This is a genomic window from Streptomyces sp. NPDC030840, assembly GCF_055572015.1.
On sequence record NZ_JBVIEE010000003.1, the window covers coordinates 486,629 to 542,154 of the forward strand.

General features: G+C 73.0%; 50 protein-coding genes and 4 pseudogenes. 30 read left to right on the forward strand and 24 right to left on the reverse strand.

The window, feature by feature from the left end; all coding sequences use genetic code 11:
* Positions 1–500 precede the first annotated feature (500 nt).
* Entirely contained in the window at positions 501–1,766 is a 1,266-nt protein-coding gene (locus ACZ49J_RS09510) for a DUF2079 domain-containing protein (RefSeq protein WP_467447211.1), read from the forward strand.
* Between the two features lie 326 nt (positions 1,767–2,092).
* Here the strand turns inward: ACZ49J_RS09510 and ACZ49J_RS09515 are convergent, their stop codons facing one another.
* The 4 genes from ACZ49J_RS09515 to ACZ49J_RS09530 all read right to left on the reverse strand — a co-directional run bounded on the left by ACZ49J_RS09515 (position 2,093) and on the right by ACZ49J_RS09530 (position 5,019).
* Positions 2,093–2,293 carry a ferredoxin gene (locus ACZ49J_RS09515; RefSeq protein WP_467447212.1) on the reverse strand — a complete coding sequence of 67 codons (201 nt, stop codon included), beginning with the start codon at positions 2,291–2,293 and terminating at the stop codon, positions 2,093–2,095.
* A 243-nt stretch (positions 2,294–2,536) separates the two neighbouring features.
* The gene (locus ACZ49J_RS09520; protein WP_467446986.1) at positions 2,537–3,001 is read right to left on the reverse strand and encodes a DUF7144 family membrane protein; all 465 of its coding nucleotides are present in this window, start codon (positions 2,999–3,001) and stop codon (positions 2,537–2,539) included.
* A 32-nt stretch (positions 3,002–3,033) separates the two neighbouring features.
* The gene (locus tag ACZ49J_RS09525) at positions 3,034–3,516 is read right to left on the reverse strand and encodes an SHOCT domain-containing protein (RefSeq protein ID WP_467446987.1); all 483 of its coding nucleotides are present in this window, start codon (positions 3,514–3,516) and stop codon (positions 3,034–3,036) included.
* A 138-nt stretch (positions 3,517–3,654) separates the two neighbouring features.
* On the reverse strand, positions 3,655–5,019 hold the full coding sequence (locus ACZ49J_RS09530) for a hypothetical protein (RefSeq protein WP_467446989.1): 1,365 nt from the start codon (positions 5,017–5,019) through the stop codon (positions 3,655–3,657).
* Positions 5,020–5,256: 237 nt separating this feature from the next.
* Here ACZ49J_RS09530 and ACZ49J_RS09535 point away from each other — a divergent pair, with 237 nt between their 5' ends.
* Complete coding sequence (locus ACZ49J_RS09535) at positions 5,257–6,234, forward strand: potassium channel family protein (protein WP_467446990.1); 978 nt, start codon at positions 5,257–5,259, stop codon at positions 6,232–6,234.
* The gene (locus ACZ49J_RS09540) at positions 6,231–7,637 is read left to right on the forward strand and encodes a DUF2252 domain-containing protein (RefSeq protein WP_467446992.1); all 1,407 of its coding nucleotides are present in this window, start codon (positions 6,231–6,233) and stop codon (positions 7,635–7,637) included. The genes ACZ49J_RS09535 and ACZ49J_RS09540 overlap by 4 nt, the downstream gene beginning before the upstream one ends.
* A 77-nt stretch (positions 7,638–7,714) precedes the next feature.
* On the opposite strand, the gene ACZ49J_RS09545 is transcribed toward ACZ49J_RS09540, so the two are convergent.
* From ACZ49J_RS09545 to ACZ49J_RS09570, 6 genes are all read right to left on the reverse strand, one after another.
* Complete coding sequence (locus tag ACZ49J_RS09545) at positions 7,715–7,912, reverse strand: hypothetical protein (RefSeq protein WP_467446993.1); 198 nt, start codon at positions 7,910–7,912, stop codon at positions 7,715–7,717.
* Positions 7,913–8,079: 167 nt separating this feature from the next.
* Entirely contained in the window at positions 8,080–8,598 is a 519-nt protein-coding gene (locus ACZ49J_RS09550; RefSeq protein WP_467446994.1) for a hypothetical protein, read from the reverse strand.
* A gap of 111 nt (positions 8,599–8,709) precedes the next feature.
* Positions 8,710–10,323, reverse strand: coding sequence for an MFS transporter (locus ACZ49J_RS09555; protein ID WP_467446995.1), 1,614 nt, complete (start codon positions 10,321–10,323; stop codon positions 8,710–8,712).
* Between the two features lie 192 nt (positions 10,324–10,515).
* Positions 10,516–13,158, reverse strand: a complete 2,643-nt coding sequence (locus ACZ49J_RS09560; protein WP_467447213.1) for a winged helix-turn-helix domain-containing protein — start codon at positions 13,156–13,158, stop codon at positions 10,516–10,518.
* Positions 13,159–13,573: 415 nt separating this feature from the next.
* Positions 13,574–14,149, reverse strand: coding sequence for an AMIN-like domain-containing (lipo)protein (locus tag ACZ49J_RS09565; RefSeq protein ID WP_467446996.1), 576 nt, complete (start codon positions 14,147–14,149; stop codon positions 13,574–13,576).
* 209 nt (positions 14,150–14,358) lie between these two features.
* On the reverse strand, positions 14,359–15,237 hold the full coding sequence (locus ACZ49J_RS09570) for a DUF72 domain-containing protein (RefSeq protein WP_467446998.1): 879 nt from the start codon (positions 15,235–15,237) through the stop codon (positions 14,359–14,361).
* A 292-nt stretch (positions 15,238–15,529) separates the two neighbouring features.
* Between ACZ49J_RS09570 and ACZ49J_RS09575 the strand changes: the two genes are divergently transcribed.
* The 5 genes and pseudogenes from ACZ49J_RS09575 to ACZ49J_RS09595 all read left to right on the forward strand — a co-directional run.
* Positions 15,530–15,787, forward strand: a complete 258-nt coding sequence (locus ACZ49J_RS09575; RefSeq protein ID WP_467446999.1) for a TAXI family TRAP transporter solute-binding subunit — start codon at positions 15,530–15,532, stop codon at positions 15,785–15,787.
* 187 nt (positions 15,788–15,974) lie between these two features.
* Entirely contained in the window at positions 15,975–16,778 is an 804-nt protein-coding gene (locus tag ACZ49J_RS09580) for an SGNH/GDSL hydrolase family protein (RefSeq protein WP_467447001.1), read from the forward strand.
* Positions 16,779–16,873: 95 nt separating this feature from the next.
* The gene (locus tag ACZ49J_RS09585; RefSeq protein WP_467447003.1) at positions 16,874–17,425 is read left to right on the forward strand and encodes a DUF3455 domain-containing protein; all 552 of its coding nucleotides are present in this window, start codon (positions 16,874–16,876) and stop codon (positions 17,423–17,425) included.
* 221 nt (positions 17,426–17,646) lie between these two features.
* Positions 17,647–17,922 (forward strand): hypothetical protein, encoded by a 276-nt coding sequence (locus tag ACZ49J_RS09590; protein ID WP_467447004.1) that lies wholly within the window; start codon positions 17,647–17,649, stop codon positions 17,920–17,922.
* Between the two features lie 41 nt (positions 17,923–17,963).
* Positions 17,964–18,236: pseudogene (locus ACZ49J_RS09595) on the forward strand (CGNR zinc finger domain-containing protein); the annotation flags it as partial.
* Here ACZ49J_RS09595 and ACZ49J_RS09600 read toward each other — a convergent pair.
* A complete protein-coding gene (locus ACZ49J_RS09600; RefSeq protein WP_467447006.1) occupies positions 18,170–18,556 on the reverse strand; it encodes a hypothetical protein in 387 nt (128 codons plus the stop codon). The pseudogene ACZ49J_RS09595 and the gene ACZ49J_RS09600 sit on opposite strands and share 67 nt — an antisense overlap.
* 21 nt (positions 18,557–18,577) lie before the next feature.
* Here ACZ49J_RS09600 and ACZ49J_RS09605 point away from each other — a divergent pair, with 21 nt between their 5' ends.
* The 5 genes from ACZ49J_RS09605 (at position 18,578) to ACZ49J_RS09625 (ending at position 22,272) form a co-directional block, all read left to right on the forward strand.
* A complete protein-coding gene (locus ACZ49J_RS09605) occupies positions 18,578–18,718 on the forward strand; it encodes a hypothetical protein (RefSeq protein WP_467447007.1) in 141 nt (46 codons plus the stop codon).
* Between the two features lie 240 nt (positions 18,719–18,958).
* Entirely contained in the window at positions 18,959–19,477 is a 519-nt protein-coding gene (locus ACZ49J_RS09610) for a toxin-antitoxin system HicB family antitoxin (protein WP_467447008.1), read from the forward strand.
* An 81-nt stretch (positions 19,478–19,558) separates the two neighbouring features.
* Positions 19,559–20,407, forward strand: a complete 849-nt coding sequence (locus ACZ49J_RS09615) for a DUF4097 family beta strand repeat-containing protein (RefSeq protein WP_467447010.1) — start codon at positions 19,559–19,561, stop codon at positions 20,405–20,407.
* Between the two features lie 75 nt (positions 20,408–20,482).
* Positions 20,483–21,484, forward strand: coding sequence for an ATP-binding cassette domain-containing protein (locus ACZ49J_RS09620; protein ID WP_467447011.1), 1,002 nt, complete (start codon positions 20,483–20,485; stop codon positions 21,482–21,484).
* Complete coding sequence (locus ACZ49J_RS09625; protein WP_467447012.1) at positions 21,481–22,272, forward strand: ABC transporter permease; 792 nt, start codon at positions 21,481–21,483, stop codon at positions 22,270–22,272. The genes ACZ49J_RS09620 and ACZ49J_RS09625 overlap by 4 nt, the downstream gene beginning before the upstream one ends.
* Positions 22,273–22,318: 46 nt before the next feature.
* On the opposite strand, the gene ACZ49J_RS09630 is transcribed toward ACZ49J_RS09625, so the two are convergent.
* On the reverse strand, positions 22,319–23,743 hold the full coding sequence (locus ACZ49J_RS09630; RefSeq protein ID WP_467447014.1) for a helix-turn-helix domain-containing protein: 1,425 nt from the start codon (positions 23,741–23,743) through the stop codon (positions 22,319–22,321).
* A 186-nt stretch (positions 23,744–23,929) separates the two neighbouring features.
* Here ACZ49J_RS09630 and ACZ49J_RS09635 point away from each other — a divergent pair, with 186 nt between their 5' ends.
* Entirely contained in the window at positions 23,930–24,661 is a 732-nt protein-coding gene (locus ACZ49J_RS09635; protein WP_467447015.1) for a DUF4232 domain-containing protein, read from the forward strand.
* Between the two features lie 18 nt (positions 24,662–24,679).
* Here ACZ49J_RS09635 and ACZ49J_RS09640 read toward each other — a convergent pair whose 3' ends face one another.
* Positions 24,680–26,542, reverse strand: coding sequence for a transglycosylase domain-containing protein (locus tag ACZ49J_RS09640; RefSeq protein ID WP_467447017.1), 1,863 nt, complete (start codon positions 26,540–26,542; stop codon positions 24,680–24,682).
* Entirely contained in the window at positions 26,539–27,609 is a 1,071-nt protein-coding gene (locus ACZ49J_RS09645; RefSeq protein WP_467447018.1) for a sigma factor-like helix-turn-helix DNA-binding protein, read from the reverse strand. The genes ACZ49J_RS09640 and ACZ49J_RS09645 overlap by 4 nt, the downstream gene beginning before the upstream one ends.
* Positions 27,610–27,867: 258 nt before the next feature.
* Between ACZ49J_RS09645 and ACZ49J_RS09650 the strand changes: the two genes are divergently transcribed.
* Both ACZ49J_RS09650 and ACZ49J_RS09655 read left to right on the forward strand, forming a co-directional pair.
* A complete protein-coding gene (locus ACZ49J_RS09650; RefSeq protein WP_467447020.1) occupies positions 27,868–28,383 on the forward strand; it encodes a SigE family RNA polymerase sigma factor in 516 nt (171 codons plus the stop codon).
* Positions 28,373–29,146: a hypothetical protein gene (locus ACZ49J_RS09655; RefSeq protein WP_467447021.1), complete on the forward strand. Its 774-nt coding sequence runs from the start codon at positions 28,373–28,375 to the stop codon at positions 29,144–29,146. The genes ACZ49J_RS09650 and ACZ49J_RS09655 overlap by 11 nt, the downstream gene beginning before the upstream one ends.
* Before the next feature lie 27 nt (positions 29,147–29,173).
* Here ACZ49J_RS09655 and ACZ49J_RS09660 read toward each other — a convergent pair whose 3' ends face one another.
* The 3 genes from ACZ49J_RS09660 to ACZ49J_RS09670 are packed head-to-tail and all read right to left on the reverse strand — an operon-like array spanning position 29,174 to position 32,042.
* On the reverse strand, positions 29,174–30,625 hold the full coding sequence (locus ACZ49J_RS09660; RefSeq protein WP_467447023.1) for a tetratricopeptide repeat protein: 1,452 nt from the start codon (positions 30,623–30,625) through the stop codon (positions 29,174–29,176).
* Positions 30,622–31,131 carry a hypothetical protein gene (locus ACZ49J_RS09665; protein ID WP_467447024.1) on the reverse strand — a complete coding sequence of 170 codons (510 nt, stop codon included), beginning with the start codon at positions 31,129–31,131 and terminating at the stop codon, positions 30,622–30,624. Before ACZ49J_RS09665 ends, ACZ49J_RS09660 begins: the two co-directional genes overlap by 4 nt.
* 5 nt (positions 31,132–31,136) lie before the next feature.
* Positions 31,137–32,042: a glycoside hydrolase family 16 protein gene (locus tag ACZ49J_RS09670; RefSeq protein WP_467447025.1), complete on the reverse strand. Its 906-nt coding sequence runs from the start codon at positions 32,040–32,042 to the stop codon at positions 31,137–31,139.
* A gap of 355 nt (positions 32,043–32,397) precedes the next feature.
* Here ACZ49J_RS09670 and ACZ49J_RS09675 point away from each other — a divergent pair, with 355 nt between their 5' ends.
* The gene (locus ACZ49J_RS09675) at positions 32,398–36,234 is read left to right on the forward strand and encodes an nSTAND1 domain-containing NTPase (protein ID WP_467447026.1); all 3,837 of its coding nucleotides are present in this window, start codon (positions 32,398–32,400) and stop codon (positions 36,232–36,234) included.
* Between the two features lie 31 nt (positions 36,235–36,265).
* On the opposite strand, the gene ACZ49J_RS09680 is transcribed toward ACZ49J_RS09675, so the two are convergent.
* Positions 36,266–37,171, reverse strand: a complete 906-nt coding sequence (locus ACZ49J_RS09680) for a hypothetical protein (RefSeq protein WP_467447027.1) — start codon at positions 37,169–37,171, stop codon at positions 36,266–36,268.
* A 244-nt stretch (positions 37,172–37,415) separates the two neighbouring features.
* Here ACZ49J_RS09680 and ACZ49J_RS09685 point away from each other — a divergent pair, with 244 nt between their 5' ends.
* From ACZ49J_RS09685 to ACZ49J_RS09715, 7 genes and pseudogenes are all read left to right on the forward strand, one after another.
* Entirely contained in the window at positions 37,416–37,889 is a 474-nt protein-coding gene (locus tag ACZ49J_RS09685) for a carboxymuconolactone decarboxylase family protein (RefSeq protein ID WP_467447029.1), read from the forward strand.
* A gap of 293 nt (positions 37,890–38,182) precedes the next feature.
* Positions 38,183–38,800, forward strand: coding sequence for an Rv1733c family protein (locus ACZ49J_RS09690; RefSeq protein ID WP_467447030.1), 618 nt, complete (start codon positions 38,183–38,185; stop codon positions 38,798–38,800).
* Between the two features lie 41 nt (positions 38,801–38,841).
* Positions 38,842–39,410, forward strand: a pseudogene (locus ACZ49J_RS09695) (DUF1918 domain-containing protein); the annotation flags it as partial.
* Positions 39,411–39,512, forward strand: a pseudogene (locus ACZ49J_RS09700) (universal stress protein); the annotation flags it as partial.
* An 8-nt stretch (positions 39,513–39,520) separates the two neighbouring features.
* Positions 39,521–39,691, forward strand: a pseudogene (locus tag ACZ49J_RS09705) (glycosyl hydrolase family 65 domain-containing protein); the annotation flags it as partial.
* A 316-nt stretch (positions 39,692–40,007) separates the two neighbouring features.
* Entirely contained in the window at positions 40,008–41,660 is a 1,653-nt protein-coding gene (locus ACZ49J_RS09710; RefSeq protein ID WP_467447031.1) for a serine/threonine-protein kinase, read from the forward strand.
* The gene (locus tag ACZ49J_RS09715) at positions 41,657–42,451 is read left to right on the forward strand and encodes a hypothetical protein (RefSeq protein WP_467447033.1); all 795 of its coding nucleotides are present in this window, start codon (positions 41,657–41,659) and stop codon (positions 42,449–42,451) included. Before ACZ49J_RS09710 ends, ACZ49J_RS09715 begins: the two co-directional genes overlap by 4 nt.
* Positions 42,452–42,778: 327 nt before the next feature.
* On the opposite strand, the gene ACZ49J_RS09720 is transcribed toward ACZ49J_RS09715, so the two are convergent.
* Positions 42,779–43,495: a PaaI family thioesterase gene (locus ACZ49J_RS09720; protein ID WP_467447035.1), complete on the reverse strand. Its 717-nt coding sequence runs from the start codon at positions 43,493–43,495 to the stop codon at positions 42,779–42,781.
* A 161-nt stretch (positions 43,496–43,656) separates the two neighbouring features.
* Here ACZ49J_RS09720 and ACZ49J_RS09725 point away from each other — a divergent pair, with 161 nt between their 5' ends.
* Complete coding sequence (locus ACZ49J_RS09725; protein ID WP_467447036.1) at positions 43,657–45,819, forward strand: ATP-binding SpoIIE family protein phosphatase; 2,163 nt, start codon at positions 43,657–43,659, stop codon at positions 45,817–45,819.
* Between the two features lie 476 nt (positions 45,820–46,295).
* On the opposite strand, the gene ACZ49J_RS09730 is transcribed toward ACZ49J_RS09725, so the two are convergent.
* Positions 46,296–46,625 carry a hypothetical protein gene (locus tag ACZ49J_RS09730; RefSeq protein WP_467447037.1) on the reverse strand — a complete coding sequence of 110 codons (330 nt, stop codon included), beginning with the start codon at positions 46,623–46,625 and terminating at the stop codon, positions 46,296–46,298.
* 258 nt (positions 46,626–46,883) lie between these two features.
* Positions 46,884–48,068: a beta-ketoacyl-[acyl-carrier-protein] synthase family protein gene (locus ACZ49J_RS09735; RefSeq protein ID WP_467447038.1), complete on the reverse strand. Its 1,185-nt coding sequence runs from the start codon at positions 48,066–48,068 to the stop codon at positions 46,884–46,886.
* A 462-nt stretch (positions 48,069–48,530) separates the two neighbouring features.
* Between ACZ49J_RS09735 and ACZ49J_RS09740 the strand changes: the two genes are divergently transcribed.
* From ACZ49J_RS09740 to ACZ49J_RS09755, 4 genes are all read left to right on the forward strand, one after another.
* Entirely contained in the window at positions 48,531–48,872 is a 342-nt protein-coding gene (locus ACZ49J_RS09740) for an ArsR/SmtB family transcription factor (RefSeq protein WP_467447040.1), read from the forward strand.
* On the forward strand, positions 48,869–50,593 hold the full coding sequence (locus tag ACZ49J_RS09745) for a SulP family inorganic anion transporter (RefSeq protein WP_467447041.1): 1,725 nt from the start codon (positions 48,869–48,871) through the stop codon (positions 50,591–50,593). The genes ACZ49J_RS09740 and ACZ49J_RS09745 overlap by 4 nt, the downstream gene beginning before the upstream one ends.
* A 43-nt stretch (positions 50,594–50,636) precedes the next feature.
* Positions 50,637–51,032, forward strand: a complete 396-nt coding sequence (locus ACZ49J_RS09750; RefSeq protein ID WP_467447043.1) for an STAS domain-containing protein — start codon at positions 50,637–50,639, stop codon at positions 51,030–51,032.
* Positions 51,033–51,222: 190 nt separating this feature from the next.
* Positions 51,223–51,576 carry an ArsR/SmtB family transcription factor gene (locus ACZ49J_RS09755; RefSeq protein WP_467447044.1) on the forward strand — a complete coding sequence of 118 codons (354 nt, stop codon included), beginning with the start codon at positions 51,223–51,225 and terminating at the stop codon, positions 51,574–51,576.
* A 78-nt stretch (positions 51,577–51,654) separates the two neighbouring features.
* Here the strand turns inward: ACZ49J_RS09755 and ACZ49J_RS09760 are convergent, their stop codons facing one another.
* Positions 51,655–51,876 (reverse strand): hypothetical protein, encoded by a 222-nt coding sequence (locus ACZ49J_RS09760; RefSeq protein ID WP_467447045.1) that lies wholly within the window; start codon positions 51,874–51,876, stop codon positions 51,655–51,657.
* Positions 51,877–52,037: 161 nt separating this feature from the next.
* A complete protein-coding gene (locus ACZ49J_RS09765) occupies positions 52,038–52,382 on the reverse strand; it encodes a MerR family transcriptional regulator (protein ID WP_467447047.1) in 345 nt (114 codons plus the stop codon).
* 591 nt (positions 52,383–52,973) lie between these two features.
* On the opposite strand from ACZ49J_RS09765, the gene ACZ49J_RS09770 reads away from it, so the two are divergent.
* Positions 52,974–53,348: a hypothetical protein gene (locus ACZ49J_RS09770; protein WP_467447048.1), complete on the forward strand. Its 375-nt coding sequence runs from the start codon at positions 52,974–52,976 to the stop codon at positions 53,346–53,348.
* A gap of 752 nt (positions 53,349–54,100) precedes the next feature.
* Here the strand turns inward: ACZ49J_RS09770 and ACZ49J_RS09775 are convergent.
* Positions 54,101–54,745 (reverse strand): ScbR family autoregulator-binding transcription factor, encoded by a 645-nt coding sequence (locus tag ACZ49J_RS09775; RefSeq protein WP_467447050.1) that lies wholly within the window; start codon positions 54,743–54,745, stop codon positions 54,101–54,103.
* Between the last annotated feature and the right edge of the window lie 781 nt (positions 54,746–55,526).

Genomic DNA, 55,526 nt, shown 5'->3' on the forward strand with positions numbered 1-55,526 from the left:
GCATCCGGGTCCGCCGCATCCGGGTCCGCCGCATCCGGGTCCGCCGCATCCGGGTCCGCCGCATCCGGGTCCGCCGCATCCGGGTCCGCCGCATCCGGGTCCGCCGCATCCGGGTCCGCCGCATCCGGGTCCGCCCTGGATGCCCGGGGATGACCCCCTCTGTCTGACGCGCCTCACCTCTCGGCGATAATCCCGGCACCGTGTCAACCGTTCGTCGATGTGTTCGAGGAGTCGTACGTGCACTCCCGGCAGTTTCCGGACGTCCCGTGACCAGGGCCCTGCCCGGTGGCCCGGACTCCCCGGCGTCACCGGCCCCGGAGGGGACGGCGCCGGAGGGGACGGCGCCTGAGCGGAAGGCGCCCGCGCCTCTCATACCGGCGCCGGTCACGCTCCCCCCGCGTGACCGGCGCCCCCGCCCGGCCGGCCACCGTGATCCGTACCTCCTCGCGGCCGTCCTCTTCGCCGCGTACGCGACTCTCTCGGTGGCCCGCTACCGGTACATGGCGAGCCGTTCCTGGGACCTCGGGATCTTCGAGCAGGCCGTGCGGGCGTACGCCCACCTCCAGGCCCCGGTCGTCGACCTCAAGGGCCCCGGGACCAACGTCCTGGGCGACCACTTCAGCCCGGTCACCGCTCTCCTCGCCCCCGTCTACCGGCTCTTCCCCTCTCCGCTCACGCTGCTGCTGGCCCAGGCCGCGCTGTTCGCGCTGTCGGCCGTGCCGGTCACGCGGGCGGCCGCCGCGCTCCTGAGCCGGCGCCGCGGACTCGCCGTCGGTATCGCCTACGGGCTGTCCTGGGGCCTCCAGCGCGCCGTCGAGGTCGACTTCCACGAGATCTGCTTCGCCGTGGCGCTGATCGCCTTCGCGCTGGAGGCCCTCCTCGCCCGCCACTGGCGCCGGACCCTGCTGTGGGCGCTGCCGCTGGTCCTGGTCAAGGAGGACCTCGGGCTGACGCTGGCGGCCATCGCGGTCGTGGTCGCCGTCCGCGCCCGCCGGTCCTCCCCGCGCACGGTCCCGTACGCGCTCGCCGTGGCCGCCCTGGGCGCCGCCGCCACCCTCCTCACCCTCACCGTCGTCATCCCGGCCTTCAACACGGGCGGCGACTACGACTACTGGGCCAAGGTCGACGGCGGTTTCGCCCTCTTCGACGGCGCGGGGACCAAACTCTGGACCCTGACCTGGCTGCTGCTCCCCACCAGCGGACTCCTCGCCCTGCGCTCCCCGCTGTTCCTCGTCGCGCTGCCCACGCTCGGCTGGCGCTTCCTCTCCTCCGACGACCACTACTGGGGCACGGACTGGCACTACAGCGCGGTGCTGATGCCGGTCGTGTTCCTCGCCCTGGCCGACGCCCTCGCCACCGTCCGCCGCAGCCGGCGCCCCTGGCTGCGCTCGTACGCGCGGCAGCTGCCCGCCGCCGCGGCCGCGGCGGCCCTCGCGCTCACCACCGGCCTCCCCCTGCACGTGCTGACCGACCGGGCCGCCTACCGCACACCCGAGCGCGTCACCGCCGCCGAGAAGATGCTGGCCACCATCCCGGACGGCGCGACCGTGGAGGCCAACCTCGGACCCATCAGCCGTCTCACCTCCCGCTGCCGCGTCTTCTGGATCGGCAACACCCGCGGGATCACCCCCGACTACATCGCCCTGGACAACACCAGCGGCCGGTATCCCGACCCCCTGGGGTACGCCCGCCGCCTGCACCCCGGGACCCGGTACGTGATCACGGGCGCCCGCCTGGGCTACCTGGTGCTGGAGCGCCGGTCCTGAGGCCCGCGGCCCGGAACGCTCCCCGGCCGTGTCCACGCCACCGAGTCGGAGTCGACTCGTCCTGGAGGCGCGGGCCGAGGGCGTCCCCGTCGACGTGGTGTGGCCGGCCGGGGCAGCGCGCGAGAACTGAGGCCGTCCACCAGCTGGATTGTTCCGCAGCGGACGCCGGACGCGGTCTCCCGCACACGGCGGGCGGGAGACCGGGCCGCGGGTCGCGGCATCCGGACGGTGGGCTGGGCGTGGACGATCGGCCACCACGGTCGACCGCCCCAGGGCCCGGCGCGCCTGCTCCCCGGGGATTCCCCGGGAGATCCCCGAGGGGGCCGCTACGGGGTGTCGTCCAGCGTGATGGCGCCCGCCGGGCACATCGCGGCCGCCTCCCGGACGGTGGTGTGCCGGTCCGGGGCGGGCTCCGCGTCGAGGAGGAGGACGGTGCCGTCGTCCTCCCGCTGGTCGAACACCTCCGGTGCGAGCAGTACGCACTGCCCGGAGCCGCAGCACTTGTCCTCTTCCACGCCGACCTTCATGCCCGCCATCCCTTTCGCCCCTTTCGTCAGTTTTTCGCCACTGCACGGGCACCGTACGCAAGCCGCCGACGAGCAGGCCCCCGACACGCTGCGACCGCGGACAGGCGTGCGGTGGCGAGCACGGCGAGGGGCCCGGCCGGCACCGTCCTCGTGTGCCGTTCCGGGCCCCTCGTCCGCCCGCCCGCCCGCTCCGCTCCGTTCGCGTCGCCTCCGCGCGGTTCCGCCGGTTCCGCCCGGGCTGCCTCACACGTGGTGCGGGGTGCGCTCGTACCGCTCCGACTCGTACCGGGCGGAGGCACCGTCGCCGCGGCCCACGCACAGGGCCCAGATGACGAAGCCCGTGATCGCGATCATCACGACCGACCAGATCGGGTAGTACGGCAGGGAGAGGAAGTTCGAGATGAGGATGAACGCGGCGATGGCCACTCCGGCGATGCGCGCCGCCATGGAGTTCTGCAGAAGCCCGAAGCTGACGAGCACGGCGACTATGCCCAGGGAGAGGTGGAGCCAGCCCCAGCCGGTCAGGTCGAACTGGAAGACGTAGTTGGGCGTCGTGACGAAGACGTCGTCCTCGGCGATCCCCATGATGCCCCGGAAGATGGCGAGCACGCCGCCGATCATGAGCATCACGGCCGCGAAGACCGTCAGGCCGCTCGCCCATTCCTGCCTCGTCGTGTGCCGCGGTTGCCGGGTGTGTGTCGCTGCCATCGTTGTTCCTCGTTTCGTGTCGTCCGGCATGCTCAGCGACCGGAGGTGGGGGTGGAGCCGGTGGCACCGGGCGCACCGGGGTGCGCCGCCGGGCCGTGGCCGGTCAGGACCAGTTCCTTGGCCCTGCGGAACTCCTCGTCGGTGATGTCACCGCGAGCGCGGATCTCGGACAGCCTGGCGAGTTCGTCGACGCTGCTCGCCGTGGCCTTGGTGCCCGCGGCCTCCCTGATGTAGCTGTCGAAGGCCTCCTGCTGCGCACGTGCCTGCGCCTTCTCCCGGCGGCCCATGTCCTTGCCGCGGGCGATCACGTAGACGAAGACACCCAGGAAGGGCAGGACGATGGTGAACACCAGCCATCCCGTCTTCGCCCAGCCGCCCAGGTCGTCGTCGCGGAGGATGTCGACGACGACGCGGAAGAGCAGGATGATCCACAGGATCCACAGGAAGAACCAGAGCATCGTCCAGAAGGCGCTCAACAGCGGAAAGTCGTACGCCAGGTACGTCTGCGCGCTCATGTCCGTCCTCCGTCCCGGGGCGCCCGGGCGCTCGCCCGGCGGCCCTTCTGTGCCATCCTCAGCGTGCCCACGGCAAGACGCGGGCGGCCTCACCCGGCACGGGTGATCGTGCGGGGTTCAACGGGGAGTGGTGGCGCGTCACGGGGCCGCCCCTTCCTCGTGACCGGCGGGCGGGGTCGCCGGGGCCGGGCCCGTGGCCGCCGCGAGGATCGCCAGGACGACCAGTACGGCCAGGACGACGCCGAGGACGAGCGCCACCGCGCCGACCGTGGGCTCGTTCCAGAGAAGCAGCGCCAGGACTCCCGCCGCGATCACTCCGCCGGTGGTCCACCTCCGGTGGGCGGCCAGCCGGCGACCCGTCGCCCCGGTCCGCATCCCGGCGCGGCTCAGCGCACCTCCGGCGGCCGTCGTGCCCCTGTCCGCGGTCCCCCGGACGGCGACCGCGACCCGTCCGGGACCGAACAGGTACGCGGCCAGCGCCGTGATCACGGCGACGACCAGCAGGGTGCGGGTGCTGTCGCGCAGGAAGCGGACGAACGTGTCGTAGATCGCCGCCGCCGCGTCGGGAGGCAGCGTCGAGGACGGCACCGAGTCCAGGTAGACCCGTCTGGCGACGGCCAGCGCGACGAGCAGCACCACCATCATCACGCCGACACCCGTGGCCGTGACGATCAGCATCACCCGGTGTCCGGGAGCGGTCCACACGGCGAGGGCGGCGAGCGCGATGGTCACGACGGGCAGCCAGACGCCGACGATGTCCAGCAGCCGCAGCGTGTCCTGCGCCGTGCTCAGCTCCTCCGTGCGGAACAGGGTGACCTTCCGGTCGGGGGCCGGGATGTCGGCGGCCCGGTCGAAGCCCGCGTCGACGAGACGCTGCTTCACGAGGTCGACGGCCTGTCCCACGTCGAGCCGGATGGCGTCGCCCTCGGCCTGTACGACGCCCTCGTCGTCCCCGGTGAGCACGTTCATCACGGCGTCGTGGGCCTGCCGGTTGGCGTCCACCCACACCCGCTCGAAGGTGTCGCTGGTGACCACGCGGGCCACGACGCGGTTGACGACGCTCGTGACCGCGGCGCGCAGCGGACCGGTGAGCGCGTCGGCATCCTCCACGACGCCGGGCGGTGCCCCCGCGTCCCGCAGGGCCTTGGTGAGCGAGTCCGTCACCGCCTCGACGTCGACGTTCTCCACCACGCGGTTCGTGAGCCGGTCGATCAGGACGTCCTGCACGGCGGGCTCGGACGCCAGCGGCGCGACGGTCTCCACGTAGGTGTCGGTGTCGGAGACCGTCTCGTCGACCCAGGCCGCGACGACGGCCAGGGGGGCCAGCAGCAGGGCCAGGAGGAGCAGGAGCGAGGCGCCGACCTGGCGTAACCGCCGGTGGCGCACCTCGGCCGCCCGGCGCAGCCGCTCGTACTCCTCGTGCTCCGCGTCGGTCAGGACGCGGCTGGTGGGCGCGGTGTCGCCACCGGGGTCCGGAGAGGCCGGAGACGTGGCCGGGTCCATGCGGGCTCCCTCGTCTCGTCGTGTGAGGCGTCGGGCCGTGGGGCCGGGTCCCAGGTCCCGGGCCTGAGCCAGGCCCGGGGCGATGGCCCGCTTCCGGGGCCGGCGACGCGGGGCCGGCGACGCGGCGGTGGGCGGGGCTGGTCCAGCGTCGCGCTCGCCTCGGCCCGCCGGGTCACCCACGACGGGTGATCCGTCCGCACCGCGGTGGCGGTGAGGTGGGGACGGGAGGCACATGAGATGAGCGATCCCAGGACCGCCCGCCCGGACCCCACCGGGTCCGGGCCGGAGGACCCCACCGGGTCCGGGCCGGAGGACCCCACCGGGTCCGGGGCGGGGGAGCCCGCCCGGTCCGGGCCGGAGATTCCCTCTGGGTCCGGGCCGGAGAATCCCGCTGGGTCCGGGGCGGGGGAGCCCGCCCGGTCCGGGCCGGAGATTCCCTCTGGGGCCGGGGCGGGGGACCCCACCGGGTCCGGGGCGGGGGAGCCCGCCCGGTCCGGGCCGGAGAATCCCACCGGGTCCGGGGCGGGGGAGCCCACCGGGTCCGGGCCGGAGGGCCCCGCCCGGTCCGGGCCGGAGAATCCCACCGGGTCCGGGCCGAGGAAGCCCGCCCGGTCCGGGCCGGACACGCGCCGCCCGGACCCGCGGCTTCGCGCCCGCCGGCGGGCGGGGGTCGCGAGCATCGCCCGGGCACTGTTCATCGCCGTTGGTCTCGTCACCGCCTACTACCTGCTGCCCCTGGACGAGCAGGACACCGGCGGCGCGGCGACGCTGCTCGCCGTCGGTCTGCTGGCGGTCGTGCTGGTGTTCTGGTGGGAGGTACGGGTCATCGTCCGCTCGCCCTACCCGCGGCTGAAGGCGGTCGAGGCCCTGGCCGCCACGCTGGCGCTGTTCCTGGTCCTGTTCTCCGGCTCCTACTACCTGCTGGACAGGAACACCCCGGGCTCCTTCACCGAGTCGATGTCCAGGACGGACGCCCTGTACTTCGCGCTGACCGTCTTCAGCACCGTCGGCTTCGGCGACATCACCGCACGCTCCCAGACGGGGCGCGTGATGGTGATGCTGCAGATGGCCGGGGGGCTGCTGCTCGTGGGCGTCGCCGCGCGGGTGCTGGCGAACGCGGTCGAGGCGGGGATGCGCCGCCGGGGCGGTGAGCGGCCGGCGGAGCCGGGCGCCGGAACCGACACGACGAGACCGGACCAGGAGGGCGGGCCATGACCGTACCGAGCGTCTTCACCTCCTCCCTGCCACCGTCCGAGCGGGCGGCATACGGCAAACAGGCGCGCACCCGCGCTCCACGGTCGAGCCACGGCTGGTTCGAGGCGGACCAGCAGCGTCCCGATCCCCTCCAGGTGATCGAGCGCCAGTCCGCCACCCGCCTGCCGGATTTGGTGCCCGTCCGCTACGGCCGCATGGTCGAGTCGCCGTTCCGCTTCTACCGGGGAGCCGCCGCGATCATGGCGGCGGACCTGGCCCCCGTCCCCAGCACCGGCCTGCAGGTGCAGCTCTGCGGCGACGCCCATCCGCTGAACTTCCGGCTGCTCGCCTCACCGGAGCGCCATCTCGTCTTCGACATCAACGACTTCGACGAGACCCTGCCCGGGCCGTTCGAATGGGACGTCAAGCGGCTGGCGGCCGGCTTCGTGACGGCCGCCAGGGAGAACGGCTTCAGCGCCAAGGAACAGCACACCGTCGTACGGACGTGTGTGAGGGCCTACCGGACGCGCATGCGTGACTTCGCCGGCATGCGCACCCTGGACATCTGGTACGCCCAGGACGACCTGGACCGCATGCGCGAGCTGATGGCCTCGTCGATCAGCGCGGAGGCCAGGCGCCGCGCCGCCAGGGCCTCGGAGCGGGCCCGCACGCGCACCCACCTCCAGGCCTTCGAGAAGCTCACCCGCGTCACGGCCGAGGGCCGGCGCATCGCACCTGATCCGCCGCTGATCGTGCCGCTCGCGGACCTGTTGGACCCGGCCGGGGACTGGCAGGAGAAGCAGCTCAGGACGGTGCTGGAGGGATACGCGCGGACCCTGCCGTCCGAACGCCGTTACCTGCTCCGGCACTACCGTCTGGTGGACATGGCCCGGAAGGTGGTGGGCGTGGGCAGTGTCGGCACGCGCTGCTGGATCCTCCTCCTGCTCGGCAGGGACGACGACGATCCCCTGCTGCTGCAGGCCAAGGAGGCCCAGGAGTCGGTGCTGTCCGCCCACACGGGCGGCGACCGCTGGGACAACCAGGGCCGCCGGGTGGTGTCCGGGCAGCGCCTGATCCAGACGACCAGCGACATCTTCCTCGGCTGGACCCACACCGTGGGCCTCGACGGGCAGGACCGCGACTTCTACGTCCGCCAGCTGCGCGACTGGAAGGGCATCGCACGGCCCGACACCATGGACCCGGACCTGCTCTCCCTCTTCGGCCGGCTGTGCGGGGCGTCCCTCGCGCGGGCCCACGCCCGCTCCGGCGACCCCATCGCCATCGCCGCCTACCTGGGCGGCAGCGACCGCTTCGACCGCGCCCTCACCGAGTTCGCCCAGTGCTACGCCGACCAGAACGAACGGGACTTCGAGGCGCTGAGGGCGGCGGTCAGGTCGGGCAGGGTCGAGGCGGAGAGTCTCTGAGCCGGGGCGGAGGGGTTCTGAGGCGAGGCGGAGGGCTTACACACGAGAGTTCCTGAGAGCGGCAGTCACTGCCCCCGTCACTCCGGCAGCTGCCGCATCTCCACGATGCGCAGACCCAGCGACTGGCAGCGCGCCAGCAGCCCGTACAGCTGAGCGTCGTCGACGACCGGGCCGAACAGGACCGTCTGACCGGCCATCACCACGTGGCCCAGCTCCGGGAACGCCTCGGCCAGGGTTTCCGACAGGTGTCCGTCGACACGGATCTCGTAGCGCATGAGCTGCTCCCGCGGGCGGCTGGAGACAGGCGGTGGGCGGACGACGCCCCGGTGGCCGAGGGCGCCCTCTCCTGCGATCGTCCGCCCACCGCCCGCCTCCGGACCTCACCCGGGGGAGGTGACCCGCCCCGGTGACCCGGTATCGGTGCCGCGGACCAGCCCTCGGGTCAGCCCTTCAGGACGATCTTGAAGGAGATGATCAGCAGGCCCAGCAGCAGGTTCACCGAGGCGGTCGCGGCCAGGAGACGCCGGGAGGCACCGGAGCGGCGTGCCGCGGCCACGGACCACCCCACCTGCCCGGCCACGGCGACGCAGACGGCCAGCCAGAGGGCACCCCCCACGTCCAGGCCCAGCAGCGGACTGACGGCCACCGCGGCGGCCGGCGGAACGGCGGCCTCGACGATCGGCCACTCCTCACGGCACACGTGCAGCACGGCCCGGCGGTCCAGGGGCCGTTGCGCCAGACGCGCCCCGAACAACTGGGCGTGCACGTGCGCGATCCAGAACACCACGCCGGTGATCAGCAACAGCAGTACCAGCTCCACGCGCGGGAAGTCCCCCAGCGTGCCGGCGCCGACCACCACGGAGGCCGCGAGCAGGGACCCGTAGACGCCGCCGGAGTAGTCCGTGTGTGCCCGGCGTTCCGCCTGCCCGTCGGGGGCCGGGGTGGGGCGGGTCCTGGACACGGTGCCTCCCTGTGGCTGAGCGCGTCGCCGTACCGTTCCGGAGGCCGCCAGGGGGCTTCGCGGCAGGCAGCCGACCCGTCCGCACTGAATCGGATATTTAATCGCAAAATGTTACTCGGTGCCCGTTCCGGCCGGTGCGCCCGTGTCCGGCTGCCTCGGACGCCCGCTCGGCAGGTGCGGCGTGACCAGGAAACTGGCGAGGGCGATGCCGCCGGTGGCGAGGACGGCCGCCTTGAGGCCGTCGAGCTGCGCCGAGGCGTACGAGTCCGTGACTGCGCCGACCTCGGACGGCGGCAGCCCGGCCCGCTCGGCCGCCGAGCGCACCTGGTCGGTGGAGACGAACGAGATACCGGCCTCCAGAGCGACACCGACCTCGGCGCGCGCCTCCCCGGACAGCCGTGGATCGTCCGCCACCTGTGTGGTGAAGGTGTGGGCGAGCGCACCGACGAGGATCGACCCGATGAGCGCGGTGCCCAGCGCCGAGCCCAGGTTCTGTGCCGTGAACTGGAGCCCACCGACCTCACTGCGTTCCTCCTCGGCGGCGCTGGACTGGACGACGTTGCCGAGCTGCGAGGCGAGCAGGCCGACGCCCACACCCAGCACGGCCATGGCGCCGGCGAACTGCGCGTCGTCGATGACCGGGTCGATGGTGGCCAGCAGCCACACGGTGGCCGCCACCAGCGTCACCAGGGCCAGCCGCACCACCCCGCGCGGCCCCGCCACACGCCCCAGCGGGGACGCGCACATCGAGGTCACGAGCATGGTGACGGACACCGGGAGCAGGCGCAGCCCCGTCTCGAAGGCGTCGAAGCCCTGCACCACCTGCAGGTACAGCGGGATGGCGAAGAACAGCCCCAGCAGAATGACGTTCTGGCCCAGCAGCGTCATCAGCCCGGAGCGCAGCACGGGTCTGCCCAGCAGGGACAGCTCCACGAGGGGGTCGGCTCCCCGGTGGTCCCGCCGCCTCTCCCAGTACCGGAAGACAGTCAGGACGGCCACCCCCGCGCCGATGACGAACAGCGTCGGGGCGAAGCCGAGGACGGTGAAGGGAGGGTTGCGCGGCTGGACCCACCCCCAGGTGCCGCTCTGCAGGACGCCGAGCACGCCGAGCCCCAGTCCGGCCGCCGAGAGCGCGGCCCCGACCCCGTCCAGCCGGGGCCGGGGGCCGGCCTGCGGGGACTTCGGGATCACCCGGCGGCAGAGCAGGACGGCCGCGACGACCACGACCTCGCCGGCGAACACCAGCCGCCACGTGAGGTACGTCGTCACCCAGCCGCCCAGCAGCGGGCCCACCGCGATCCCCGCGCCGGCGAGCCCACCGATGACGCCGTAGGCGACGGCCCGGTCCCGTCCGCGGTACGACTGGGCCACCAGGGCGGCCATGGCGGGCAGCACCAGGGCGGCGCCCAGTCCCTCGACGACGGACCAGCCCAGCACGAGGACCCACAGCGTGGGAGCCACGGCGGTCAGGGCCGACCCGGTGCCGTAGACGACGAGGCCCAGGAGGAAGACGCGGCGGCGTCCCAGGATGTCCCCGAACCTGCCGCCGATCAGCATGAACGCGGCCATGACCAGCGCGTACAGCGTGATCACGGCCTGGATGGCGGTGACCTCCGTGTCGAAGTCCTCGACCAGCCGGCTGATGGAGACGTTCATGACGGAGGTGTCCAGGACCATCAGGAACTGCGCCGTGCCCAGGACGATCAGTGCCCGCCAGTGCTTCACGGTGTCCACCTCGCCCAGTCGGCCCGGGACGCCGGCGCGGCCGGCCGGGCAGCAGCCGGCGCGTATCCGGCCGCCAACCCCATCGCACCCGAGGCACCCGTCCCGTGCCTCACCCGTGGCGGGGGAGGAGTTCCGGGAGTTTCCACAGCTGTGGAAACCGGGACGGGTACCGCAGTCCGCTTCCCGCCGCGCTCACAGCAGCCCGAGGTCCCGCGCGCGGCGCACGGCGTCGTTGCGCCGGTTCACCGCCAGCTTGCGGTAGACGCTCTTGAGGTGGGTCTTCACCGTGTTCACCGACACGTAGAGGTCGGCGGCGACCTCCTCCGTCGACATCATCCGGGCCAGCCGCTCCAGAACGTCGCGCTCCCGCGCGCTCAGCTCCGCCGCGACCAGCGGCGAGGGCTGCGGCGCTCCGGCTCCGCGGGGCGGCCCGCCCCGCGGAACCGGAGCGGACGTGAGCCAGCCCGAGGCCAGTTCCTGGAGCGGCGCCGTGGACAACAGGGGCCTGATCCACGGCCGGGCGTCGAGGAACGGGCGCCGCAGCCGCTCGCGCCGGGCGTCGAGCAGCGCCTGCGCGAGCAGTTTTCGCGCGGTGGCGGTGTCTCCCGCTTCTTCTGCGGCGCGGGCCCGCACCAATGTCGCCCGGACGGTTACCGCGGGACCGGTCCCGCCCCCGGTGCGGATGCCGTCCAGCAGGTCGATCGCCGCCTGCGGACGACCTGCCGCCAGCTGTATCCGCGCGGCCTCCACGGCCCACGCGGGCTGGTCGCCGGACACTTTCTGGAGCACTTCGGCCGCCCTCTGGGGCCGGCCCTCGGCCAGCTGGGCGGCGGAGGCGACCAGCGCCTCGTGGCTCGCCGCCCAGGGTGAGGCCACGGCGGCGGAGACGGCCGGGTCCGCCGCCTCGACGGCGGCGCGTGCGTGGCCCCGGACGAGGAGGAGACGAGCCGTGGCGATGGCCCGTCCCGCCGCCGTCACCGGGTCCCGCGTCGTGCGGCCGAGCCGTTCCGTCTCGTCGAGGAGCTCCTGGGCCCGGCCCAGTTCGTCGCGGTCGACGGCCACGGCGGCCAGGACCAGCCGTCCGATGCCGCAGCCGCACGGCTGGGGCAGGCCCAGCCGTTCCTCCTCGGACACCGCCGCCAGCGCCTTGCGCTCCGCCCGGCCGAGCCAGCCGTTGAGGTAGTCGATCAGCGCCAGGTGCCCCATCGCCTCCTCCCGGGGCAGCACGGTGGAGGCGTCACCGGGAGCGCCCGTCACCATGGACAGGGCGGCACGCGCCTCCTCGAAGCTCCCGGCCCACAGGCGGGTGGAGCCGAGGTGCGTCAGCAGCAGCGCGGTGAGTTCGGGATGCCGTTCCAGCAGGTGCGCGGGGACGTGCGGCCGCAGTTCGTCGGCGGCCCTGGCGGCCTCCTCGGCGCGTACGGGGGATCCGGTCAGCCGCGCGGCCAGCGCCTGAAGCAGCGCACAGCTCAGCCGGGCGGCCGCCAGGCCGGAATCGTCGGGCAGGCCGGGCAGGCCGGGCAGGCCGGGCTGGTCGGCGTTCAGGCCCTCCTCGGCGTGGCGCAGGTGGGCGAGCCCGCGGTCGACGTCGTACCGGGACAGCTCGCGGGCCGCCCGGACGAGGTCCGCCAAGGGGCCCGTGGCCTCGGCACCCATCCGGGAGAACAACTGGTCCAGGTCGTCGGAGCGCAGGCCGGTGAACAGCTGCCCGATCGCCAGGTCGTCGACGAGGACGCCGGCCGTGAACCCCCAGTCACCCGCGGCGGCACCATGGGCGAGGGTCTCCGGCAGCGACCCGGTGGAGCGCAGCCACCGCGCGGCCCGCCGGTGCAGCTCCGGCTCCAGCCCGGGCAGACGTACCCGCAGATGGGCCCGGAGGATCTCCCCGAACAGCGGGTGGAGCCGGTACCAGGAGTGCCCGAGGTCCTCCACGAACGCGTTCGCCCGGTGCAGCCCGACGAGGAGGGACTCGGCGTCGGTCCGCCCGGTCAGCGCGTTCGCCAGCTCGGGGCAGAAGCGCTCCAGGACGCTGACGCGCAGCAGGAGGTCCTGTGTCTCGTCGGTCTGCCGCTTGAGGACCTCGGCCAGCAGGAAGTCCGCGACCGCGCTGCGGCCCGCCTCGAACTCCTTCAGATAGAGCTCCGGGTCGGCGCTCTCCCGCGCGGCCAGGGCGCACAGCCGCAGACCGGCGGCCCAGCCCCGGGTACGGTCCACCAGGGCGCGCGCGGCGGGCACCGGAAGGCTCAGACCGTGCCGGTCCAGCAGCGCGACGGTCTCCTGCGGGGTGAAGGCCAGATCGGCGGCGCGGATCTCGGTCAGCTCGCCCGCCGCACGGTAGCGGTGCAACGGCAGCGGGGGCTCACCGCGGGTGACGAGGACCAGGCGCATGCCCTGCCCGGCGTGGTGCAGCACGAACTCCAGCTGTTCCGCGATCTCCGGCGCGGGCACGCGGTCGTACTCGTCGAGCACCACGACCACGGGCTCGTCGCGACCGCTCAGCCCGTCCGCGAGGGCGGCCAGCAGTCCGCGGTCCACCCGGCTCGGTTCCGCCGGGAACCCCACGTCGCCGGACGGCGGCACACCGTGGGAGCGCAGGGCCCGCAGGAGATACGCCCAGAACACTCCGGGACGCCGGTCGCCCGCCTCGACGGTGAGCCAGGCGACCGGCTGCCTCAGGCCCGCGGCCCAGTCGGCGGCCAGCAGGGTCTTGCCCGCGCCGGCCGGCCCGTTGACCAGGGTCAGGGGCGTGTGCAGGGCCTGGTCGAGATGCAGGACGAGCCGCCGGCGCCGCAGAAACGTGGCGGGCCTGGTCGGCAGGGCGAACCGCGTACGCAGAAACGGGTCGCCGAGAGGGTCGGCGTACGGGGCGGGGGTGGCAGTCGGATCGGGGGCGGTAGTCGGATCGGGGGCGGCAGTCGGATCGGGGGCGGCAGCCGGATCAGAGGCGACAGCCCGATCGGGGGCGGCAGCCGGATCAGAGGTGGCAGTCGGATCGGGGGCGGTAGTCGGATCAGGGTCAGGGCCCGGAACAGCCGCACCAGCCGGAACGGTCGGTTCCGGACCCCTCTCGTCGGTCTCGGCCACGGCGCTCACCACCACCGTCCCTCACGGTCGGATCATGGGCGCGCTGTCTCCCTCAGCTCCTGCCTCAGCTTCTCCCTCAGCATCCCAGCCTTCCCGCACATCCGCGCGACACAGGCCTCCGCACCCCGCTCACCAGCCGATACGGTCCGGACCGTCACTCGCCGGGTCAGCGGCGGGCCGTCCAGCTGTGGGCCACGTCGACCACCAGGCGGCCGTCCAACTGGATCACCCGGAACGGCAGCCGGGCGCGGACACCGAGACCGATCTGCGTCTCGCCCTCGAAGCTGCCGGCGAACCGGGTGTCCCTGAAGGTGCTGTACCCGGCGATGTTCACGCCGGGCAGGGGGCGGCCCACCCTCCCCGGGTACGTGGGCGCGCCGGTCTCCGGGTCGTAGCTCGGCGCGGCGACACGGACCTCGAGCACCGCCCCGCCGCCGACCGGGATGTGGTCGCCGGAACCGTCCTGGTACAGCTTGCCGACGTAGTGGACGTAGTAGCCGACGTCGCCACCGCCGGGGACGTCGACGACCATGCGGTCGAAGCAGTCGTGGCGACCGGTCCTGATGTTCTTCAGCGGTACGGCACCGGCGGTGACATCGCCCTTGGCGCCGCTGCCCCAGCCCGTCGGGCAGGCCGCGGCCCGCGCCGCGTCGGCCGGCGCGGCGCTCGAGGTGCCGGCCGCGATCCCCAGCCCGGTGCCCGCGAGGACGAGCGCCGCCACTGCCGCTCCTATTCGTCGCATGGTTCCCCCCATGGTCGGATGAACACTGATGTGTAGTGAGACCTACGGATATACCGGAAGGTTGCACACCGGGCCCTCCGCGCTCGGAGAGGCGCACAAGGCCTCGCCGGTGGCGGTGGCGGTGGCGGTGGCGGTCGCGGTGCCGCTGCCCGTACCTGTACCCGTGCCCGTACCCGTGCCCGTACCCGTACCCGTTCCGGGGCCGGCTTCTAGGTCGGCGCAGGTAAGGGACGCCCGTCGGCGGGGTGTCCGAGCAGCCGCGTCATGGTCTCGGCGGCCCGTACGGCGGCGTCACCGCAGCAGTTGTTGAACAGCACGTGGAGCCGCTCGGCCCGCTCGGCGAGGGCGCGCAACCGCGGCAACCACTCGGCGAGTTCGTCGTCGCCGTACGCGTACCGGAAGCGCTCCTCCTTGCTCCCGGTCCCCCAGGCGGCGCTGCGCCCGTGGAACCGTACGACCGCCAGCCGGGCAGAGGTGACGGGAGTGACGGGCGGTACCGAGGACGGCAGCGCCTGGGACATGTCGACGGCGACCGCGGCCATGCCGTACCGCGCGAGCAGCGCGCACGTGGCCTCGGCCTGTCCCTCCCGCCACCACCCGGGGTGCCGGAACTCGACGGCGACCGGCCACCCCTCGGTCCGCCGGGCGCAGTCCGCCAGGAAGGCCTCGGCACGGGCCCCGGGCCGGAACCACGGCGGGAACTGGAACAGCACACTCCCCAGCCGCCCGGCCCGCCGCAACGGCGTGATCCCCGCGGCGAACCGCGCCCACACCTCGTCCAGCACCGCCGGATCGCGGGCATCGGCGGGCAGCCCGTCCGGCATCACCGCGCTCCGCGTGGGGTGCCCGGTGAGCAGCGAGAACGCCTTCACGTCGAACACGAACCCGTCCGGCGTCCGCTCCACCCACAGCCGGCTGTTCCGCTCGCCGGGCAGGGCGTAGTACGAGGCGTCCACCTCCACGACCGGGAACCGCCCGGCGTAGTGCCGTAACCGCCCCTCGGCGTCCCGCCGCCCCACCGGATACCAGCCGCTGCGCACCAGCATCGGGTCGGTCCACGAGCACGTGCCCACGAGGATGTCACCCATGGAGGGCGGTTACCCGCGCGGCCCGCGGGCAGGCCCGGCCCGAAGCAGGCCCGGCTTGAACCAGGCCCGGCCCGCGCACCGGCGGACCGTCGTGCCACCGCCTCGGCCCCGCCCGTGCCCCCCGCTGGCCGGCCTGCTGCCCCGGCTGCGCGGCGGCTCGCGAGGGACCGGCTCGCGAGGGACCGGGTCGGGAGGGACCGGGTCGGGACGGACCGGGTCGGGAGGGACCGGGTCGGGACGGACCGGGTCGGGACGGACCGGGTCGGGACGGACCGGGTCGGGTCTGGAGGCGGTGACGGTGCCGGCGGGGGCGTACCGGGGCACGCCCGAGGTGGCGACCATCGGCGTGGCCAACCTGCTCCTGTGCCGGCCCGATCTGCCCGCGCCCGTCGCCGCCGCCCTCACCCGGGTCCTGGTCCGCCGGGCGACGCGCCTCGTCCCCATGACGGCCCTCGGCACCCAGTTCCTCGACGTCCGCAGCCTGATCTCCACCGGAGTCGTCCCCCTGCACCCCGGGGCGGCCGCCGCCTACCGGGAACTGCACGGTTAGCGCGCCGCGCGGACGACCGTACGCCAGAACGCCGGTCCGCCGACCGGATCGACGGCCTCCGCGCGGAACCAGGACCGTCTTCGCGCCCTCTTGGTCAGTGCCTGACGGGCCGTCGGAACGGCTCGGCCGGCAGCCGCTGTGCGGTCCTCGTCCACCGAATCAAGGCTCCACGAGCCAGAGGGAAGTCATGCGCAGACTGACGTCGGCCATCGTCGCCGGCTTTTTGGCGTTCGCGGGAATGGGGGCCGCCGCCGGTGCCCCCGCCCATGCGGCCACACAAGTGGAGTACGTCGCGCTCGGCGACTCGTACGCGTCCGGGGTCGGCGCGGCCCCGTACGACGCCTCCAGCGGCGACTGCAAGCGCGGCCCGAACAGCTATCCGCGCCAGTACGCGGCCACTCATCCCCAGTACGCGCTGAAGGACGTCACGTGCAGCGGCGCGACCATCGCCGACGTGCGCGACAACCAGTTGTCCGCGCTGAGTGAGAAGACCTCCCTCGTCACCCTCACGGTGGGCGGCAACGACGCCCAGTTCGCCTCCGTGGTCCAGGCGTGCCTCACCCAGGACGACAGCTACTGCGCGACGGCCACGGACTGGATGTCGCACTACGCCAGGAACCAGCTGGTGACGGAACTCGCCGGCCTGTACAAGGACATCAAGACCCGCGCGCCCAGGGCCCTGGTCCTCGTCCTCGGCTATCCGCGGACGATCGCCTCGACCGGGTCGTGCGGTCAGATCGACCTCAGCGCCGCCAAGCGCACCTCCATGAACGGCATGGCCGACGCCCTGGCGGAGGGCGCTCAGGCCGCGGCGGAGTCCGCGGGCGTCCACTTCATCGACATGCGGAACCAGTTCAGCGGCCACGGTGCGTGCGGCACCGACCCCTGGATCAACGGAGTGGACCTGTCCCGGCCGGCCGAGATCTTCCACCCGAACGCGGCGGGCTACACCAAGGGTTACACGGCGAAGCTCAGCAGCGTCTGGGGCTGAGCCCCCTGGCTGCACCCGTCCCCTTGTCCCCCCGTCTTCTTGTCCCCCCCGTCCCCCCGTTCAGACGTTCAGAAACCACTCTGGAGACATACTCGATGAAGCTCGCCAAGCGTCTCGTCCTGACCGCGGCGGCTCTCGCCGCCGTGACCGCCGGGACGCTCTCGAGCGCGACGGCCGACCAGGCGGCGGCCGCGCAGCCCGCCCGCCCCGCCCTCGACGTTCCCGCCGCGCTGAAGGTCCCCGACGGCAACCGGCTCACCGGCGTCCTCTCGGCCGAGGGCGTGCAGACCTACACCTGCACCGACGGTGCCTGGAAGCTGCTGGAGCCCGCCGCCACCCTGTGGGCCAAGAACGACCGTTCCCGCCGCCCGGTCGCCCTGCACTCCCGCGGCCCGGTCTGGGTGTCCACGGTGGACGGCAGCGCCGTCAACGCCGCGGCCGTCGCCAGCTCCCCCAAGAACGGCACCATCCCCGAACTCCTCCTGCAGTCCACCGGCACGCGCGGCACCGGGATGTTCGCCGGCGTCTCCTACATCCAGCGCCTCGACACCCGCGGCGGTGTCGCCCCCGCCACCGCCTGCACCGGCACCGACCAGGTCAGCGTCCCCTACTCCGCCACCTACACCTTCTACAAGCCCGCCAAGTGACGGGAGGAGGAGCGAGGGCCCCGCCCCCGCTCCTCACCACCTCAGTCGGCCTCCAGCTGTCTCCTGAGCAGGGACACCGTGCTCTTGGGGTGGGGCAGGCCCTCGGCCTGGACCTCCATGACGCCCTGTGAGACCTGAGCGTCGTCCTGCTGGTCCGCCCCAGAGGCGCAGGCGGAGGCGCCGCGCTTGGAGCTCGCGAGGGCGTCCGCCAGAACTTCTGGATGCCGTCGCCCGGGATGGGCTCGTACTTCTCGGCCTCGGTGACGCGGGTCAGGAGCTTCCGGCAGGCGGGCGCCAGGACACTGCTCGGTGACATGCTCAACCGGTTGACGCTGGACGCGTCGTCGGTGAGGTTCCTGATCCGTGTCCCGCCTCCTGAGCTCCACCAGCCCTCGAGGTCTTCCTCCGGAGTCGAGCCGCAGCCGGTGAGCAGCACCGCGGCGGTGGCCAAGCCGGTGATCACGAGGACACGGGCGCCCACACCCCTACGCATGTAGCTCCCTGGTTCGGTCGATGCGCTGGCGGGTCGATACTGCTGGACGCGGGACTTCGGATGTCGGGAGACCTGCGCGCGGTCCTCACTCACCTGGCCTGAAGCGGTATCGCCGTGCTCGCCGATCCCCGCGCCTGTCTCAAGGAGTGCGGTCGCGCCGGCTGTACACGCATCTATCTCGACCGTTCGCGCGGAGCCCGGCGCACCTGGTGCGGGATGGACGAGTGCGGCAACCGCGTCAAGGCCGCGGCCTATCGGGCGCGCCGGCGGGCTCCGTCCGCGGCCGGCGGGCACGGGCCGCCCGGGAGGGCGACCTGACGCGCCCGCTCGGCCGGCACGGCATGATCAGGGGGTGGGCGCTGTGGACGACCGGAGTGGGGTGGGCGGCGTGGGTGCGCCGGAGGAGATCCGTACTGGCCGGCGTAGGCGCCGTTGGTCGCGAACCAGTTGAACGCGAACTGGACGGCGTGCAGTTCGACGTTCTCGAGGGTGTTGTCCTCGATCCGGACGTCCTTGAAGTAGTAGCCGCCGGTGCCGTAGTCCTTGTAGCTCTTGCTGCCGAAGACCTGGAGGTCGACGGCGCCGTCGTGGATCTTCTGCCACGACGTCGAGCTGTCCATCGACGACGACTTCGCCACCAACATCACCTCGGCCGCTACTTGGAGATCGGCCCGCAGGTCACGCTGTACTGCCCGGCACCGCTGCTGCGCACGGGCGAGAACACCGTGACGGTCCTGGAGCTGAACCGGGACCGGCCCGAGCTGGGGCCTCCGGAGGCGTATGTCGAGGAGTTCGGCTGACGGGATCGACTAGACGGGGTCCGCATCAGTGGGCACGGTTCCACGGCGTTGGGTGGCATCACTTGGCATCATCCGGCGCCATTCCGCGCCCCACCAAGCGCATGGGCGGGCGTGGTGCCACCGGGAGTCGTATTGCTCTCTTGGTATTTCCGCAGGTAGATAGCTCGAGTCCCGAAGGCGCGCCCTGAAGGGTGTCATCCCGGCTTGCGAATGGCGCCATCATGGTGCCATCATGGCGTCATGGACCTCACCCCGTATGTCGACACCCTCCGCCGAGAACTCGCGGTGGCCGCCGAGGCCGGCGGTGACGAAGCCCGTGAGCTGGCCGAGAGGCTCACCGCTCCGCTGGAGTCGGCGACCCGGCTGACCCTGCTCAACGTGCTCTCCGCCGCGATGGACGAGATCACCCGCGAACTCGCCCCCGGCTCGGTCGACGTACGGCTGCGCGGACTCGACCCCGACTTCGTGGTGACACTGCCGCCCACCGACGGTGGCGCCCCCGCGGAGCCGACCGCGCCCGCCGAACCGTCCATGGCCCCGACCCCGGTCGAGGGCGAGGAGGGCGGCACCGCTCGCGTCAACCTGCGCCTGCCGGCCCACCTCAAGGCCCGCGCAGAGGAGGCCGCGACGCGCGAGGGCCTGTCGGTCAACGCGTGGCTGGTGCGTGCCGTGTCGGACGCGGTCGGCGGCGGCACCCGGCCGCGTACGACGGAGAAGACCCGGACCGTCGGACAGAGCTTCACGGGCTGGGTGCGCTAGACCCGCCCCGCCCGTACCACTTCACCCACACCACGTCCCACCAGCGGGGACGCCCTGAAGACCCAAGAGGACGGGACAGCCATGCCTTCTTTCGACACTCCCGAAGCGATCTCGGTCACGGCACGCGTGGAGGCCGGTTTCCTCCAGTTCACCGCGGGCGACCGCCTCGACACCGTGGTGGAGGTGCGGCCCCGCGACCCGAAGAGGGACCCTGACGTGCGGACCGCCGACCAGACCGAGGTCACGTACGTGAGCGGCGTCCTGACCATCAGGACGCCCAAGGCCAATCTGTTCGGCCTCGGCCGCACCGGTGTCGTCGACGTGACCGTCGAACTCCCCGCGGGCTCGCACGTCGACATGGCCGGCGCCTGGGCGCAGGTGCTCGGCGAGGGCCGGCTCGGCGAGGTCCGTGTGAAGACCTCGGTCGGCGACGTCCGCCTCGACACGACCGGCCCGGTGAAGCTGACCGCGTCGCACGGCTCGATCGCCGTGGACCGGGTCGAGGGCCTGGCCGAGATCACCAGCAGCAGCGGCAATGTGCGCGTCGGCACCATCGATGGCCCCGCCGTCCTGAAGAACTCGAACGGCACCACGACCGTCGCCGCCGTGACCGGTGAACTCCGGCTGAGCGGCGCCAACGGCGACATCGACGTCGCGCGCGCCGAGGCGTCGGTCACCGGCACCACGACCAACGGCTCCCTGCGCGTCGGCGCAGTCGCCCGCGGCGAGGTCCAGTTGGAGACATCCAACGGCTCCATCGAGGTCGGCATCCGCGAGGGCACCGCCGCCTGGCTCGACGTCAGCTCCAACCGCGGACAGGTACGCAACGCGCTCGCCGCGTCCGAAGCCCCGGAGCACATCGAGGACACCGTCAAGGTCCGCGCACGGACCAACTGGGGCAACATCGACATCCGCCGCGCCAAGGTCTGAGCGCCACCTCCTCAAGCGGCCCCACCTCCTCAAGCAGCCCCACCCTTTCCCACCCACTCTCGAACGGAGTGCCCCATGCCTTCCTCTGTCATGGCCATGCCTAAACGGGGGGACGGTCACCCGTCGCCGGTCGCCGTCTCCACCGTCGGTCTGCGCAAGTCGTACGGCGACAAGACCGTCCTCGACGGGATCGATCTGCGTATCCCGGCCGGGTCCGTGTTCGCGTTACTCGGGCCCAACGGCGCCGGCAAGACCACCGCCGTCAAGATCCTGTCCACGCTCATCACCCCCGACGGCGGGCAGGCCCAGGTCGCGGGCCACGACCTGGCCGCCGACCCGCAGGCCGTGCGCGCCGCGATCGGTGTCACCGGGCAGTTCTCCGCCGTCGACGGGCTGATCACCGGCGAGGAGAACATGCTCCTCATGGCGGACCTGCACCACCTGTCCAAGCGGGAGGGGCGGCGGGTCACCGCCGAACTGCTGGAGCGGTTCGACCTCACCGAGGCCGCGAAGAAGCCCGCCTCCACGTACTCCGGCGGCATGAAGCGGCGCCTGGACATCGCCATGACCCTGGTCGGCGACCCGCGGATCATCTTCCTCGACGAGCCCACCACCGGCCTCGACCCCCGCTCCCGCCACACCATGTGGCAGATCATCCGCGAGCTCGTCACCGACGGTGTCACCGTCTTCCTCACCACCCAGTACCTGGAGGAGGCCGACGAACTCGCCGACCGTATCGCCGTGCTCAACGACGGAAGGATCGCCGCCGAGGGCACCGCGGACGAGCTCAAGCGGCTGATCCCCGGCGGGCACGTCCGGCTCCGCTTCACCGACCCGGCGGCGTACCGGTCGGCCGCCGCCGCCCTGCGCGAGGCCACCCCGGACGACGAGGCGATGGCGCTGCAGATCCCCAGTGACGGCAGTCAGCGCGAGCTGCGCTCCGTCCTCGACTGGCTGGACGCCACCGGCATCGAGGCCGACGAGCTGACCGTGCACACTCCCGACCTCGACGACGTCTTCTTCGCCCTCACCGGCCCGGCCACCGTCCCCGCCCAGCCCAAGGAGAACGTCCGATGAGCGCCCTCTCCCTCGCCGTACGCGACTCGTCCACGATGCTGCGCCGCAACCTGCTGCACGCGCGGCGTTACCCGGCCATGACCCTGAACCTGCTGCTGACCCCGGTCATGATGCTGCTGCTCTTCGTCTACATCTTCGGCGACACGATGAGCGCCGGCATCGGGGGCGGGGGTGCCGACCGGTCCGAGTACCTCGCGTACATCGTCCCGGGCATCCTGATGCTGACCATCGGGGGCACCACGATCGGCAGCGCGGTGTCCGTCACCATGGACATGACCGAGGGCATCATCGCCCGCTTCCGCACGATGGCGATCCACCGCGGGTCGGTGCTCATCGGGCACGTCGTCGGCAGCGTGCTGCAGTGCGTGATGAGCGTGGTGCTCGTCGGGGCCGTCGCGCTGGCCATCGGCTTCCGCTCCGCCGACGCCACCGTCCTGGAATGGATCGCGGCGGTAGGGCTGTTGACGCTCGTCTCCCTGGCGCTCACCTGGATCGCGGTCGGCATGGGCCTGTCCAGCCCGAACGCCGAGGCCGCCAGCAACAACGCCCTTCCGCTGATGATCCTGCCGCTCCTGTCGAGCGCCTTCGTCCCGGTCGACGCGATGCCCGGCTGGTTCCAGCCGATCGCCGAGTACCAGCCCTTCACTCCGGCCATCGAGACGCTGCGCGGCCTGCTGCTCGGCACCGGGATCGGCCACAACGGATGGCTCGCCGTCGCCTGGTGCCTGGGTCTTGCGGTGCTCGGCTGCTTCTGGTCCAGGTCGCTGTTCAACCGCGACCCCAAGTAGCGGCAGAAGGCCCGGTCAGCGGCCTGAGGGCCGCGGCCGGGCCGCTTCATCCGGGTTGCCGTTCGATCCACTCGCCGCCGCCCAGTGGGTAGTCGTAGCCCGGGCGGCCCGAGTTGCCGCTGGTGCGGAACGGGGTGCCGTTGTTGTCGATGTGGAGGGTGCCTCGGCGGTTGCCGCTGGACCAGTCCAGGGTGAGGTCCCAGCGGACGTCGTGTGCCTTGGTGTGGGCGGTGACGTAGAAGACCTCCGGGTCGGACTCGCTGACCGAGTACGGGAAGTCGCGCTGGCCGTTCTTGACGGTGACCGTGGGACTGCCTTTGTCGAGGTCGATGTCGAACGACCTGGTCTGGACGCCGCCGCCGCAGCCGACGCCCATCGCGTAGTCGTTCCAGGCGAGCGGCGCGCCCTTGGTGAGGACCCGTATGTGCAAGGCCTGGAGGACGACGGTGTCCTCGCCGGTGCCCTGCACGGTGAGGGCGATGCGCTGTTCGCCCGACGACACCGCCCCGTACGCGGCGGCCCAGCGTGGGGCGTCCTGCTCGGGCGCCGGCGGGCCGACCTGCTCGGGTTCGCTGTCGACGAGGAAGTGCTGACTGCACGGGTCGTCATAGACGTAGGGACGCGTGGCGACCGTGAGCGGGACGGCGCCGGTGGAGCTGCCGCCGGTGGACTGGTCACCGCCCTTTTCGGCGCCGCCCTTCGACGTGCCGGACCCGGCTCCCCGGGACTCGGTGGCGGAGGAGGAGGCCGAGGCGGACGGCTTGCGCCCCTTCGCGCCCGGCGACGGGGAGGCGGACGGCCTCCGGGCGTCTGCCGTGCCGGTGCTTGTGGCGGTGGCACCGGTCGCCTGCCGGCCCCCGTCGTCGTTCCCGCCGCCGAACGGCGGACGCACGGTGAGTACCACGGCCCCCAGCACAGCGGCCACCGCGACGGAGGCGATCAGTGCGGTGCGGCGACCACGGGGGAGTCGAGGACGCCGTGACGGTGCGAGCCCGCCCGGCACGTCGAGGACGACCGGCTCATCGGTGCCGCCCTGGCCGGCATCACCAGTATCAGCGGCATCCGGCGCGTCAGTTGCGTCAGCTGCAGCAGATGCGTCAGTTGCGTCAGTTGCGTCAGTTGCGTCAGTTGCGTCAGAAGCAGAATCGGCCGACCTGGCCGGCTCGGCTCCCTGTGCCGCCCCCGTCCCCGCAACCTGATCCGTCCTGCTCCCTCGTGCCGCGTCCGCGAGGATCCAGCGCCGGTGCAGCTCCACCAGCTCCTGCGGTGTCGCCCGGCAGACCCTCGCCAGACGCTCCACCGGTGCGTACTCGACCGGCACCGCGGTGCCGTTGCAGTAGCGGTGCAGCGTCGACGTGCTCATGTGCATCCGTTTGGCGAGCGCCCCGTAGCTCAGTCCCGAGCGGTCCTTGAGCTCCCGCAGTAGCTGAGCGAACGCCTCGGTTCCCCCGGCTCCCGTTGCCCCTGACACGCGTTCCCCTATCGCCCCGTGTTCCAGTCGCGCGTTCCAGCGCGACTTCTTTCCCCCTGGTCAGAGCCCGTTTCGGTGTTCCAGCGTCCCCAACTGCCCGCTGTGCGTGGCGGCTGGGACGGATCACCTCACAAGCTTCGGTCATCCAATCACCACCCCACCCGGACACCGAAGGGGCACAGCCACATGTTCAACCTCCGTACCTCCCGCACCCGTCTCGTCGGCGCCGCCGCGACCGCCGTTCTCGCCACGCTCTCCCTGACCGCGTGCAACGACGGAACAGGCGTCAACGACGAGGGCGCCTCCACGATCAACACCCCGACGGTGGACTCGTCCTCCGGTGCTTCCTCTTCCGGCTCGACCTCTTCTTCCGGCTCGAACTCGCCCTCCGCCCCCAACTCCAACTCCTCCTCGGGTGCCGAGTCCTCCACCGACACCTCGGGGTCCACCACCGGCGCCTCCGGGGCGAAGGCGTCCGGCTCCTCCGGCAAGCCGGTCACCTGCGAGGCGTCCAGCACCAAGACGGTCGCGGCCCCGCTCAACCGCCCCGTGAACCACATGCTGCTCACCGTCACCAACACCGGGAGCAAGACCTGCTTCCTCTACGGCTACCCGGCCGTCCGCTTCGGCGAGGCCCAAGCCGTGCCTCCGGTCATCGAGGACTCGAAGCCTCAGGCAGTCGTCACGCTGAAGCCGGGTGAGGCCGGCTACGCCGCCGTGAGCCTGTCGGCCACCGACGGCAGCGGCGCGAACGGCCACACCGTGAACTCCCTGGCCGTCTACTTCCGCGGCCCCTCCGGCAACGAGAGCGTCGGCACGGGCGCCCACCCGCCGCTGCCCGCGAAAGGCCTCTACGTCGACGACTCGCTCAAGGTCACGTACTGGCAGCAGTCGATGGACGACGCCATCAACTGGTGAGCGCGATGTGATCCGGTGTCACCTCGGCGCACCGGCCCGCCGCTCACCCGGACCGACGTACTCGCCCTTCGTGGCGGCGCCCCAGATCCCCGCCGCCACGTTCTGTGCGAACTCGGTCGGTGGCGGTTCGTTCGGCAGCTGCGCGGGAACCGCCGTGCCCTTCTTGCCGCCTGCCCGGTCGGCGAACAGCGCGACCGTCAGGGCGAGGCGGTCGTCGTACCCGGTGGTCCACACGGTCCGCCGGGTGGTCCCGCCCCCCGCCCCATGGGTGGCGAACGCCTTCATCGCCGCCTGCGCTTCCGAGGTCGCCGAGACGACGGTGTCGTCGGCGACGGGCACCGGCCCGGCCCCCGCTTCCACGCCCGCCACCACCGCCTCCTTCTCGCCCAGCACGCGCCGCACGTCGGGACGCGCCCGGTAGACGGTGCTGCCCTCGCGGGTGATGCGCGCGACGGTGTACGGGGTGGCGTACCTGCCGCCCGCCGCCACCGCGGCGTACGCGGACGCCAGGTTCAGCGGGGTCGGCGCCGCCGTCCGCAGCAGCCCGCTCAGCGGCTTGCCGACCTTCACCCTGCCGAACGGCTCCAGGGCCGTACCCGCCTCCACGGCCCCGCTCACCGCGTCGTTGAACGGCTGCCGCGCGTAGTCCGAGCCCCCGTACAGCACCCGCACCGCGCCGTCGCCGGGCACCATGCCCACGACGGCGGTGTGCACGCGGACGCCCTTGCTCCCGCCGGGGTGTTCCTGGATCCGCTGCGTGGCGCTGTCCTGGAGCGCCAGGTCGAAGGTGGTCGTCACGCTGTAGCCGCCGCTCGCGAGCTGGTCCTCGGTGATGCCGAGCCGGTCGGCGGCCTCCTTCGCGGCGATGTCGATCAGATACTGCCGTTGCCCCTCGGTCTCGCCCGGCGGATAGAACCGGAAGGCCGGGAAACGCGCCTCGGTCCGCTGCTTCGCCGTGATGCTCCCGCCCGCCGCCATGGCGTCGAGCACCCACTCCCAGCGGCGGAGAAGCTTCGCGGTCACCTTGGGGTCGGAGCCCGCCTTCTCGTAGTAGGAGGGGATGTTGACGATGGACGCCAGCGCGGCGCCCTGCGCGACCGTCAGGCTCCTGGCGTCCACGCCGAAGTAGTTGCGCGCGGCGGACTGGATCCCGGCGGAGCCCCGCCCGAAGTACACGGTGTTGAGATAGCCCTCGAGGATGTCGTCCTTGGTACGGGTACGGTCCAGTTTGATCGCGATGAGCGCCTCGCGCGCCTTGCGGGTGAGCGACCGCTCCGGGCTCAGCAGCGCGTTCTTCACGTACTGCTGGGTGATGGTGGAGCCGCCCTGCGGCTCGCCGCCCGTCAGCGTCGCCAGCATGGCCCGCGCGATGGCCCGCGGCGAGATCCCGCTGTCCGTACGGAAGGAGCGGTTCTCCGCGGCGATCACCGCGTCCTGCACATGCCGGGGGACCGCGGACAACGGGACGTCCTGCCGGTCGACCGGGCCGCGGCGGCCCAGGTAGGCGCCGCCCGAGTCGAGGAACACGGTGCTCTGGGTGACGGTTTCGGGGTGCGGCTTCGGAATGGCCGTCAGGTGGTACGCCACGATGGCCGCCGTACACAGGACCGCGATCAGCGTGAGGAAGGCGTAGAGCAGCCGGCGAAGCCGCCGGCCCCGGGTGCGCCGGAACCGGGTCCGCAGCGGCGGGCGCTCGCGGCGCCGGGCCACCGACAGCCTCCCCGGCCTCCCCGGCCTCCCCGGCCTCCCGGGCCTCCTCGTCCTCAGCCGCTGTGCCGTGCGCGCCCCTGCCGTCCCACTGCCATCCCCGTTCCCGTTCCCGCTATCGTTCCCGTTCCCGTTCCCGTTCCCGTTCCCGTTCCCGCTCCCGGTCTCGTTCATATCCGCCACCACTCGCGCTCCGAGCGTGCGGCGACCTTGCCCGAGGCGTCGTACACCGTGACGATCCGCTCGTCCCCGCCCGCGGAGAGGAGCATCTTCATGTCCTTGTCGGGCAGCGGCGCGCTCGCGTACCAGACGCCCCAGCCCGGACTGCCCGCGAGGACGAGGACCTTCGCGGTGACCTTGCCGGCGCCGGTGTTCACCTCGACGCGGCCCGGCTCGCCGCTCAGACCGCGGAAGAGGCCCGACAGGAAGAATCCGCCGTTCACGCTGTCCGCCCTCAAGGAGACGCCCGGTTCGTCGAGCGGGGGTTCGTCGTCGCCCCCGCGGTCCGGGAGGGCCGTGGGCACGGACCAGTGCCCGCCGTCGGCCGTCAGCCACACCCGTACGCCAGGCCCGGCGGTCACCCGCTCGCCGGGCGCCACGACCCGGACCGGGCTCGCCGCCGGACGGCCGCCGCCCCCGGCCCGCGCTCCGGACGTCCCGTCCGCGTCACCGCCGCCCCCGACTCGGTCGGCGCCGAGGAGCGCGACGGGTGTGAGCAGTGCCGCGCAGGCGGCCAGGGCCACGGCGAGGCGGCGCCGGCGCCGGACCCGGCCCTGAGCCTGGATGCCGGCCAGCGGCACCTCGGACGGGACGACGTCCCGGGCGGCGCGGGCGTACACCTCGCGCAGCCGTCCGGGGTCGGCGCCGGCCGCCTCCAGCCCGTGTCTGGCATGGGCCCGCACCGCGCCCGCCGAGCAGCCCAGCAACTGGGCGATCTCCGCGTCCGCCAGCCCCTCCCAGACCCGCAGCACCAGAACGGCCTGCCGTCGTGCGGCCCGCCGTCCCCGCAGCCTGCGCACATGGCATTGCACCAGGGCGCGCCGCACATGGAAATCCGCGTCGTCGCGCGGAACGCGCCGCCACCGCGCGCACATCCGCACCAGAGTTCTCCGTACCAGTTCCTCCGCCGCACCGGCGTCGTCGGTGAGCAGCCCCGCGGTCACCACCAGCCGGGACCAGTGCGTCCGGGCGTACGTGGCGAAGTCGTGGCCGGTGGGGAACAGGTCGTGGGTCGGTGGCACGTGGCGGTCCTTCGGCTCGGGAACTCGGTCGTGGCCGGACGCGTCGGCGTCCGGCCTGGTCGGGCAACTGCCGGATGATGCGGGCAGGTTGAGCAGCCGGCGAGCCGACACCGTTAAGGAAGAGGGAGCCTGGAACCCGTGTGTTCCGTCTTCCCGGTGGGGTCGCGCTCGCGACTGCGACCTACGGGACCTACGGGATCTGTACGCACGGCGGAGGTGGCCGGGTTGCAAGGAATGTGCACGGATTCCGGTGGAGGCATGACCGAGGACGAGTTCGACGCTTTCTACGCGACCGCGTTCCCCCGGCTGACCGGCCAGCTCTACGCCTTCACCGGGGACCACGGCGAGGCCCAGGACGTCGTCCAGGAGGCCTTCGTACGGGCCTGGGACCGAAGACAGCGGTTCCTGGCGGACAGCGCTCCCGAGGCGTGGATCCGCACGGTGGCCATGCGGCTGGCGGTGAGCCGCTGGCGGCGGGCGAGGCGCTGGCTGGAACTGGTGCGGCGCACCCCGCCGCCCGACTCCACCCCGGGGCCGAGCCCTGAGTACACCGCGCTCGTGGCCGCCCTGCGCGAACTGCCCGAGGCCCAGCGGATGGCGATCGTCCTGCACCATTTGTGCGACTTGAGTGTGGAGCAGGTAGCCTCCGAGACCGGTGCTCCCGTGGGCACGGTCAAGGCGAGGCTGTCCCGGGGGCGGGCGGAGCTGGCGAAGCGTCTCGCGGTGGACGAGGCCGACGCGCCGATCCGGAAGGAGAGCGGCCGTGTCCGATGAAGCCGTGTCCGATGAAATCGTCGTCGCGCTGCGTGAGTTGGTCACCACTCACGCGACGCAGCCGGTCGTCGGCGGCGCCGAGATACGTGAGCGGGCGATGCGCCGCAGGCGCCGCCGCCGTGCCGCCGTCACCCTCGGCGCGGGGACCACGGTCCTCGCCGTGCTGGGCTTCGCCCTGACCCTGCGGCTCGGCGCGGACCAGGACGACCCGGCCGGGCGCCACAACCCGGCCGCGACACCTTCCGCCTCCGCCGTGCCGTCCGCGGCCACTCCGGCGCCCGTCTCCGGCACACTCGACGCCTCCCACCAAACCCTCACCTTCGACGGCCGGGTGATGCCGATCCTCACGGACTTCGACGCCCTCGTCGCGTCCACGAGCCCCTTGACGGTTGCCGAGAAGCAGGACGCGCGAGAACTGGCCGTCGACGTGGTCCCCGAGGGCCGCACCGTGGTGAGCGTCCCGTACGCGGTGGAGCTGCGCGACGGGGAGGGCCAGCCGCTCCACGTCGGCACGTTCACCGCGAAGCTCAAGGCCCTGGGCGCCTACGACGTCAAAGGCCGCGTGATCGGCCTCGCCGCCGAGGACGCCAAGTGGTTCTACGCCCGGGTCCGCCTCGGCGACACCCTCTCGGTGAGGATCGAGACGCAACCGGCCACCGAGCCCTCGGACGCCGCCGCGACACCCACCTTTGTGGCACCCACCCCCACAGCGGAGGACCCTCAGGCGTCCCCGGCCGCCGGGACGGCCGAGGCCACCCGGTAGCCGCCGTGCGCTGTCCCGTACGCGCGGTCACCGTGTGAGGACCGGCCGGAAGGCGTCGCGTACGTCCGACTTGGCGGTGGAGACGAACTGGTCGCCCGGACCGTAGTCATACGTGCCGTAGTACGAGTAGCGCAGGACGCTCGGGCAGCTTCCGCCACTGATCTGCACCGCGCGCGGGTCGAGGCGCTTCCCGGTGCGCAGTTCGTAGACCTTCAGGGGGATCTTGACCTTGTAGAAGGTCACTTGGTGGGGGAAGGAGGCGGACTCGTCGTTCTCGTAGTAGCAGGTCTCCACGGAGGCCCCGTTCTCCGCGGTGTCCGCGCAGACCACGAGCGCGGCTTTGGCGGGGTCGTCGGTGCGCCAGGAGCCGGGGAGCTTGCCGGTGTACTCGGTGTCGCCGAGGAACAGGGCGCGGTGGGAGCCCTTGCGGTAGGCGGGGGCTCCGCTGTACTTCGCGGGCTTGGCGCAGTAGCCGGAATCCGCGTCGGACGTGCTCGCGACCAGGCGACGCACCTGGTCGAGTTCGATGGCGAGGGTGGCCTTCTTCACCCCGCCGCGTGCCTCGGCCGCGCGGGTGTCGTCGGGGTACTCGTCGAGGAGCTGCTGGTAGTGCGCCCGTGCCTGCTGCCAGGCGTCCTCGGTCATCAGGTGGTCGCCGCATCCCACCAGGGCGGCGGGCTCGGTGCGCGTGGCCGTGTCGGCGGACCGGTCCAGTACGTCGCGGGTGGGCTCGCGGTCGCGGAGCCAGCCGGTGAGGTCGGCGGTGGAGCAGGAGTCGCCGGTGGGCAGCCGGCCGAGGAAGGCGTCCAGGACCGTCCTGACGGTCTGCTCGTTGCCGGGCTCCCGCAGGACACCGGTGAGCATGCCGAAGCCCCGCTCCAGGTCCTCGGTGCTGCCCTTCTGTGCGGCGCGGGTCAGGGTGGACGCCGCCCGGCCCAGCCGGTGGCACGCCCGCACCACCGCGTCGCCGGGTTCCACCACCGGGGCGCCCGCCAGGCGGTGGCCCCACCACACCTCGCCCTGCGCGGCCACGGCCGCCGCGCAGTCGCCGCCCTCGCGGGCCTCGTTCACGCGGTCCTCGATGCCGTACGAGTCGACGCGCAGCAGCACGGCCGTCAGCACCACCGCGAGCGTGAGGGCGAGCGTGCCCGCCCGTTGCCCGCGCCGTACGACGTGCTCCGCGCGCCGGCGGGCCAGGAGCCAGCCGTGCGCGGTGGTGGTCACCCACCACAGAAGCAGGAGGATCTCGGCCCGGACATCGGCGGTCGAGGCGACGACGTTGAGGAGCCAGGCCGATCCGACCGCGGCGAACACGGCGAGCCGCCAGTGACCCAGCAGCAGATAGCCGATGCCGAGCAGTGAGGCGTTGCCGAGTGCCGCCGCCACCGGGTCGCCGGGGGCCGGGTTCCTCGGCGGCTCGGAGGGCTCGGGAGGCTCCGGCGGCGGGTACGGGCCGGGTGCGTACGCCGGGTGGGTCATGGAGCGCTCACCTCCGGGGCCGAGGCCGGGGCCGATGCCGGGCCGCTTACGGAGAAGTAGGCGCGGCCCGTCTCGCCGCTCACCGTCCACAGGGCCGCGATGTCCAAGCCCGCGAGCACGAACCCCGCGAGGCTGGGTGCCCCGGCGGCCATCGACGCGACGAAGGCGAAGACCACTCCCAGCGACAGGAGGGACAGGCACACGATGAGCGCCACCCGGATCCAGGTGCGGCGCCCGCGCGCCAGCACGGCGCAGGCGATCTGGAGCGCCGCCAGCCCCCAGCAGAACAGCGCCATGAGCCAGGCCAGGGCCGTGGGGAGGAGGAGGTCCTGCCCGTGCTCCTGCCTGCTCCGGTTCTCCTCGATGAACGTCCAGCCGCCGAGGACGTTGGCCAGCGCTTGAAAGGTGACCAGCGCGAGGACGAGTACGACGACGCGGGGCATGCGCACCGCCCCGGGCGAGCCGGAAGTGGCGGGTGAGCCGGGCGGGTTGGGGGAGTTCTGCATTGCGGTCACCTCACACGCCCGTCGTCTTGTCCGTCTTCTTCGTCGTGCTCGCCGTCGGCCAGGCCGTAGACCCGCGCCCAGTCCACTTCGTAGACGGCGCTCTGCAGGTCGTCGCCGTGGAAGTTGTCGAGCTGGATGGTCTGGTGCATGGACGGGGCGCACTGGATGCAGTCGCGGTCCTCGTTCGCGCCGCCGGAGAAGCGGAACCACTCCTCGCCGTCGATGAATCCGCGCAGGTGGTCCGGGGTCCACTCGAGAGCGACGTTGTGCCACCGCGACAGGTCCACGCCGCACTTGCGCGCGGACTCCTGCTGCACGGGCACGCCTTCCGGGTGCGGGTAGTGCAGGAACGCCTCGGCGCAGTCCTCGCCCGGGGCGCCGTTCTCCAGGTAGTCGTACTCGCCGTCCTCGGGGTGCCTGTTCGAGTCCGGCCACAGGAGCAGCAGCGGGTGGTACTGCCGCCCGTTGTCGGGGGCGGTGGCCCGGGAGCGCACGCGGGCCTCCCACCGGCCGTACCGCTGCCCGTACGGCGAGCGGAGCCAGCCGGTGTCGCCGTTCGCCTCGCCGGTCATGCGCAGCACGCCGCCGACGACCCGGGTGTTGGCGTCGCAGCGGCGGCCGTTGCCGCTGTGGCCGGGCCAGCACTCGCCGGTGCCGCCGCCCGCCGGGCGCCATTTGTCGCGGTCCGGTACGGCGGGCTCGGCCTCGGAGCCGTAGTCGAACTCGTCCGACCACGCGGGCAGCGGGTCGCCCCAGCCGTACCGTTCGGCGGCGGTCACCGGGTGGCCGGTGCGGGCGGCGGTCACGGGGTGGCCGGTGCCGGCGGCGTTCACCGTGGTCACCGCGAGCAGTGCCGCGACCGTCGCCGCGCCGAAGCCCACGGCGAGCCGGGTGGGATGTCGTCCGTACATGACTCTCCTTCAGCCTGTGGCGCGTGTGCGGGGAGATGCCCGGGGGAAGGGGCGGTCCGAGCCCTCCCCTCGCGGGGCTCGGACCGCCTCATGGCCCCCTCCGGCCATGTCCCTCGACCAGTCGACCGCCGCGCACCGTTGTTCAGCAGGCCCTCTCCCGGCACTGAACAACCTGGTGGGGCGGACGCAGGTCGGGAGGAAGGGTGAGGATCGAGTGAACTCCTCTGTCGTGCCTGTGGATTCGCCGGACGTTCGATTGCGGGTGGCCTCGCCGCTGCCTACCGTGGGCGCCCGAGTGGACGCGCTGGGTCATGGGCCCGTCGCCGGCCACCGTGAACGAGGGGAGGGCGGGCACGTGCCGGGACGAACCGGACCGGGGCGCGTCGAGGGCGAGCTGGATCCTCAGGCCGGGCCCGTACCGCGGTTCGCCGCCGAGTTGCGCGCGCTGCGCGAGTCCGCGGGGAAGCCCACCTACCGGGCGATGGCCGAGCGGACGCCGTACGGGGTGACCGCCCTGTCGCAGGCGGCGGCCGGGAAGCAGCTGCCGAGCCGCGCGGTGACGCTCGCCTACGTCAAGGCGTGCGGCGGCGACGCCGTCGAGTGGGAGCGCCGCTGGCGTGAGGCGTCGGCCGAGCTGGCCGCCGAGAAGGCCGGGGAGGAGAGCTCCAGGCCGCCGTACCGCGGTCTGACCCGGTTCGAACCGGGCGACGCCGATCTGTTCTTCGGCCGCGAACAGCTCGTGGAGCGGCTGACCGAGCTGAACCGCGAGCACCGCTTCACCGCCGTCTTCGGCCCCTCCGGCAGCGGCAAGTCCTCGCTGCTGCGGGCAGGCCTGATCCCCCGGCTGCGCACAGCGGGCGAAGGGGCGGACGACGTACCTCCCGCGGCGGTACGGATCCTCACGCCCGGCGCGGACCCGCTGCGCACGCACGCCGGCCGGCTCGTGCCCGTACCGGACACCGACGCCGACACCTGGCTGATCGTCGACCAGTTCGAGGAGCTGTACACCCTCGGCGCCGACCCGGCGGACCGGGACGCCTTCATCGACCGCCTCGTCGCCGCCACCGACGCCGGCAGCCGGCTGCGCGTCGTCATCGCCGTGCGGGCCGACTTCCTCGGCCGTTGCGCCGAACACCCCGGCCTGACCGCCGCGTTGCAGGACGCCACGCTGCTCGCCGGGCCGATGAGCCGCACGGAGCTGAGGGAGGCCATCGTCCGTCCGGCCGCCGCGGACGGCCTGATCGTCGAACGCTCCCTGACCGACCGCCTCCTGGACGAGGTCGAGGGCGCCCCCGGCGGACTGCCGCTCATGTCGCACGCCCTGCTGGAGACCTGGCGCCACCGCAGTGGCCGCGTCCTGACCGAGGAGGCCTACGACGCGGCCGGCGGTCTGCGCGGAGCCGTCGTCCGCACGGCCGAGCAGGTGTACGGCGAACTCACCGAGCCGCAGGCCGAGCTGGCCCGCCGTATCCTGCTCCGGCTCGTCGCCCCGGGCGACGGCACCTCCGACACCCGCCGCCCCACCGACCACGCGGAGCTCGACTTCGGCGATCCCGCCGACACCCGCGTGGTACTGGACCGTCTGGTACGGGCCCGCCTCATCACCTTCGACGACGGCACGGTCGACCTGGCCCACGAAGCCCTCATCACCGCGTGGCCGCGCCTGCGCGCATGGCTGGACGCCGAACGCGACCGGCTGCGCGTCCACCGCTCCCTCTCAGAGGCGGCCCGCACCTGGGAGGCGCTCGGCCGGGAGAGCGCCGCGCTCTACGCCGGCTCCCGGCTGTCCGCGGCCCGCGACGCCTTCCCCCACGCCGCCCCGCCTCACGGCACGGCGCTTCAGGACGGCCGCGGCGACGAACTCACCCCGCTGGAACGGCGGTTCCTCACCGCCTCGCTGAGGCGCCGGCGCCGCGCCGTACGACTGCGCCGTACGGTCGTGGCGGTCCTCGCCGTGTTCGCGCTGATCGCCACCGGCACCGCCGTCGTCGCACTCCAGGCGCGCGCCACCGCGCAGAGCGAACGGGACACCGCCGTCTTCGGCCGCCTCACCGCCGAGGCCGACCGCGTCCGGGAGACCGACGCCGGGCTGGCCGCCCGGCTCGACGTCGCCGCGTACCGCATGCGCTCCACCTGGGACCTGCGGACCCGGCTGGCCTCGGACACCGGCCGGGTGCTGGCCACCCGGCGGCCCGCCCACGACGGTGTCGGCAGCTCCGTGGCGTACGCGCCCGACGGCCGCACCCTCGCGAGCGGCGGCCACGACGGCACGGTCCGGCTGTGGGACACCGCCGGGCCGGCGGACGGGAGGCCGCTGGGCGAACCGCTGCGCCTGCGTGGGGGACGGGTCGGCGCGGTCGCCTTCGCGCCGGGCCACCGTGACCTGCTGGCGGCCGCCGGGGACGGCGGCACGCTCCAGCTGTGGGACGTACGCGACCGGGAGCGGCCCAGCGCCGTCGGCCGGCCGCTGGTGAGCCACGACGCGGAGAACGTCGTGTCCGTCGCGTTCGCTCCCGACGGGCGGACCCTCGCCACCGCCGGCGACGACGGGACAGTGCGGCTGTGGGACCTGAGCGACCCGGCCCGCCCCGAGCCGCTGGGCAGGCCCGCCGAGGCCGACGAGTCGAAGGAGGGCAGTGTCCGCGCCGTCGCCTTCGCCCCGGACGGGGACACGCTGGCCACGGCCGGCTACGACGGCACCGTACGGATGTGGCGGTTCGGCGAGGACGACGGCATCGCACCCCTCGGCAAGCCCCTGCGCGCCCACACCGAGCCGGTCTGGACCCTGGCGTTCTCTCCCGACGGCCGCACCCTGGCCACCGCGGGCTTCGACGAGACCGTACGGCTGTGGGACGCGTCCGACCCGGGGCGCCTGAAACCGCTGGGCGAACCGCTCACCGCGCACACCGCGCCAGTCATGTCGGTGGCGTTCAGCCCCGACGGCGAGACCCTGGCGAGCGCGGGCGAGGACGACACGCCCATCCTGTGGAACGTGGCCAACCCCGCGTACCCGCAGCAGCTCGGGGAGCCGCTGACCGGCCACTCGGAGGCCGTGTGGGAGGTGGCCTTCAGCCGCGACGGCCGCACCCTCGCCAGCACCGGAGCCGACGGCGCCGTCCTCCTGTGGCACCGGCCGCCGACCGTCCTCACCGACTTCACCAACCCGCTGACCGCCGTCGCCCCCAGCCCCGACGGCCGCCTGCTCGCCGTCGCCAGCACCGACGACGGGCTGGTCCGCCTGTGGGACGTACGCCGGCCGGACCGCCCGCGCAGGCTGCCGAGGGTCCTCGCCCACGAGGACCAGGTGGCGGCCGTCGCGTTCTCCCCGGACGGCCGTACGGTGGCGAGCGGTTCGAAGGACGGCACGGTGCGGCTGTGGGACGTCTCCGCGCCCGAACGTCCCGCCCCGCTCGGCGAACCGCTGCCCGCGCACGAGGGCGGCACCCTCACCGTCGCGTTCTCCCGGGACGGCCGCACGCTCGCCACCGGTGGCGAGGACGACACGGTGCGGCTGTGGGACGTACGGCGGCCGGAGCGCGCCCGGCCGCTGGGCGAACCGCTGCACGGCCACACGGACGCCGTCACCTCCGTGGCCTTCGCCCGGGACGGCCGCGTCCTGGCCAGCGGCAGCGGGGACGGGACGGCGCGGCTGTGGCACGTGGACGGCGGGACGCGGGCACGCCCCGCGGGCGCTCCCCTCACCGGCCACGAGGAGCAGGTCAACGCGGTGGCCTTCGCCCCGGACGGCAGGACACTCGCGACGGGCAGCGACGACCGCACCGTCCGGCTGTGGGACGTGGAACAGCCGGACCGCGTACGCCCGTCGGGGGAGCCGCTGGCCGAGCACCGCGGGGCGGTCAGGTCCGTGGCCTTCGCCCCGGACGGCAGGACACTGGCGACGGCCGGCGGCGACCACACGGTCCGCCTGTGGAACGTGGCCGACCCGGCCCGCGCCGAGCCCGCCGGCCAGGAACTCACCGGCCACCTCGACACCGTCACCTCCGTCGCGTTCAGCCCGAGGGGCGACACCCTCACCTCCGCCGGTTACGACCTGACGGCCCGGGTGTGGACCCTGGACGCGGACCGCGCGGCCGACCACGTCTGCGACCGCACCGGCGGTGTCCTCACCCGCGCCGAGTGGGAGGAGCACCTGCCGCAACTGCCGTACCGGGCGGTGTGCGGCGGGAGCTGATCCCTACGGTCGCTGAGGCCCCCGCGGGCCCTCAGGGGGTGGTGATCTCCAGGACGGCGCCGTCCGCGTTCTGCGCGACGACGGTCGCCTTCAGGGCGTCGCCGAACCTGGCGACACCCCCCTGGCCACCGAGGGTCATGACGGTGCTCGGCGTCATGAAGGTGACGGACTCGTCCGTCACGGTGACGTCCACGGTCAGCCCGTTCGCCGTGATGCTCGCCGACCGGGTCACCAGGATCTCGCACTCGCCGTCCGAGCACGCGCCGGTGTTCGTGCCGTCCTTCGCCCGGGGCAGCGGGCCGGAGGGGTCGGGCTCGGGCGAGGCCGTCTCCTCGGCGTCGTCGCCGGGCTTCCAGCCCGGGGCACACTGGTCCGCGCGCTCGTACGCGGCCGCGAGCCGCGGATCCTTCTTCGTGAGGGCGGGCAGGTCCGGCTCGGGCGGTGTGAGGGACTGGACGAGCTTGTCGACGCCCGCGGTAGTGCCCTCGGCGTTGTCGAAGGCCGTGCCCGGGGACACCCCGTCGAGTTCGGCCACGACGCCTCTCACCTTCTTCAGCAAGGCGTCGCGCAGCCGGTCGGCCGCGGGCACGCCCGACGGGCCGAGGTCCTCCAGGTCGCTTTCCACGGTCTCCACCGCCCAGGGGGTCCCGGAGAGATAGCTGACCGCGAGGGCGTCGGCGGAGAGAGAGTCCTCGCCCGATGCACGGATCTCCCTGAGGTCGGCAGCGCTGTCTCTCCGCAGGTTCCCGAGGGCGGTTGTCGACGCGCACATGCCGCCGACCCACGTCACCAGTTCCCTGGACGGCGGCCGTGCCGGCGTCGGCTCGGCCGCCCCCTTGCCCGACGCGTCGGCCTTCTCCTGCGTCCCGCCCCCGCAGCCGCCGACGGCCAGTACCAGCCCGGCGACCGCCACGGCAACGCTCACTCCTCTGGACATGGAACGACCTCTCCGCGTGCTGTGACCCATGTTCGCGGGCCGGAATCCGGCACCGCGGGTCCAGTTCAGCGCGGCACGGATTGTTCAGTCACCGGGGCTCCGGAGGTGAACAATCCCGGTGCCGAGGTGGACAAGGGGGACGCGGGACGCCCCGAGAGACGTACGTCACATCCGCTCCTGTCACATCGGTGCGGGGAGCTCCGTCAATGAGGTGCAACCATCCACAACGACACTGGAGTTCTCCATGGACGCTCGTCTGAACCTCTTCGGGGCCCCGCTCGCTGCCAAGCTGCTGAAGCACTTCAACTCGGCGGGCAGGGTGATCGCGGACTCGGCGCTGCCGGCCGCGACGCAGGAGCTGGTGAAGATCCGTGCCAGCCAGATCAACGGCTGTGGTTTCTGCACCGACATGCACACCAAGGACGCCGAGGCCGCCGGGGAGACCGCGCAGCGCCTCCACCTGGTCGCGGCCTGGCGGGAGGCGAAGGTGTTCACCGACGCCGAGCGCGCCGCCCTGGAGCTGACGGAGCAGGGCACCCGTATCGCGGACGCGGCCGGCGGCGTCCCGGACGAGGTCTGGGCGAACGCGGCCAAGCACTACGACGAGGACCAGCTCACCGCCCTGGTGGGCCTCATCGCCCTCATCAACGCCTACAACCGCGTCAACGTCATCGTCCAGCAGCCCGCCGGCGACTACCGGCCCGGCCAGTTCGCGTAGCCCCTCAACCGGGGCGGCACCCTCTTCCGCACGCTCCCGATCCGGCACGCATGGCGGCGGCCTCCGTCCCGTTGGAAGCTGGACATGACGGTGAGCAACGGGGGCACCGTGCACGAGCGGTGCGCCGTGTCCGATCGCGGTCGTTCCGCAGGTGTGAACGGTGACGGGCGGGTGGGCCGAGTGGTGGTCAGCAGGGACCTTCGGCCCCGTGACCGGGGTCCCGGCCCCCGTGGAAGGTGGTGAGGAAGAACAGACGTGACGGGAGCGCACCAGCGACAGCTGGAGGCCAGATCATGAGCGCACAGCATCCGCCGCACGGTTCCGGTCCTCACCGGCCGCACCGGGAACACCACCCGCCCAGGGGCGCGAACCCGCTGAGGCGTACGTCCGACCGTGTCGAGGTCTGGTGCTCCAGGCTGCTGCTCGTGCTGCTCGTCCTCGGCCTGCCGTCGGCTTCGGTGTGGGCGGGGCTGTCCGCCTACGAGTCCACGATGCGCACCGTCCAGTCCCAGTCCGCGGAACGGCACCGGATCACCGCACGCGTGACCTCCGCCCCGGACGCGGCATCGGACAGCGCGGCGGGCGGGAAGCAGACGGCGCGGGTCAGCTGGACGGGCCAGGACGGGCGGAAGAAGACCGGAACCGCCCGCGTGTCGCTCGACAAGACGGCGGGCTCGACCGTGCGTATCTGGGTGGACAAGGAGGGAACCGTCCGGGACCCGCCGCTGTCCGCCGGCCACGCGGCGGCCACCAGCTGGCTGACGGGCGGTCTCACCGCTCTCGGCGTGTCCGTCGTCGTGGTCGCCGGGCGAAAAGGTGTGCGTCTGGCGCTGAACCGCAGGAGGTACGCGCAGTGGGACGCCGAGTGGGAGCTGGTGGAGCCCTCGTGGTCCGCGCGGTTCCACGGGTGACAGTCGGCGACGCCCAGCAAGCTCAGAAAACGGTGGCGATCATGCGAGCACAACTCGGCGATCAACTCGTGGTCGAAAGCCCTGCCACCGGCGCCACCAGGCGTGATGGCGAAATCGTGGGCCTGCGCCACGCGGACGGGACGCCGCCCTACGACGTGCGCTGGTCGGACACGGACGAAGTGACGCTCGTCTTCCCCGGGCCCGACGCGTACGTCCGTCACATCGAGCACGGGCCCGGGCACCCGCACGCCCCTTCCCGGCCGACCGGTGGGTACGGGACACCCGTGGCCGGCAAGGCCCGGCCCAGCAGGGCGCCCGACCCCGGTGACATCGGCCGGCGCGTCGCCGCCGAGCGCGCACGCCAGGGGCTGACCCGGGAGGAGACGGCCCGCCGCGCCGGCATGGCGCCGGAGTACCTGGCGTACCTGGAGGAACAGCCGGCCAACCCGACGGCGGCCAGCCTCCTCAACCTGGCCACCGCACTCGGCACCAGCGCCGAGGCCCTGCGCGGAGGCGGCATCGATCTGCCGACCGGTCGGGGCCAGAGGCACTCGCGCACCCCCGGCTGCGGGAACTCGGCCCGGACGACTGCCGCGCCCTGCTCTCCACGGCGCCGGCCGACGCGGACCTGGTCGTCGGCGGTGCCCTGCGGCGGCACGGCCACGTCGGTCTGCAACTGGGCAGGGTCGCCCACACCCTGCTGCACCACTCCGCGTTAGGTTCTCGCTGCGCTACCGCGGCCACTGGGGTGTCGCCGTACGGCGCCGCAGCGGGCAGCTGCGGATCCGGGTGCCCGCCTCGGAGGAGCCACCGATCCGCCTGGTCCTGCCCGACCGGGCCGTCACCATCGCACCCGGGGAGACCTGCACGCTGGTCCCGCCCGAGAGCTGATCCGCGAGGAGAGCGAAGAGGCGTCCGTGGACGCGCCCGGCAGCCGCAGCGAGTCCAGAAGGCGGCGCGGCAGGCCTTGAGGTCCCGGTACGCCTCCCGGATACTTCCGGCCACGGCGTACTGCCGAGCCGCCCAGGCCCGGCAGCGCCATTGATCCGTGCTGCCCAGTGCCCACCGCGCCGGCCGGTGCCCGGAGCGGGGAACCGCGGGTGCCGTACCGCAACCGCGGTGGCCGAAAATGTGTCTCTCTCCGCGCGTGGTCCGGTCACTCGGGAGCGGTGGGGCTCCGGTGGCGCGGAGGCTTTGGGGGGACGGAATGAACACATGGGCAGTGCCCGGATACGCCGAATCACTGGAGCTCGGGTCCGGGGCGAGCGGGCGGGTCGTCCTGGCCGTGCACGAGGAGACCGGCCGTCCGGTCGCGGTGAAGTACCTCAGCGAGTCACTGCGCACCCGGCCGGGCTTCGTGCACGACTTCCGTGCGGAGGCGCGACTGCTCGGCGGACTGCGGAGCCCGTACGTCACCGGCCTGTACGAGTACGTGGAGAGCCCGCACGGCGCCGCCATCGTGATGGAGCTGGTGGACGGCGTCTCGTTGCGGACACTGCTGAGGGGACAGGACCCGCTCGGCCCCGAGGCCGCGCTCGTGATCCTCAAGGGATCGCTGCTCGGCCTGGCCGACGCGCACCGCGTCGGCGTCGTCCACCGCGACTACAAGCCGGAGAACGTCCTGGTGCTGCCGGACGGGTCGTCCAAGCTCGTCGACTTCGGGATCGCGGTCGACGCGGGCACCAGCGCAGGTGTGGCGGGAACCCCGTCCTACATGGCCCCGGAGCAGTGGACGGGCGCGCCCGCCTCGCCCGCCGCCGACGTGTACGCGGCCACGGCCACGTTCTTCGAGTGCCTGACGGGCCACAAGCCGTACGCGGGGGACAACCTCGCCGAACTCGCCCTGCGGCACATCGACGCGCCCGTCCCCGTGGACGAGGTCCCCGAGCCGGTACGGGACCTGGTGCGGCGTGGTCTGGCCAAGGACCCCGGGGCACGGCCCGCGCAGGCCGAGGCGTTCGTCACGGAACTGGAGGCGGCCGCCGGCGGTGCCTACGGGCCCGACTGGGAGGAACGCGGTCGCGGCCGGCTCGCCTCACTGGTGGCGCTGCTGCCGCTGCTGCTGCCCTCGGCCCGCAGCGCACCCCGCACCACCAGGGACACCGCACGCACGGTCCTGAGCCGGGAGGCGGGTCAGGGCGGGGCGCGGTCGTGGCTGCCCGGCCGGCCCGGGATGCTCGTGTCGGGTGCCGCCGTGCTCCTGGGAGCGGTCCTGGCCTACGGAATGCCGTACGTCGCGGGAGCCGATCCGCAGACGGCGGCGCGGTCCCTGGCCACCACCAGTGCCCAGCCGGGCGCGGAGCCGGGCGCGACCGGCGCTCCCCCCGGGGCGGCCTCGTCGTCCCCGTCCCCGGCATCCACCGCGTCCGGCGACGCGTCCGCGTCCCCCGGCCTGTCGCCGTCGGGACCGGCGTCCTCGGGTACGGGGGAACCCTCGGCCTCCGCCCCCTCGGCCGGGGCCCCCGAGACGACGGCGCCCGGCGGTGCGACCACCACGGAGCCGACGACCGCTTCCCCCGCCTCGCCCGCCGCTCCCGCCGTCAAGGACGTCACAGTGTCGGCGTTCCGGCAGACGGGCCCCACGACCGCCACGGCCACCATCGACGTCACCACGGAAGGCACCGGGCCGATCTCCCTCACCGTCTCGTGGTTCAGGGGCGACACGGCGGGACAGCCCGGCACCCAGGACGGTGCGCCCCAGACCTTCGAGCGCGGCGGCGCCAGGCAGTACACGATCACCGTCGACCACAGCTTCGCCCGCGACGGCTGCTACTGGACGGTTCAGGCCACGACCACGCCGTCCTCCGCCGACGGCGGCGCCTCGCAGCAGCTTCTGACCAGGCAGTGTGAGCTCCGATGACCGCTCGGAACGACCGGACTCCCGTGCCCGCCGACGACCACGGGCCGACCGAGGTGGCGACGGAGACGCCGACCGGGGCGCCGGCGGCCGGCGACGAGCGCACCGCCACCCTCCGCCTCGGCCCCAGCGACGCCCGCCCCCCTGGCGGCGAACCCGGTTCCGCGGACGCCGAGTACAGCGCCACCGTGCTGTCCAGCCACTGGATCCAGCGGCCCGAGTCGGGTGACACGCTCGTCGAACAGCCCTCCTCGGACACCTGGCCGACGCCGCCCGACCGGGTCGAGGACACCGTGCTGCGATTCGGCCCGGGCGTGACCGCCGACGTCGCGCACCGAACCCACCCCGCCCACCCCACCCACCGGACCCTGCCCGCGGTGCCGCCGCCCCCCACGCCCCCGCGTGGACGGCTGCGCAGACACGCCCTGCCCGCGCTGGTGCTGCTCTGCGTCCTGGCCTTCCTCGCCTGGCAGCGCCTCGGTCCGTCCGCCTCGGTGCGCGCGGTGGCGGTCACGGCCCGGCCGACGGTCCTGGGGTGCGACGGCACCGCGGACATCGTCGGCCTGGTCAGGACGGACGGCCGTGCGGGCACGCTCTCCTACCGCTGGATCCGCAGCGACGGCACCGCCTCGGGCGTCCTGCGGGAAGTGGTGGTCCGGGGCCAGCGACAGGCGCGCCTTCACCTGCGCTGGACCTTCCAGGGCGGGGGCCACCACGCGGCACGGGCCGAACTGCGCGTCCTCTCCCCGACCCGTCACGCGGCCTCCGCGACCTTCACGTACGACTGCTCCTGACGGGCCGCCGCCACACGGCCCACGGACCATGCCGACGGTTCCCGAGAGAACCCTGGCCTGCGGTCCTGTACAGAGCGTGCTGCTCCTGGTCAGCGCGCTGGCGGTGGCGCTGATGCACGGCTTCGGACGGCGCGACCAGCGGTGGGAGGCCGGGACACCGCCCTGACCGGCGCGCCACCGGCGCGCCGGCCCATGAGGCGCTGGTGAGCCGCGGCGGTCAGCGGCAGCCGCAACCCGCAGCCGCCGCACGCACGCCGTGGGTGGACTTGATGGGACGGGCAGGGGCGGCGCGCGCTCGCCGAGCTGAAGGACCTCACGGTCCGGGGGCTAGCGCCGGTTCACCCACAGCGCCGAGGCGATCGCGCACACCTCACCCCCGTCCGTGGCCAGGGCGACACCCATCCGGTGCTTCCGCCCTTCCTCCGAGAGGACCCACGCGTACGACACCAGCCGCGAGGCAACCGGCACCGGCCGGAGCAGCCGAGCGGTGAGCGAGGCCGTCACCGCCCCCTCCCGCATCGTCCCCCGCAGCCGCCCGGCGGCGTTTCCCGGACAGTCCAGAGCCCCCCACACGAGCTCCGCCCGCAGCATCCCCCGGGTGTCCGCGAGCGCGGGCCCGGGCGTCCACGCGGCGGCCACGAGATCCCGTCCGGGCACGACCCCGCAGTGCAGGCGGAGCCCGGTGTCGGACGTGCGGTCGAGTCCGCAGCCGAAGCAGTCCACGACCCCCTCCGGTGGAGCCGCGCGATACGCCTCGGCCGCCGCCGACGCCTCGTCCCAGGAAGGCGGTTCGGGCGCCACGACGTCCACCTCATCGGGCACGGCCACCGCGAGCACCCCGTCCGCACCGGTCAGCACGGCCCCGCCGCCGGCGGTCTCCGCGAGCTCCACCGGCACCTCCAGCGGGGTCGGCCGCCGGAAGTCCACCCGTACGCTCCCGGCCGGGACCCGCCCGGCGAGCACCCCCGCCACGTACCCGCCGAACGCCACCCCGGGATAGCCCCGCAGAAGGCCGGGCACCGTGATCGTCTCGATGTCGGTCATGGCGTCACTCCACCACATCCCCGCCGTCCGCTGGTGTGGGCGAAGCGGCCCGGGGTGTTATTGAATGAGGTGTGCGGTCAGGAAGGTCGGGACCCTGCCGCACGGGTTCTGGTACGGCCCCGGCGCTGTGCCGGGGTCGGCGAGCGCGCTGAGAGAGTCGTATGGACTCCACATCCTCCCCCTCCTCCTCGTCGCCGTTCGAGATGGTCAGCAGCGCCCTGGGGCGGTACATCCCGCGCGGCGGAACGGCGGCGTCCGCCGGTTCCGCCCACGCGCAGGGCGACCGCGGCGCCCTCCGGCTCCCGCACGCCAACCCGGCACCTGGTGATCAGGAGCAGATCCTCGGCGCGGTCACCCTGGACCGGGATCTGCGGATCACCCGCTTCAATCTGGACGCTCCCGTTTTCGCGGGGGTGGAGGCCGCGATCGGGAGCCCTCTCGTCGATCTTCTCCCTCCCGGGGACGTACCGACGGTCACACGGCGCCTGCGGCAGGTCCTCGAGACCGGTGAGCCGCACGTCGCCCGGGTCCAGCGCCTGCGGCGCGGAGACGGTTCGGAGCTGGTGGTCTCGATGAGCATCCTGGCCGCCGCGGCGCCTCAGGAGGGCCTGACCGTCACCCTGATCGCCATGGCCAGGAGGCTGCACCTGTACGCCGCCGAGACCGCGATCGGCACCTCACTGGACATCGGCGAGACCGCGCAGTCGCTGGCGGAGTCCCTGCTGGCCTGGGGAGACGTGGCCGCCGTCGACCTCGACTTCGCCGTGTGGACGGGCGAGATGGTCACCGAGCAGCCGCTGGGGCGCGTCCGGCTGCGGCGGGCGGCCCTGGTGCCGGACCGTGCGTGGCCCGACGGCTACGTGACTCCGGGCGGCGATCTTCCCGGCGACGCGAGTCGCCTGCTGTCGCAGGCGCTGCGGCGTGACGACGCCGCGCAGGCCATCGTCATACCCGACCGGGAGGCGGTCGAGCGGGTGCTCGGCAGTTCGCGGCTGGTCCGTGCCCTGGTGCCCGGTGACCGGGCGGCGGGTGTGGCGTGCATACCGCTGGTCCTGGAGGGCGCGCCGCCCGTCGTGCTGGGCGTGGCGGAGGTCTGGCGGCGGGCGGACCGGCCCTTCCACGACGGCGAGCTGCTCGACCTGCAGGAACTGGTGGCCAGGACCTCTCATCACGTCGACCTGGCCCGTCAGCACCAGCGCGAGCACACGCAGGTGCTGGCGTTGCAGCGCCGACTGCTGCCGAGGACCGGCGGCGACACGATCGAGACCGCCCGCGTCTACCAGCCCGCCACCCCCGACAGCGCGGGCGTCGGCGGTGACTGGGTGAACAGCTTTCCGCTGCCGGACGGCCGTACCGCGCTGGTGGTCGGTGACGTCGTCGGGCACGGTCTGGGAGCCGCGGCGACCATGGGGCAGCTGAGTATGGAGGCCCGCGCGCTGCTGTCCGCGGGGCTGGCGCCCGACGAGGTGCTGGAGCACCTGGACGAGACCGTGTCGCTGCTGGACGACGCGGAGTCCGGGCTGGCGGCCGGTTACAGCGCCCTCGGGTCGACGTGCTGCATCGCCGTGTACGACCCGGTCAGCCACCGGGTGGCGCTGTCCAGCGCCGGCCACCTTCCTCCGGTCCTGGCTCCCCCGGAGGGGCCCGCCCGCCCGGTCCCGGTCCGCCCGCACCCCGGGCTGGGCACCGAGTTCGCGCTCCGGGAGCCCTTCGACGTGCACACCTTCGCCGCACCCCCGGGCTCGCTGCTCGCCCTCTACACCGACGGCCTGGTGGAGGATCCCGCCGTGCCGATCGACGAGGGCATCGACAGGCTGGCGGACGCCGTGTCCACGGTGCACCCCTGGGACGCCCTGCAGCAGGCGGCGCGGCGCGTGGTCTCCGCACTGGCGCCCGGGCGCCGGCGCGACGACGTGACCCTGCTGCTCGCCCGCATGATCGGCTACCGCAAGGGGGACACCGCGACCTGGCGTCTGCCCGCCCGCGCCGACGCGGCCGGCCGGGCCCGCACGCTGGTCTCCGCGCTGCTGCGGCAGTGGCGCACCAGGGACGACACCCGGGAGAGCGTGCTGCTGGTGGTCAGCGAACTGGTCGACAACGCGGTCAGCTTCGCCACCGGCCCCATCACGGTACGGCTGATCAGGTCCGGTCACGGACTGCTGTGCGAGGTGGGCGACACCGGCAACGGCAGGCCGCGGCTGAGCCGGGGCGGGCTCCTCGACGACAGCGGCCGGGGCCTGCACGTCGTGCATGGACTGAGCACCCGGTGGGGAGTGCGGTGGACGGACACCGGCAAGGTGGTCTGGGCGGCAGTCGGAAGGTGACGCGGCTGGCGTGGGGCGGCGCCGTACGCACGCCGGGTGGCGCGGCCTGGTGGTCCGGGCGCGCCTCCGCCGCCGCGCGGCGCCGAGCGGGCCGGCAGTCGGCGTGACCCCGGCGGTGCGGGCGGTTGCCACCAGCGGTGCGCGGCCGTGCGCGGCGCGCCCTGCGGGCAGCGCCACGCGCGGTGCGGGCGGCGGCGGTGCAGTGGTGCCGCCGGGTGGTGCGCTGTGCCTTCGGTGGTGCGTTGGGCGTCCGGTGGTGCGTTGTGCGTCCGGTGTGGGCGGGCGCCACACCGGTGGTGTGGGCGCCGCCTGCGTCGTGGGGGCGGTGTCCCCGCCGTGGGGGCGGCCGGGCCGGTGGTGCGGGCGGTCGGGCTGATGGTGCGGGTGGCGTGATCGGCGGTGCGGTGGTGCCGCCGGGTGGTGTGCTGTGCCTCTCCGGTGGTGTGGGCGGGCGCCACCGGTGGTGCGGGCGCCGCCTACGTCGTGCGGGCGGTGTCCCCGCCGTGTGGGCGCCGCCTGCGTCGTGAGGGCGGTGTCCCCGCCGTGGGGGCGGCCGGGCCGGTGGTGCGGGCGGTCGGGCTGATGGTGCGGGTGGCGCGGTCGGCGGTGCGGTGGTGCTGCCGGGTGGTGTGCTGTGCCTCTCCGGTGGTGTGGGCGGGCGCCACCGGTGGTGCGGGCACCGCCTGCGCCGTGCGGGCGGTGTCCCCGCCGTAGGGGCGGCCGGGCCGCTGGTGCGGGCGGTCCGGCCGCAGGTGCGCGTGGCGTGGCCGCTGGTGCGGGTGGCGTGGGCTCGTGCTACCGAACACTTGCCCAGGGCTCCACCCTTCAGGGTGCAGGTGTAGGGCATCCTGAGCCCAGCGGCCCGGAGGGCCGCAGCGACACACCTAAAGTCGCGTTGTCCGACAACGTAGTTGGCGGACCTACCGCCGGACTGGCGGGACGTCAAGCCTGTGGAGACCTTGTCAGACCACCCTCGGGTGGCAGGGGCCGATGAAGCAGGAACCCGAGGGAGCGCCGCCTAGCGGTGCTGACCGGAATCGCCTGCGTTCACGCAGGCGAGGATGTCAATGCCACTCTCCTGCCAGGGCGGTGGCCGTGAGGCCCGGGGCCGCCGCGTAGAGGACGGCGCGGCTGCCCGGTTCCTGCCCGGCGTCGTGTGCCCTCCGCAGGATGTCGAACACGGCGGCGCCTCCGCGGTTGCCGCTGGTGTAGCTGTCCCGGCTGTGGTCCAGCAGCCCTGACGGCCACCCGTCCGGCATCGTCTGTTCCATGTACTCCAGCACCCGGGTGCCGCCGGGGTGCGCGAGCAGAACGTCGGGGTGCCAGGAGCCGGGGTCGTCCTGATAGCGGGCGTGCAGCCACTTCCACATCGCTGCGACCGTCTCCTGTACGGCGCGCGGCCCGTGCCGGTCCATCACGAAGTGAGTGCCGTCCGCCCGTGTCTCCAGGCGGTGCAGGTCCTGGGTGCCGGGCAGAGTGTGGTGCCAGGCGGCGTCCAGCCGCAGTACCGACTGGGGTCTCGGACGGCCCGTGACCACCGCGGCGACCGCGGTGTCCGCGAACAGCAACCGGACGATCAAGGACTCCAGGGTGTCGTCCGAGGGCTGGTAGGTCGTACTCAGTGCCTCCGCGATCACGACCAGGACCACCCGGTCGGGGTCCGCGGCCACGAGATCCGCCGCCAGCGCAAGGGAGCGGGTCCCGGCGATGCAGGCCCACTGCGTGGCCGGCAGCAGCATCACGTCGTCGCGGAGCGGGAGCGTGTTGGCCAGGGCGATGTCCAGCCCCGGCAGCGCCGGGGTGGTCGAGTGACTGGTGATCAGGCAGTCGACGTCCGCGGCGTCCAGTCCGGCGATCTGCAGGGCCCCGCGCGCCGCATGCTCCCCGTAGGACCGCACGGCCGCCCAGGCCGGCGCGGTGCGCTCCTGGACGGTCTGCGGCGCGGGTATCGCCTCCAGGGCGGCGATCACGCGGTCGACGTCCTGCTCGGTGAACCCGTCGCGGGCCAGCGCCTCCCGGGCCGGCCCGATGCCGGCGGCCCGCAGGCCGCTTTCGTTGCCCGGCGCGACGGCGGCCTCCAGCGGCAGCATCCACCCGCGGCTTTCGATGCCCGTACTGGCCGCGATGGCGTCGATCCGCGGCGCCCACACGGCGTGCGGGTGCCGGTCGCGCACTTCCGTCACGATCTGGCTGGTCTTCACGGTGTGCTTGCCGTGTATCACTGCGGGAGGGCACAGGTAAGCGGCCACAGTTGGCACCTTTCTGCGGGGAACAAGGGAAGAACGTCGCGAATGCCGCGGTATGTGTCATTTCGGACTTTCGGCGCATCGCGTCCAAGTCGATGCCGTCGCGCCCCACTTCGGGCGCCGGCATCCCGCCCGAGCATGGACGCAAAGGGGCATTTGTGCTGTGACCTGGGCAACTTGACCAGGTATTGGGGCGGGTGACACGGCACACAGGTGCTGTGCGGGCGGCTCCTGCTCGCCTTCGTTCGAAGGTGACGGCTCGTCAGCTCCTGGGTGACGGCACCCCGGGGAGTGATGACGGTCGCCGGCGCGTCTCAGGCGTGGTCCGCAGCCGCCTTATTTGCGCAATTGCAGAATTTCGCAATTGGTTGGATGCTGGGTTGCCTGTACCCGCTCGCCGGCAGCAGCGGGCACAGCCTTTGTGTCCGCCGCCGGGGTGGGGTTCGTAGGGAAAGCCGAGGGATCGTGTCCGTTCCGCTGTACCAGGCCAAGGCCGAGTTCTTCCGGATGCTGGGGCATCCCGTACGGATACGGGTTCTGGAGCTGCTGCAGCACGGTCCGATGCCGGTGCGGGACCTGCTGGCCGTGACCGAGGTCGAGCCGTCCGCCCTGTCCCAGCAGCTGGCGGTGCTGCGCCGTTCCGGGATCGTCACCGCGACCCGGGAGGGCTCGACCGTCGTCTACGAGCTGGCGGGCGGGGACGTCGCGGACCTGATGAGGGCCGCGCGCCGGATCCTCACCGAGATGCTCGCCGGCCAGGGCGAACTGCTGGCCGAGCTGCGGGAAGCCGAGGTCACCGCGCGATGACCCCGGCGACCGGCCGGGCCTGGGCCCGGCTCACCGCGCTCCTGCCCACGCGCACCGACCTGGCGGACCTGCGCCGCGCCCCCCGGCGGGACCTCCTCGCCGGGCTGACCGTGGCGATCGTGGCCCTGCCGCTCGCGCTCGGCTTCGGCGTCTCCTCCGGTCTCGGAGCCGAGGCCGGCCTGGCGACCGCCGTGGTCGCCGGCGCGCTCGCCGCGCTGTTCGGCGGGTCCGGCCTCCAGGTGTCCGGGCCCACCGGGGCCATGACCGTGGTGCTGGTGCCGATCGTCGGCGAGCACGGTCCGACGGGCGTGCTGACCGTCGGGCTGATGGCCGGCGTCATGCTCGTGGCGCTGGCCGCGATGCGGGCCGGCAAGTACATGCAGTACGTGCCCGCACCTGTGGTGGAGGGTTTCACCCTGGGCATCGCCTGCGTGATCGGACTGCAGCAGATCCCGAACGCGCTCGGCGTGCCCACACCCGAGGGCGATCGCGTGCTGGTGGTCGCCTGGCGGGCCGTCGAGAAGTTCGCGAACGATCCGAACTGGGCCGCGGTCGGCCTCGCGGCCGCGGTGGCGGCGGTCATGCTCGTGGGCGCGCGCCTGCGGCCCACCGTCCCGTTCTCCGTCCTCGCGGTCGTCGCGGCCACGGCCGTCGCCCAGTTCGCGGGCCTGGACGCGGTACAGCCGATCGGCGACCTGCCGTCCGGGCTGCCCGCGCCCTCGCTCGGCTTCCTGGACGCCGGTTCGCTCGGCTCACTGCTCGCCCCGGCCGTGGCCGTGGCGGCGCTCGCGGCCCTGGAGTCCCTGCTGTCCGCCTCGGTGGCTGACGGCATGACGGTGGGGCAGAAGCACGACCCCGATCGCGAGCTGTTCGGCCAGGGGGTGGCCAACATCGCGGCCCCGCTGTTCGGCGGGGTGCCCGCGACCGGCGCCATCGCCCGGACCGCGGTCAACGTCCGCACGGGGGCCCACTCCCGGCTGGCCGCCCTTACCCACGCCGCGATCCTCGCCGTGATCGTCTTCGTCGCGGCGCCCCTCGTCTCCAGAATCCCGCTCGCCGCTCTCGCCGGCGTGCTGCTGGCCACCGCGGTCCGCATGGTCGAGGTCGGCTCGCTCAGGGCCATGGCCAAGGCCACCCGCTCGGATGCGCTGATCCTCGTCCTCACCGCGGTCGCGACCCTGGCACTGGACCTCGTGTACGCGGTGATCATCGGCCTGGTCGTCGCGGGTGCCCTCGCCCTGCGTGCCGTGGCCCAGCAGGCCCGCTTCGACCAGGTGCCGCTCGACCGGGGCGATCACAGCGCCGAGGAGCACGCCCTGCTCGCCGAGCACATCGTCGCGTACCGCATCGACGGGCCGCTGTTCTTCGCCGCCGCGCACCGCTTCCTGCTGGAGCTGACCGAGGTGGCCGACGTACGGGTCGTCATCCTGCGCATGTCACGGGTGTCGACCATGGACGCCACCGGCGCGCTGGTCCTCAAGGACGCGGTGGAGAAGCTGGAGCGGCGCGGCATCCTCGTCCTGGCCTCCGGTATCCGCTCCGGCCACCGCCAGGTCCTGGACTCCGTCGGCGCGCTGGATCCGCTGCGGCGCGACGGCCGGGACTACGCCACCACACCCGAGGCGATCAGGGGCGCTCGCGCACACCTGGAGACGGCCGGCGTCCTGGCCGCCGTTCCCGCCCAGCAGCCACGGACCGCGGGCGAGGAAGCCGTCCGATGAGACGGCAGGGCAACAGACCCCGCACGCGAGGGAGTTCACCATCATGACCATCGAGTGGCGCTACACCGTCGAGGACGACGTCGGGGTGTTCTCCGTCGCCGGATACCTGGGCCCTGAGGCGGTCCGCCGCTTCGACGGGGCTCTCGGCTGGGTCGTCGCCCGCGGCACCGGACCGGTCATCCTCGACCTGACCGAACTGCGCGGCTGGTCCGAGGAGGGCCGGCTGGCCGTCACCGAGGCCGCACGCCGCCTCGCCGGTGCGGACCGGAGCCTGGAACTGGCCGCCGTCCCCGGCGACGGCTCCCTGGTCCCGTCCGGCGATCACCGGGACATCCCCGTGCACTGCGATCTGGCCGCAGCCCTCGCCGCCCATGCCCGGCGCACGTCGCCTCCGGGCGAGGCCAGGCAGGCGTGGCGCACCGATGGCCGGCCCACCTGACCGACGTATCCGGGAAAGGACCCTGGGACGCGTTGACCGGACCCGAGCGGCTGGGTCCCCCGCATCCGGGTTCGGCGTGGCCGGTGCCGCAGGCGAGGATGGGCCGCATGTTCTTGACGAGTGGGTGGACGCGATGCGCCGGGCTCCCGCCGGCGGGTCCGGGCCGTTGTGCCGGGGAGGGGACAGCACGATGAGTACGCCGCTGTACCAATTGAAAGCCGAGTTCTTCAAGACCCTCGGTCACCCGGCCCGCATCCGGGTCCTGGAACTGCTGAGCGTTCGTGAGCACGCGGTCGCGGAGATGCTGCCCGAGGTGGGCATCGAGCCCGCTCATCTGTCCCAGCAGCTGGCCGTGCTGCGGCGGGCGAATCTGGTCAGGACCCGTAAGGAGGGTTCGACCGTGTACTACTCGCTGACCAGCCCGCAGGTCGCGGAGCTGCTGCGGGTCGCACGGACCATCCTGTCCGGGGTGCTCGCCGGGCAGGCCGAGCTGCTGGCCGATCTGCGGGCCGCGCAGGGTGAGGGGAAGCGGCCGTCGCGGTGAGGGCGTGCACACGGCGGCCGCTTCCTGGGAGTGCGGGGTCCATCAGTGGTCCGGTATGCCGTGACCAGGGCAGCGGCCCTACAGCTTGGTCATCTTGGCGTACGGGCTCAGGATCCGCATCTGCGCCGACCCGAAATCCACGAGTGCGGCGATTCCGTCCTCGATGCCGATGACCCGGCCGAGGCCGTACACGTCATGTGTGACCTGATCACCCATGGCGAAGTGCTTGGGAACCGGTGTGACCGGGGCCTTGAAGGGGCTGGTGGGCAGATGACGCTTCGGTGCCGCAGGCTTTGTCATAGCTCAGTATGCGCCCGTGTGGCTCCCGCTCGTTGTGGCGCTCGGCACAGATCTGGCCGGAAACTACCGCGCCACGCCCCTGACCTGCGGTTTCGAAAAACTACGAGGTGCGAGCACGCGACGCCGGACGGCATTCCGGATGCAGCCCGCGCCGGGCGTACTCAGCCGGAGCGGGGAAGGCTCGCCGATTCGCCGGCGGCGCGGCGGTACTCGGCGTTGATGCGCTGTGCTTCCTCGAGCTGGTCCTCGAGGATGACGATGCGGCAAGCCGCCTCGATCGGTGTCCCCTGGTCGACCAGCTCGCGGGCGCGAGCGGCGATCCGCAGCTGGTAGCGGGAGTACCTGCGGTGTCCTCCCTCCGAGCGGAGCGGAGTGATCAGACGAGCCTCACCGATGGCCCGCAGGAAGGCAGGGGTCGTGCCGAGCATCTCGGCTGCCCGGCCCATGGTGTACGCGGGGTAGTCGTCGTCGTCCAGACGATCATTCAGAGGGTTGTCCGATGTCATGTCACCTCGTTGTGTAACGCGTCGAGGGGCCCTGGTGCCGTACGGCACCAGGGCCCCGAAGGAAATTGAACACCATCTGTCGGCCCTACTGCTGTGCCGACCTTCTGTTTCCGCTACCCGGCCCGGCAGGGCGGAGCGGGGGATCGCAGCTGCGTGACCGGGGACCACCATCCATTCCGGGGTCTTGCGGTACCCGGGCCGAGTACTCCTGCCCGGGCGATCCTGATGGCGTCTGCTCCTCCGTTTCTCTCTCTGTACCAACCACTTGGTGAACCGGTACTGCCGTGGGCAGCTCCCCTATCTGCAGCTGCCCGGTGCGGTGTCGGTCCACTGACCTGCGTACTTCGACTTCAGCCACCCGCCAGTTCGTGTCTGGCGGGTCTCGTTGACCTTCTCTACGCCAAGGAGCATACCCCTGCCGAGGGCGAAAATCTACTGCGGTGGGAACAGTTTTCACCGTTCTGGCGTAGCAGGAATCCTGCCGCGAGTGGTTCTCGCCGGTTGCTCGGGGGTCCGCCTCCCGCTTCCCGGGCAAGCGCACACGCCCCCGCGGGCGGCTCGGGGCGAGCGGGACGAATAAGCTCTGCTGTCATGTCGAATCCTGATGAGCTGCTCGTCGCCATCTCCGCCGCTGTGGAGTCCGAGCGAAGCAATCAGATGTCGCTGACCGTGGTCGTCGGTGGTGCCGTCATCACCGGCCGGCTGGCTCCCGAGGCCGTGTGGAGGGAGCGGGTCGCGGAGGTCCTGAAGGACTCGGACCGGCTCGGCCCGTTCTCGGACGTCTTCGCCCGCGGACCGCGGGGGAGCCGGCCCGGTCACGGTGAGGCGCCCACGCATCTGCACTTTCATCTGGCGCGAATCCTGCAGGGAAGCCTCGGCATCCCGGAGACGGGCGGCATGTACCGAGTCGCGATCAAGGACGTCAGCGCATGGACCGTAGGTGATCTCAGCTACTTCGACCAGTGAGAGGTACCGGGATCCCGAGCGCGGTCTCCCGCCCGCCCGCCCGCGCGGCTACGGGACGGTCCATGACGCGCCGGGCGAGGGCGGCGATCCGTCGAGGACGCCCCGCGGACGGATCCGGTCCGGGCACGCGGGACCGCCGCGGCGAACGGCGAGCCGGGCCAGGGCGACCGGACCTGTGCGAGAACGTGGCGGAAGCCCGCTGGGCGTCGCACGGCCGACGCCCGCGGCTTCCCCGGACACTTGGCGGCCGGATGCCCGCCCTTGAGCCGTCGGCGGTGGTCGTGCCGCCCTGGGCGCGCGCGGACGGGCAGCGCTCGCCGGGGCGGCTGTTCTGCCACGGCCGGGGCAGGACGAAGGCGGCCTGCCCGCCATCGAACTCGCGCTCCCGGCCGGGCAGGCGACGGCACCCGGGCGGCGCCGTTGCTCCGCGCCGCGCAGGGCGGTCAGGCCACCGCGGCCCGGCCTGTGTTGCCGTGCACCCAGTCGGTGATCTCCCGGGTCGGTGTGCCCGGGAGTGAAGACGGCGGCCATCCCCAGGCCGAGCAGCTCGGTAATGTCCCCTCGGGGATGATCGCCGCCGCCGAACACCGGCCCTCGTCGCCGCCCCCCGCGGAGCCGGGGTGTCCGTCGCCTGCTCCTCGTGCAGCAGCCGCGGCACCTCGGCGAAGAGCGCCATGTGCGCCCCGGAGAGGACGGACAGGCCGATGCCGTCGGCGTCCTCCTGGACGGCCGTGTCATCTACCGCGCGTGAGCTACTCGACGGTGACCAACTCGCGCTGGACGGACTGGGCGCTTCCCTCCGGACGGAAGCGTCCCAGCCGGCGTGGCGGGACGATGCGGGGCAGCAGCGTCTCCCACATGAACGTGGTCAGGTCGTCCAAGTCGTGGCGTCCGGTGAGCACTTGGGAGCTGAGCTGCAGTCCGGTCCAGGAGCCGACGATCAGCCGGGCAATCCGGGCGGGGTCGACGTCCGGTTTGACGTCCCCGCGCTCCTGCGCCTGCGCCAGGGAGTCCCGGAACAGTTCAATCCACCGGGTGTACGGCTCGCTGACGATGCCCGTCTTGGAGCTCTGGTCGATCACCAGCCGGATACCGGCACGCACCCGGACGTCCTCCACCAGCAGCCGGGCCATCCTGTGCAGGATGTCGATGGCGGACTGCACTCCCGGCTTCTCGGGACTCGTCGAGGGGGCCAGGACGGAGAACTGCTCGTCGATGAGGGCCTGGGCGAGCTCCTCCTTGGACGTGAAGTGGAAATAGAGAGCGCCCTTCGTGACACCGGCCTCTCTGACGATGTCACCGAGTGTCGTCCCGTGGTACCCCTCGGCTTCGAAGGCGCGCGCCGCCCCGTCGAGAATGGCCGACCGAGTGACCTCCGCTCGTTCCTGCCTGGCCATGCATCCAACCCTTTCACTCCGTGAACCGGAGCTGTCGCAGACCTGGGCGTCCGGCTGCGACGAGCCCTCGGTATCAGTCTGCCCTCACCCCTGTAAAAAACCAACTAACTGGTACTGTTTCGCCGCGGCGCTCCACCAGCCCTCCTGGTACGTACCGTTCGCGGGCCCAGGACAACGAAATGCCAGGGGTGTTGCGCGCAGCTGGCGAGCATTGCCGGGGCGCCACGCCGTCCGGTGTGCTCGGCGTCCTGGTGCGGCGGTTCGGTCTTTCCTGCCGCCGGGACCGTCGAGCAGTACGACGGAGCGTTTTCCGGCGGCGCATTCCGCGATTATGCGTTTCGGGTTCATGTGCCTGCTCGACACGTTCGACCAGTTTCATTGGCCACCTCTCGTAAACGGTTTCTAGGGGCCCGGACCGCAGAAGCCGGCAACCACTCAGGGGACCCTGGTTTCTCCGCGCTCACCGGACGGCAACGGTTCACCCATCGGGTCGGGGACGCGGACGCAGGATCGCGGAATCCTCCATTCCGTAGGCGGGTGGGCTGAAAGCTGGAGGGTGCAGGTGATGGCGATCGCCGGGTGGCCACGCTCTGAGCTGCACCTTTGACGACTCTGGAGTCCCTTCTAGCGATCATGGACTTATCGTTTGACAAACGGGTCGATCGGTTTGTTTACTCTAGGGGCGTCTCGTGGAGGCAGCTGTCCGCTTGGACTTCAACTGGGGGGTGAGCCGCATGCGATTCAATCTGCTCGGCCCGTCAGAAGCGTTTTCCTATGTCGA

Excerpts from the sequence above, each read along its gene's own strand:
- ACZ49J_RS09510 (WP_467447211.1), top strand. The coding sequence starts at position 501 with ATGGCGAGCCGTTCCTGGGACCTCGGGATCTTCGAGCAGGCCGTGCGG.
- ACZ49J_RS09515 (WP_467447212.1), bottom strand. The coding sequence starts at position 2,293 with ATGAAGGTCGGCGTGGAAGAGGACAAGTGCTGCGGCTCCGGGCAGTGC.
- ACZ49J_RS09520 (WP_467446986.1), bottom strand. The coding sequence starts at position 3,001 with ATGGCAGCGACACACACCCGGCAACCGCGGCACACGACGAGGCAGGAA.
- ACZ49J_RS09525 (WP_467446987.1), bottom strand. The coding sequence starts at position 3,516 with ATGAGCGCGCAGACGTACCTGGCGTACGACTTTCCGCTGTTGAGCGCC.
- ACZ49J_RS09530 (WP_467446989.1), bottom strand. The coding sequence starts at position 5,019 with ATGGACCCGGCCACGTCTCCGGCCTCTCCGGACCCCGGTGGCGACACC.
- ACZ49J_RS09535 (WP_467446990.1), top strand. The coding sequence starts at position 5,257 with ATGAGCGATCCCAGGACCGCCCGCCCGGACCCCACCGGGTCCGGGCCG.
- ACZ49J_RS09540 (WP_467446992.1), top strand. The coding sequence starts at position 6,231 with ATGACCGTACCGAGCGTCTTCACCTCCTCCCTGCCACCGTCCGAGCGG.
- ACZ49J_RS09545 (WP_467446993.1), bottom strand. The coding sequence starts at position 7,912 with ATGCGCTACGAGATCCGTGTCGACGGACACCTGTCGGAAACCCTGGCC.
- ACZ49J_RS09565 (WP_467446996.1), bottom strand. The coding sequence starts at position 14,149 with ATGCGACGAATAGGAGCGGCAGTGGCGGCGCTCGTCCTCGCGGGCACC.
- ACZ49J_RS09570 (WP_467446998.1), bottom strand. The coding sequence starts at position 15,237 with ATGGGTGACATCCTCGTGGGCACGTGCTCGTGGACCGACCCGATGCTG.
- ACZ49J_RS09580 (WP_467447001.1), top strand. The coding sequence starts at position 15,975 with ATGCGCAGACTGACGTCGGCCATCGTCGCCGGCTTTTTGGCGTTCGCG.
- ACZ49J_RS09585 (WP_467447003.1), top strand. The coding sequence starts at position 16,874 with ATGAAGCTCGCCAAGCGTCTCGTCCTGACCGCGGCGGCTCTCGCCGCC.
- ACZ49J_RS09590 (WP_467447004.1), top strand. The coding sequence starts at position 17,647 with ATGCCGTCGCCCGGGATGGGCTCGTACTTCTCGGCCTCGGTGACGCGG.
- ACZ49J_RS09610 (WP_467447008.1), top strand. The coding sequence starts at position 18,959 with ATGGACCTCACCCCGTATGTCGACACCCTCCGCCGAGAACTCGCGGTG.
- ACZ49J_RS09615 (WP_467447010.1), top strand. The coding sequence starts at position 19,559 with ATGCCTTCTTTCGACACTCCCGAAGCGATCTCGGTCACGGCACGCGTG.
- ACZ49J_RS09620 (WP_467447011.1), top strand. The coding sequence starts at position 20,483 with ATGCCTTCCTCTGTCATGGCCATGCCTAAACGGGGGGACGGTCACCCG.
- ACZ49J_RS09625 (WP_467447012.1), top strand. The coding sequence starts at position 21,481 with ATGAGCGCCCTCTCCCTCGCCGTACGCGACTCGTCCACGATGCTGCGC.
- ACZ49J_RS09635 (WP_467447015.1), top strand. The coding sequence starts at position 23,930 with ATGTTCAACCTCCGTACCTCCCGCACCCGTCTCGTCGGCGCCGCCGCG.
- ACZ49J_RS09640 (WP_467447017.1), bottom strand. The coding sequence starts at position 26,542 with ATGAACGAGACCGGGAGCGGGAACGGGAACGGGAACGGGAACGGGAAC.
- ACZ49J_RS09650 (WP_467447020.1), top strand. The coding sequence starts at position 27,868 with ATGACCGAGGACGAGTTCGACGCTTTCTACGCGACCGCGTTCCCCCGG.
- ACZ49J_RS09660 (WP_467447023.1), bottom strand. The coding sequence starts at position 30,625 with ATGACCCACCCGGCGTACGCACCCGGCCCGTACCCGCCGCCGGAGCCT.
- ACZ49J_RS09665 (WP_467447024.1), bottom strand. The coding sequence starts at position 31,131 with ATGCAGAACTCCCCCAACCCGCCCGGCTCACCCGCCACTTCCGGCTCG.
- ACZ49J_RS09670 (WP_467447025.1), bottom strand. The coding sequence starts at position 32,042 with ATGTACGGACGACATCCCACCCGGCTCGCCGTGGGCTTCGGCGCGGCG.
- ACZ49J_RS09680 (WP_467447027.1), bottom strand. The coding sequence starts at position 37,171 with ATGTCCAGAGGAGTGAGCGTTGCCGTGGCGGTCGCCGGGCTGGTACTG.
- ACZ49J_RS09685 (WP_467447029.1), top strand. The coding sequence starts at position 37,416 with ATGGACGCTCGTCTGAACCTCTTCGGGGCCCCGCTCGCTGCCAAGCTG.
- ACZ49J_RS09690 (WP_467447030.1), top strand. The coding sequence starts at position 38,183 with ATGAGCGCACAGCATCCGCCGCACGGTTCCGGTCCTCACCGGCCGCAC.
- ACZ49J_RS09710 (WP_467447031.1), top strand. The coding sequence starts at position 40,008 with ATGAACACATGGGCAGTGCCCGGATACGCCGAATCACTGGAGCTCGGG.
- ACZ49J_RS09715 (WP_467447033.1), top strand. The coding sequence starts at position 41,657 with ATGACCGCTCGGAACGACCGGACTCCCGTGCCCGCCGACGACCACGGG.
- ACZ49J_RS09720 (WP_467447035.1), bottom strand. The coding sequence starts at position 43,495 with ATGACCGACATCGAGACGATCACGGTGCCCGGCCTTCTGCGGGGCTAT.
- ACZ49J_RS09725 (WP_467447036.1), top strand. The coding sequence starts at position 43,657 with ATGGACTCCACATCCTCCCCCTCCTCCTCGTCGCCGTTCGAGATGGTC.
- ACZ49J_RS09745 (WP_467447041.1), top strand. The coding sequence starts at position 48,869 with ATGACCCCGGCGACCGGCCGGGCCTGGGCCCGGCTCACCGCGCTCCTG.
- ACZ49J_RS09750 (WP_467447043.1), top strand. The coding sequence starts at position 50,637 with ATGACCATCGAGTGGCGCTACACCGTCGAGGACGACGTCGGGGTGTTC.
- ACZ49J_RS09755 (WP_467447044.1), top strand. The coding sequence starts at position 51,223 with ATGAGTACGCCGCTGTACCAATTGAAAGCCGAGTTCTTCAAGACCCTC.
- ACZ49J_RS09760 (WP_467447045.1), bottom strand. The coding sequence starts at position 51,876 with ATGACAAAGCCTGCGGCACCGAAGCGTCATCTGCCCACCAGCCCCTTC.
- ACZ49J_RS09765 (WP_467447047.1), bottom strand. The coding sequence starts at position 52,382 with ATGACATCGGACAACCCTCTGAATGATCGTCTGGACGACGACGACTAC.
- ACZ49J_RS09770 (WP_467447048.1), top strand. The coding sequence starts at position 52,974 with ATGTCGAATCCTGATGAGCTGCTCGTCGCCATCTCCGCCGCTGTGGAG.
- ACZ49J_RS09775 (WP_467447050.1), bottom strand. The coding sequence starts at position 54,745 with ATGGCCAGGCAGGAACGAGCGGAGGTCACTCGGTCGGCCATTCTCGAC.